Below are 55,843 nucleotides of genomic sequence, written 5' to 3'. Positions count from 1 at the left end.
GATGTTGAGCGAAGTTGTGTGCAGTCATGGGCGGTGCGGCGTTAAGATTGAGGATGTCGCGTTTACAAAAAACGAAAGAGACCCCGCTTCAGTCGTCGTGCTGATCGCGCAGAACTGAAGTGCGCCCATAGCTCCCCGAGAAAGTCATGTCCACGACCCACATCGCACCCGCCAACGAATCCAAGTTCAAGTCGGTATTTCGCGTCGTCAGCGGAAACTTCCTTGAAATGTACGACTTCATGGTCTACGGCTATTACGCGTCCGCGATCGCCAAGACCTATTTTCCGAGCGGCGACGAGTTCGCGTCGCTGATGCTCGCGCTGTCCGTCTTCGGCGCGGGCTTCCTGATGCGGCCGGTCGGCGCCATCGTGCTCGGCGCTTACATCGACCATCACGGGCGGCGCAAGGGCCTGATCCTCACGCTCGGGCTGATGGCGGTCGGCACCGCGTGCGTCGCGCTGGTGCCGGGCTACGCGACCATCGGTGCTCTCGCGCCGATCATCGTGCTGGGCGGACGGCTGCTGCAAGGCTTCTCGGCCGGCGTGGAACTGGGCGGCGTGTCGGTGTATCTGTCCGAGATCGCGACCAAGGGCAACAAGGGCTTTTATTGTTCCTGGCAGTCCGGCAGCCAGCAAGTCGCCGTCGTGTTCGCGGCGCTGATCGGCGTGATCATGAACCGCCTCCTGCCGCCCGAGCAGATGACCGCCTGGGGCTGGCGCGTGCCGTTCCTGATCGGCTGCCTGATCGTGCCGTTCCTCTTCATCATCCGCCGCTCGCTGCGTGAAACCGACGAATTTCTCGCGAGGAAGCATCGGCCGAGCATGGGCGAGATCGCGCGCTCGATCGCGCAGAACTGGGGCATCGTGATCGCCGGGATGGGCATGGTCATCATGACGACCGTGTCGTTCTACATGATCACCGCGTACACGCCGACCTTCGGCAAGGAAGTGCTGAAGCTCTCCGCCACCGATGCGCTCGTCGTCACGGTGTGTGTCGGCCTCTCGAATCTGATCTGGTTGCCGCTGATGGGCGCGGTGTCGGATCGTGTGGGGCGCCGTCCGGTGCTGCTCGTGTTCACGATCCTCACCATTCTGACGTCGTATCCGGTGGTGCAATGGCTGGTCGCGGACCCGTCGTTCGCGCGCCTCTTGATGTGCGAGCTGTGGCTTTCGTTCCTGTACGGCAGCTACAACGGCGCGATGGTGGTCGCGCTGACCGAAGTGATGCCCGTCGATGTACGCACGACCGGCTTCTCGATGGCCTATAGCCTCGCCACGACCATCGGCGGCTTCACCCCGGCGATCTCGACGTATCTGATCCACGCAACCGGCAACAAGGCCGCGCCCGGCCTGTGGATGGGCCTGGCCGCGATCTGCGGGTTGATCGCGACGCTCGTGCTGTATCGCTCGCCCGAGGCGCGCAATCAGTACAAGACGGCCTGACGTAAGCGAGAGGTCGAAAAAAATCCCCGTTTCGACGGGGATTTTTTTATGCGGGCAGCAAAGCCAGCGCTGCTGCCGTAGCCTCGATGACGTCGCGCCATCGGCCCGGCGCGCGCTGGCGCACGAGCCGCGCCTGCGGATACCACGCGTTCTCGGCGGTGTCGACGCCCCAGCGCCAGTCGGCGGCGAAAGGCAGCATCACCCAGAGCGGCTTGCCGAGCGCGCCTGCGAGGTGCGCGACGGATGTATCCACGGAGACGACGGCGTCCAGCCGATCGACGATCGCGCCGGTATCGGCGAAATTATCGAGGCGGCCGTCCAGCGTGTGAATCGACATCGCGTTCGGATGCGCGCGCAACATGTCACGCTCGCGGCCGGTGATGAACGGCTGGAGCACGATCCAGTCGACGTCTTCGAGCGCGAAAAGCGGCGCAAGCTCACTGACCGGCACCGATCGCGTCTCGCTCGGCTGCATCCGGCCGGACCACGCGATGCCGATCTTGCGCCGTTCCTGGCCGCCGATCGAGCCGCGCCACTTGCGCCGGTAATCGGCCGGCACGACGAGATAGGGCGCGCGTGCCGGAATCGCTTCGGGCGAGGTCATGCCGAGCGCGAGCGGCAGGCTGAGCAGCGGGCAGTAAGCATCCGCGTGCGCCGGGATGCCGTCCGACTTGCTCTTCAACTCGACGTGCGCGGCTTGCGCGGCCGGTGCGAGCAGCGGCACGAGCGCGGGCTGCACTTCGAGCACCAGCTTGCCGACGAGCTTCGCCGCGAACGGCACGAAGCGCGCGAACTGCAAGGTGTCGCCAAAACCCTGCTCGGCGCGCACGAGCAACGTGCGGCCCGGCATCGGCTCGCCATTCCAGCGCGGCAGGCGCGGCGCGGGTTCGCTGCCGGGCGTCTGCAGACGCCATTCGTAGGCAGGCAGACCGCGCGCGTAGTCGCCGGTCGTGAGCAGGGCGAGCGCGCGGTTCAGATGCGCGGCGGGCATCGAAGGATCGATGCGCAATGCTTCATCGAACGCGCGCAGCGCCGCGCGATGTGCGCCGAGCGCCAGATGCGCATTGCCGAGGCAGAGCCACGCGACGCCATATTTCGGATCGAGTCCGACCGCGCGTTCGAAATGCGGCACGGCTTCGTCGTGACGGCCGAGCTTGGCGAGCGCGTGAGCGAGCCCGAAATATCCCGGCGCGAAGTGCGGCTGCAACGCGACGGCCTTTCGCAGCACGGGCAGCGCGTCTTCCGGATGGCCGTTCGTATCGAGCAGATTGCCGAGATTGAAATGCGCGGCGACGTAATTCGGTTCGGCCTCGAGCGCGGCGCGAAAGTGCGAGATCGCGCCGAGCGTGTCGCCGAGCGCGTTGAGCGCCATGCCGAGATTGTTGTGCGCGCCGGCATGGCGCGGGCGCAACGCGAGCGCGCGCTTGAACGCGTGCGCGGCGTCCTTGAAGCGGCGCAGCGCGGAAAGCGCGTTACCGAAGTTGTTCCATGCGGCCGGATCGTTGGGCTGCAGGCGCAATGCTTTCTCGAAGGCATCGGCGGCGTCTTCGTGACGGCCGGCCGCCGTGTAGGCGTTGCCGAGGTTGTACTGCGCGAGCGGAAAACCCGGCGCGAGCGTCAGCGCGTTGCGAAAGCGCTCGATCGCGTCATCGAGACGGCCGAGCGCCTTCAGCGCGTTGCCGAGGTTGAGCTGAAGGCCGGCATCGCCCGGACGCAGGTCCACGGCGCGGCCCACGAGCTCGGCCGCCTCCGCGTGCTGCCCCTGTTGATGGCGCAGCACGCCGAGGTAGTGCAGCGCGTCGACGTGACGAGGTTCGGCGGTGAGCGCGGCCTGATAGTCGCGCTCCGCGTCGGTCAGGCGGCCATCGCGATGGGCCGCGAAACCGCGGGCGAATACGGTGTCCATGACGGGGAAGACTTCTGGCCGGGAAAAGCAAACCCCGCATTTTCCCACACCGGGGCCGCTCCTCCGGAGAAGCGCGGTTGACATGTTGCGGCGATGGCACTTAACATGTGAACACCTATTCATATGTTAGCAACGATTGTGGCTTCCGATCCGTCCACCACCGCCAGTCCGATCACGTCCGATGACCGCGTCGTGCCGCTCGCCGACCTGTTCCGCCTGCTCGGCGACCCGACGCGCCTGCGCATCGTGCTCGCGTGCGTCGAACAGCGGCGCGCGGTTGGTGCGATCGCGGAGCTGCTCGGGCTGTCGGCGTCGCTCGTGAGCCATCACCTGCGGCTCCTGCGCGCGGCGCGCATCGTGCGGGCCGAGCGCCAGGGCAAGCAGGTGTTCTACGTGGCGGCGGACCGTCACATCAGCGCGATGCTGGGCGAACTGCTGGAGCACATCGCGGAACCGCAAGCCGAAGCCCCCGACATCGAATGACCGCCACCGAATCGCGAGTACGCCCATGAGCACGCATCAGCACGCAGAACACGAACACCACGAAGGTCACGAAGGCCACGAAGGTCACGAAGGCCACGCGCACAGTCACGAGCACGGGCATTCGCACGGCCACGGCGGGCATGGTCATGACCATCACGGCGCGCCGCAGGAAGGGCAGGGCCGAACGTTCGCGCTTGCGGTCGGCCTGAACGTGGTGATCGTGATCGTGCAGGCCGTCTACGGCTTTCTCGCGCATTCGACCGCGCTGCTCGCCGATGCCGGCCACAACCTCTCCGACGTGCTCGGCCTCCTGCTCGCATGGGGCGCGGTGTGGCTCGGCAAGCGCCAGCCGAACTCGCGCTATACCTTCGGCATGGGCAGCTCGTCGATCCTGGCGTCGCTCGCCAACGCAGCGCTGCTGCTCTTCGCGTGCGGCGCGATCGTGCTCGAAGCGATTCAGCGCCTGCTCAATCCGGCGCCCGTCGCGGGGCTCGACGTGTTCATCGTCGCGACGCTCGGCATGATCGTGAACGGCTTTTCCGCGTGGCTCTTCATGCGCGGCAGCAAGGAAGACCTCAACGTGCGCGGTGCCTTCCTGCACATGGCCGCCGATGCAGCCATCTCCGCCGCCGTCGCGGTCAGCGGTCTCATCATCCTGTTCACGGGCGCGAGCTGGCTCGATCCTTTGATGAGCCTGATCGTCGTGTCGGTGATTGTCTACGGCACGTGGGGCCTCGGGCGCGACGCGATGCGCCTCGCGATGGCCGCCGTTCCGTCGTCGGTCGACATGCCGCGCGTCGAGCAATATCTGAAACAACTGCCCGGCGTAAGCGATGTGCACGACCTGCACGTGTGGGCGCTCTCGACGACCGAAAACGCGCTCACGGTCCATCTCGTGATACCCGAGGGCCATCCCGGCGATGCCTTCGTGCAGGGCGTCGTCACGACGCTGCGCCGCGAATATTCGATGCATCATGCGACCGTGCAGGTGGAGTTCGGCGAAGCCTGCCACGCGTGCGTGCTCAGCGAACGCGGGCACGCGCACTGAGTCCGGTGCGGCTGGCGCGCATGCTAAAAGCGGAGGGTACGGGCGTACACTAGACGCCGTGACGTTTGGGGGAGGACTGCATGTTCGCGCCAAAGCTGAATCCGAACGACAAGCTGGATGTGGCGCCCGTTCTGATCGTCGGCGCCGGTCCCACGGGCCTCGCCGCCGCGATGAGTCTCGCGCGCGCGCACATCCCGGTCAGGCTCGTCGACAAGGCGCGCGAGCCGTCGCCGTATTCGCGCGCGATCGGCATTCAGGCGCGCACGCTCGAACTCTTCGAGCAGCATCGCGTGGTCAAGCCGTTTCTCGAACTCGGCCATCGCGCGCGCGTCGCGAATCTCTATTCGAACGGGCAACGCCTCGCGCGCCTCGACTTCGATCCTTTGCAGACGCGTTATCCGTATCTGCTCTTTCTGGAGCAATCGCAGACCGAACGCCTGCTCGCGGAGCATCTGGCCACTCAACATGTCGATGTCGAGCGCGGCGTCGAAGTGGTCGATGTCTCGCAGGGCTCGGCTGGCTTGCAGGCGAGGCTGCGTCATCCGAACGGACGCGATGAACTCCTGCGGCCTTCGTATCTGATCGCGGCGGACGGCGCGCACAGTTTCGTGCGGCATCGGCTGGGCATCGGTTTCGACGGCAAGACGTTCGATCAAACGTATCTGCTCGCCGATCTCCAGGCCGACTCCGACTGGCCCGACGACGAATTTCACATCTTCGCGTCGGGCGAGGGGCTCGCTGCGCTCTTCCCGATGGGCGGCGACCGCGCGCGCCTGATCGCGGACATGCCGGCGCCGGCCGCGAATGCCGTCAACGCGGCTGGAACGAAAATCGGCCCGACGCTCGACGAATGCCGCGCGCTCGTCGAGCGGCGTGTGCATCACAAGATCGCGTTGTCGAACCTGACGTGGTCGTCGTACTTTCACCTGAACAGCCGCATGGTCGACAAGCTGCGCGTGGAGCGCGTGTTCCTCGCGGGCGATTCGGCGCACGTGCATAGTCCGGCTGGCGCGCAGGGCATGAACACCGGCATCCAGGAGGCGTTCAATCTCGGCTGGAAGATCGCGCGTATGCTCGCGGGCGGCGCGCCCGAGCGGCTGCTCGACAGCTATCACACGGAGCGGCATCCGATCGAGCGCGACGTGCTGCGCCAGACGAGCATGCTCACGCAGATGGCCGGCGCCGAGCACGGCCCGATGAAGCTGATGCGCGAGCACGTGATGCCCGCGCTCGCCGCGATCGGCCCATTGCGCGACGCGATGCGGCGCACGGTGAGTGAGTTGTCGATCAACTATCGCAAGAGTCCGCTCACGCTGGAGCGTCTGCTCGATGGCGGCCCGCGCGCGGGCGAGCGCGCGCCCGATGCACGCGTGCATGTCATCGACGGGCCGCTCGGACGGCTGCCCGGCGTCGGCTGTCTTTACGATCTTCACGATCCCGGCTGCTTCTCGCTCTTTCTGCTCCTGAATCCGTCGGGCGAGGACGACATCGCGCTTGCGCCCGCGACCATCACCGTCGCGCACGCGATGCGCGACCCGGACCTCGACGGCTTCGTGAAAGCCCTCGAAAACATCATGCCGAATGCGGTGCGCGTCTGGCGCATCACCGATACGCGCGGCGAGGGCGCGAATTCGCTCACGGACAACTACGGCCGCACGCGTCCGGCGTTCTATCTCGTGCGTCCCGATGGCTATATCGCCGCGCGCGGGCGCGCGCCATCGGATGTGCACGGGCTGCTGCGTCACTGCGAAACGTGGTTCGGCGCGCAGGACACGAGCACCGAGCGGCAGCCGGAACGCGAATATCGCGAGGATTAAAAAAAGCCCTGCGGTGCAGGGCTTTGATCCGTATCGTGAACGACGTCAGGCGGTCGCCGTCTTCGGCTGCAGATCCGCCTTGTGCAGATTGAGCGCCTCGCGCAGGATCGGCTCCATCGACTCACTCGCTTCCGGATCGTCGAGCGCGGCGAGAATCGCAAGCCGCATGCGCGGTTCCCAGAAGCGGCGAATATGATCCGCGATGCTGTCGACGGCTTCGGCGCGGTCCGGCATCGAATCGAAGAATTCGCCGATGCGGTTCGCCATCTCGATCAGGTTATCGACGTCCATTTCTTATTTTCCTGAAGTGGTCGTGGCGAGGTTGAGCAACTCGAGCTGCTGCGTGTTGAAGCGCGAGTACTCCTTCTGCCATTGCGACGGCTGTTCCACCGGCATTACCTGCACCGCCGTCACCTTGTACTCCGGACAGTTGGTCGCCCAGTCGGACGAGTCCGTCGTGATGACGTTCGCGCCCGATTCCGGGAAGTGGAACGTCGTATAGACGACGCCCGGCTGCATGCGCTCGGAAATCTTCGCGCGCAACACCGTCTGCCCGGCGCGCGACTCGATGCCGACCCAGTCGTCCTGCTTGATGCCGCGATCTTCCGCATCGACCGGATGAATCTCCAGGCGGTCCTCGTCGTGCCATTGCGAGTTTTCGGTGCGCCGCGTCTGCGCGCCGACGTTGTACTGCGACAGGATGCGCCCGGTCGTGAGCAGCAGCGGATACTTGCGCGTGACTTTCTCCGGCGTCGCGATGAACTTCGTGATGACGAAGCGTCCCTTGCCGCGCACGAATTCGTCGATGTGCATCGTCGGGGTGCCGTCCGGCGCCTTCTCGTTGCACGGCCACTGAATGCTGCCGAGCTCGTCGAGGCGCTCGTACGAGACGCCGTGGAAAGTCGGCGTGAGACGCGCGATCTCGTCCATGATTTCGGACGGGTTCGCGTAGTTCATCTCATAGCCGAGCGCGCGCGAGAGCTTGATCGTCACTTCCCAGTCGGAGAGGCCCGGGAGCGGCGGCATCACCTTGCGCACGCGCGAGATGCGGCGCTCTGCGTTGGTGAAGGTGCCGTCCTTTTCGAGGAACGTCGAGCCGGGCAGGAGAACGTGCGCGTACTTCGCCGTTTCGTTCAGGAAGATGTCCTGCACGACGATGCATTCCATCGACGACAACGCATCCGCCACGTGCTGCGTGTTCGGGTCCGACTGGACGATGTCCTCGCCCTGGCAATAGAGGCCCATGAACGTGCCGTGCGTCGCGGCATCGAACATGTTCGGGATGCGCAGACCCGGCTCCGGCTGAAGCTGCACGTTCCATGCTTCCTCGAAGAGCGCGCGCGTTGCCGCATCGCCGATATGCCGATAGCCCGGCAGTTCGTGCGGGAACGAGCCCATGTCGCACGAGCCCTGCACGTTGTTCTGGCCGCGCAGCGGATTCACGCCGACGCCTTCGCGACCGACATTGCCCGTCGCCATCGCGAGGTTCGCGATGCCCATCACGGTGGTCGAGCCTTGCGCGTGCTCGGTCACGCCGAGGCCGTAATAGATCGCGCCGTTGCCGCCCAGCGCGTAGATGCGCGCGGCTTCGCGGACCTGTTGCGCGGGCACGCCGGTGACGGCTTCCATCGCCTCGGGCGAGTTCTCTTCCTTCGCGACGAAATCGCGCCACTGCCCGAACGCGCGCTCCTCGCAGCGTTCGGCGATGAAATCTTCCTTCAGCAAGCCTTCCGTGACGATCACGTGCGCGAGCGAGTTGACCATCGCGACGTTCGTGCCCGGGCGCAATTGCAGGTGATATTGCGCTTTCACGTGCGGCGTATCGACGATATCGATGCGGCGCGGATCGATCACGATCAGCTTCGCGCCTTCACGCACGCGGCGCTTCAGGCGCGAGCCGAAGACCGGATGGCCGTCGGTCGGATTCGCGCCCATCACGATGATCACGTCCGATTGCTCGACCGAAGCGAACGTCTGCGTGCCCGCCGATTCGCCGAGCGTCGCCTTGAGGCCGTAACCCGTCGGCGAGTGGCAGACACGCGCGCAGGTATCGACATTGTTGTTGCCGAACGCCGCGCGCACGAGCTTCTGCACGAGGTACGTCTCTTCGTTCGTGCAGCGCGACGACGTGATGCCGCCGATCGAATCGCGGCCGTACTTGTCCTGGATGCGGCGGAATTCGCTTGCCGCATACGTGAGCGCTTCGTCCCACGACACTTCGCGCCACGGGTCGGTGATCTTCGCGCGGATCATCGGCTTCTTGATGCGATCCTTGTGCGTCGCGTAACCCCATGCGAAGCGGCCCTTCACGCAAGCATGACCTTCGTTCGCCTGGCCGTTCTTGTTCGGCGTCATGCGCACGACGGTGTTGCCCTTCATCTCCGCCTTCAGCGAACAGCCGACACCGCAATATGCACACGTCGTGATGGCCGAGTGTTCGGCCTGGCCGAGCATGATGACGGTCTTTTCCTGCAGCGTCGCGGTCGGGCACGCGGCGACGCAAGCGCCGCACGACACGCATTCCGATTCCATGAACGGCACGTTCTCGCTCGCCGCGACGCGCGATTCGAAGCCGCGTCCGGCGATTGTCAGCGCGAACGTGCCCTGCGTTTCCTCGCAGGCGCGCACGCATCGATTGCAGACGATGCACTTCGACGGATCGTAGGTGAAGTACGGATTCGACTCGTCCTTCTTGTCTTTCAGATGGTTCGCGCCTTCGTAGCCGTAGCGCACTTCACGCAAGCCGACGACGCCCGCCATGTCCTGCAATTCGCAATCGCCATTGGCGGGGCAGGTGAGGCAATCGAGCGGGTGATCGGAGATATAAAGCTCCATCACGTTGCGGCGCAGCGATTGCAGCTTGTCGGTTTGCGTGCGCACTTTCATGCCCGCTTCGACAGGCGTCGTGCATGACGCCGGATAACCGCGCTTGCCTTCGATCTCGACGAGGCACAGACGGCACGAACCCCACGGCTCCAGCGAATCCGTCGCGCAGAGTTTCGGCACGTTGACGCCGGCTTCGATCGCGGCGCGCATCACCGACGTGCCCGCGGGCACCGTGACGGATTCGCCGTCGATTTCGAGCGTCACGTCGATATCGGCGTGACGGAGCGGCGTGCCGTAGTCGGTTTCATCGAGCGGATCGCGGCGCTGCACCGACGCCGCGCTCTTGCACGCGCAGTTGCCGGAACCGCAGCCGTTGATGGTGTTGGACATTGTCGTCTCCTTGTTCTATGCCGCTTTCTGTGCAGGCGTGCGGGGCAGCCCGAAGTCCTCGGGGAAGTGATCGAGCGCGGACATCACCGGGAACGGCGTCATGCCGCCCATCGCGCAGAGCGAGCCCGACACCATCGTGTCGCACAACTCGCGCAGAAGCGTGATCTGCTTCACCGACGTATCGCCTTCACGAATCTTCGCGATGACTTCCTCTCCGCGCGTCGAGCCGATGCGGCATGGCGTGCACTTGCCGCACGATTCGAGCGCGCAGAAGTGCATCGCGTATTGCGCGAGTTCGGCGAGGTTCGAGGTGTCGTCGTGAACCACGAGTCCGCCGTGCCCGACCACCGCGCCGACCTTCGCGTATTCCTCGTAGTCGAGCGGAATGTCCCACTGGCTTTCCGGCAGATACGTGCCGAGCGGTCCGCCCACTTGCACCGCGCGCGCCGGACGGCCGCTCGCGGTGCCGTCGCCGTACGTGTAGAGCAGTTCGCGCAGCGTCACGCCGAACGCCAGTTCGACGAGCCCGCCTTGCTTCACATTGCCCGCGATCTGGAAAGGCAGCGTGCCGCGCGAGCGGCCCATGCCGAAGTCGCGATAGAAGGCCGCGCCCTTGGCGAAGATGATCGGCACGGTCGCGAGCGTGATGACGTTGTTGATGACCGTCGGCTTGCCGTACAGACCGGTGAGCGCCGGCACCGGCGGCTTCGCGCGCACGATTCCGCGCTTGCCTTCGAGCGATTCGAGCAGCGCGGTTTCCTCGCCGCACACATACGCGCCCGCGCCCTTCGCGACATACAGCTCGAACGCGTGCGACGTGCCGAGCACGCTCGCGCCGAGCCAGCCCGCGTCGCGCGCCTTGTCGATCGCGCGATTGAGCGTCGCGATCGAATGCGGATACTCGCTGCGCACGTAGATGTAGCCCTTGGTCGCGCCCACTGCCACGCCCGCGATGATCATGCCTTCGATCAGCACGTACGGATCGCTTTCCATGACGAGACGGTCGGAGAACGTGCCTGAGTCGCCTTCGTCCGCATTGCAGACGATGTACTTCTGATCCGCATACGCGCCGCGCACCGTCTTCCACTTGATGCCCGCGGGAAACGCCGCGCCGCCGCGTCCGCGCAGGCCGGAATCGAGCAGCGTCTGGCAGACGGCGTCGCCGTTCATGTCGAGCACCTGGCGCAATCCTTCGAGGCCGCCGAGCGCGGTGTAATCGTCGATGGAAAGCGGGTCCGTGATGCCGATGCGCGCGAACGTCAGGCGCTGCTGGTTCTTGAGATACGGAATCTCGTCGACGACGCCGACGTTCTTCTCGTGCGCCTTGCCCTCGTGAAAACCGGCATCGAAGAGCGCGGCGACATCGTCGGCTTCGACGTTCGAATAGCCGATGCGCCCATCCGCCGTCTCGACTTCGACGAGCGGTTCGAGATAGAAGAGTCCGCGCGAACCGTTGCGCACGAGTTGCACGTCGATGCCGCGCTTCTCCGCTTCGCTCGCGATGGCTTCAGCGACGCCTTGCGCGCCCAGCGCGAGCGCGGCGGAATCGATGGGAACGTAAATGCGCGTCATGCCGTCACCTCCGCGACCTTCGTTTGCGCCGCGGCGTACAGGCGGTCGAACTTCGCCGGTGTCACGCGCGCGTGCAATTCGCCGTTGATCATCATCGACGGAGACAGCGCGCATTGACCGAGGCAGAACACGGATTCGAGCTCGGTGTCTTCGGCATGACCGCTGTCGAAGCGGCAACCCGTGTGTCCTTCGATGTGGTCTTTCAACGCCTCCGTGCCCATGCTGCGGCACGCTTCCGCGCGGCACAGCTGCACGGTCACGCGGGCGGGCGGGGCGGAACGGAAGTGATGGTAGTAGGTGATCACACCGTGGACTTCTGCGCGCGACAGCGATAGCGCCTGTGCGAGCGGCGCGATGGCCGTCTCGGGCACGTAGCCGACTTCGTCCTGGATGGCGTGAAGAATGGTCATCAACGTCGCGTCTTGCACTGCGTGGCGACGGACGAGTTCAGCGGATGCAGCGGCGGAAAGCTGCGGATGTGTCATGGGGCTCCTCCAACACTCGGCATATGTTTTGTCGGTACATATTTACGTCGATATAATTACGGGTGCCGAGCCTGTATAAGAACAATAGGCGTCGTGATATATCTTGGCAATAGGAAGGGGGAGTGCATATGGTGGACGTCGAATGCCGGGCCGAACTGGTCCTGCGGGACGCCGATGGCCGGGAAACCAGTCTCAGCGCGGTTGTGCCGCTTCTACAGCTCGTCGCACAGACGGGCAGCATCGCGAATGCCGCGAACGCTAAGGGTTTGTCCTATCGGCATGCGTGGGGTTTATTGCGCGAAATCGAAGCGCGGCTTGGCGGCGCGCTCATCACGAAATCGCGCGGGCGCGGCTCGGTGCTTTCCGAACTGGGCGAGTCGGTTTTGCGCGCGCAACGGGTTTGTGGCGAACGGCTCGAAGCGCCGTTGCAGGCGGTGGCGAACGACGTCGCCGTGGAATTGAACCGGCGCCTCGCGGGCGGCATCACGCAGGTGCGGATTCACGCGTCGCATGGTTACGCGGTCGCGACGCTCGTGCGCGCGCTCGGCGATCAGCGCGTGCCGGTCGATATCAAGTATCGGGAGAGCGCCGAAGCGGTCAGTGCGCTCGCACGGGGCGAATGCGAATTGGCGGGGTTCCATCTGCCGATCGGCGAATTCCGCTCGACATGCGCGGAGATCTATCGGCCGTATCTGGACCGGAACAAGCATCAACTGATACGGCTCACGCGCCGCACGCAGGGTCTCTTTCTGCCCAAGGGCAATCCGAAGGGCATTTCCGGTTTGCGCGATCTCGCGCGCAGCGACGTGCGCTTCGTCAATCGCCAGCCGGGTTCGGGAACGCGCATGCTGCTCGATTTGTCGTTGCGTCGCGTGGGCGTCGATCCGGACCAGATCAATGGCTACGCGACGACCGAACTGACGCATTCGGCGATCGCCGCGTTCGTCGCCAGCGGCATGGCCGATCTCGGCTTCGGCGTGCAACCGGCGGCGCAGCATTTCGCGCTCGATTTCATACCGATCATCGACGAGGACTATTTCTTCGCCTGCGAACGCGCGCGGCTCGACGAGGCGCGGCTTGCTTCCGTGTTGCGTATCTTGCGCAGCCCGGGGTTCACGGACAGCGTCGCTCATCTGGAAGGTTATGATCCGGCGCATTGCGGCTCGCTCGTCGATGTCGACGAAGGTTTGCGCGGCTGAAGTAAGTGCGTGAGGCGCAGCGGAAACGCGCGGTAAGAGAGCGGGGCGGGCATAAAACTGCCGGCGATGGCGAATTGGGTTAACCTAACGGCTTGCTGTCGACTTTACTGCTCTGAGCGCGATTCTCCGCGCGATATACCGCCATGAAACTCTCGTTGCTTGCTTGTTCCTCCGCCGCGCTCATCGCTGGTGCGGCGTATCTGGTCCCAGTCGCCTTTGCGCAGAATTCCCCGGGCATGCCGGGCGGGGTCCTGCAAGACGAATTCCGCTTCAATGCGCATCCGCAGATGCAGTTCGCGGCGTCCGCGCCGTCGGATAAATATCAGAAGGGCAAATCGGCGATGCGTCGTCGCGGTGACGACGGCGATCCCAACGGCTGCAATCTGAAGTGTCCGAAGGACGGGACGAACTGAGTGTTCTCACGCTGCCGCGGGGTGTCTTTGGCCGCTGGCGAAGGCGCACGCGTCGAAACGGTTGTTAACTGACACAAGGCAACGGTATTAGGACCGGTCCGATTCGGTCGATGCCTGTCGCCGCTTATTCTCTCGGACGTAGCGAAGTCGTCTCTGTCGTCGCTACGTCTCTCAAGGATGTTTGCCCCGCCTCGCGCGGGGTTTTTTTTCGTCTTTTCGCCGGCAAAGAAAAACCCGCGATGCTTGCGCAATCGCGGGTTTTTAGCGGGTGTTCTGGTGGAGGCGGCGGGAATCGAACCCGCGTCCAGAAGCGCTCTACGAACAGTTCTACATACTTAGTTCTGTCTTTTGATTTAACCATAACGACGCGGACGAACACGCTGCGTTACGGCGATTCACTAATTTTTCGACCTTGGCGTCGTGACGCCGCAAAGGCTTATCTGACGTATATGACCTCTCGTGGCATTGCTACCCTAACCCGTCAGCGAATTAGTGAGAGGACGGCGGCCCTTAGGCTGCCAGTGCGAACGTATCGTCGTTTGCAGTTACGATTTTCCCATTGATTAACGAGGTGACGGGTCCTCGGTATGCCCTGACCGCTTCACAACCCCTGTCGAAACCAGGTCGCCCCCGAAACGGAATAAGGATTATCCCACGAAACACGATGTGAGGCGAACGGCGCGGTTTTCAAGCCGCCTGTTTCGCCTCGCTGCTCACGCGATATCGCGCAACAGGTGCTGAAGTTCTTCCGTCGAATCGACCACGTGATTGGCGTGCCAGCGTCGCGGCGGAATGTCGTCGCCGCAATAGCCGTAGGCGGCTGCCACGGTGATCATGCCTGCGGCAAACCCGGCCTGCACGTCGCGCAGATCGTCGCCGACATAGACGATCCGCTCCGGCGCGACGTCCAGCAATTCCGCCGCGTGCAGGAGCGGCGCGGGGTGCGGCTTCGAATGCGGCGTGGTGTCGCCGCAGACGAGGCAGCCGGCGCGCGTATCGAGTCCCAGCAAGCCGACGAGCGGCGCGGCGAAGCGTGTCGCCTTGTTCGTGACGATGCCCCATCGCACGCCGCGCGCATCCAGTTGATCGAGTATCTCGGCGATGCCCGGAAAAAGCGTCGTCTCGATGCACAGATCGGCCTCGTAGTTCGCGAGAAATTCGTCGCGCATCGCGGCGAAGTCGTGGTGCTCCGGTCCGATCTCGAACGCACCACCGAGCAGTCCGCGCGCGCCCGCGGACGCATAGGGCCGCAGCGTTTCGAGCGGCCGCATCTCGAGGCCGCGGTCGTGCCGCATTTTGTTCACCGCGGCGACGAGATCGGGTGCGGTGTCGGCGATGGTGCCGTCGAGGTCGAACAGCACGGCCTGGCACAACCCGAGACCATCGCCCTCGGCGAGGCGCTGGGGCAGGGGAGTCGTTTCTTCCGGCAGGGGCTTGGTATCGATGGTGCCCGTGGACAAGGGATCGTCGTTGATCATGGCGTCAGGCTTCGCGGCGGCAAGCCATCATGTAGTTGATGCTCGTGTCGTTTGACAGGCCGAAATGCTTGGAGATCGGCCGATACGTGATGCCTTTGATGTCGACCGTCAAAAGCGAAGCCGCGCGCGCGAACGTGGCCAGTTCCGACGGCTTGATGAAGCGCGCGTAATCATGCGTGCCTCGCGGCAGCATGCGCGCGATGTATTCCGCGCCGATCACGGCAAAGAGGTACGCCTTCGCGTTGCGATTCAGCGTGGAGAAAAACACCCAGCCGCCCGGCTTCACGAGCGCGGCGCACGCGGCGACGGTGCCCGCGGGATTCGGCACGTGTTCGAGCATCTCCATGCAGGTCACGACGTCATACGAACCGGGCTCGCGCGCGGCGAGGGCTTCCGCCGAGATCTCTTCGTACGCGACTTCGACACCGCTTTCGAGACTATGCAGATCAGCGACGCCAAGCGCGCTCGACGATAAATCGATGCCTTTCACGTTCGCACCGCGCGTGGCCATCGACTCGGACAGAATGCCGCCGCCGCAGCCGATATCGAGAACACGCTTGCTCATCAGATGCGCGTGCGCATCGATCCAGTCGAGCCGTACCGGATTCAGTTCATGCAGCGGCTTGAACTCGGCGTTCGGGTCCCACCAGCGATGCGCGAGCTCGCTGAATTTCTGCAGTTCGTGGGGATCGACATTGGTCATGTTCGGAAGTGCCTTTTTGAGTCGTGAATCGAATAGGACCGAGTATATAGGCGCCGCAATAGGCGGGCAAAAAGTGGAATAGATGAAGCCTACCCGAATCGGCGGCTCTTTAAGCGAATGCCCAAAAGGCTTCAGGCATAAAAAAACCCCCGCCGAAGCGGGGGTTTGATCTGCGGTAATCCAACTCGCGATTACTGCTGCGGCTGACGCGTCGTGCCGACAACTTCGATCTGCACGCGACGATCCGGCGCGAGGCAGGCGATGAGTTGCTTGCGATTCTTCTGCTGGCAGCTGTTGCCCGTGACCGGGTCGCGCTTGCCCTTGCCTTCCGTGTAGATACGGTTGGCTTCGATGCCCTTGCTGACCAGGTAAGCCTTCACAGCTTGCGCACGGCGCAGCGACAGACGATCGTTGTACTTGTCCGAACCGATGCGGTCGGTGTAGCCCGTTGCAACCACGACTTCGAGGTTCAGCGCGCCGATCTTCGATGCCAGATCGTCAAGCTTTTCCTTACCAGCCGGCTTCAGGACTGCCTTGTCGAAGTCGAACAGAGCGTCAGCCTGGTAGGTGACCTTCTGGCTCTGGATGACCGGGGGCGGCGGAGCGACCGGTGCCGGCGGCGTCGGTGCTTGCGCGACCAGCGCGCCATCGCACTTTGCGTTTGCCGTAGCCGGGGTCCAGAATGCGTCGCGCCAGCACAGTTCGTTCGTGCCGTTCATCCACACATACTCGCCCGTACCGTTCACCCAGTTGTCGTTCACAGCTTGTCGCGAGGCCGGCACCGACTGTGCCGAGGCCGATGCAGCCATAACTGCGGTAGCTGCAATGAACGCGAGCTTTGAAAGTTTATTCATATTTCTCCTCTCGAAATTGAGATTACCGCAGGTTTACTGCGAGCCTGTAGACGAAGACAAGTCATACATTGCTCGAAGTATAACATTCCCTACGGAACAAAACGCGCTGTATAGACTTCGAGCAATGTCTAAGTTTGTGCGTTGGCATTTTGCCATATCGTTCCCTTGCAACGATAAAAATATCCCCGCACGCTGTACGCCCGCAACCTTATGTGGTGCATGCGCAACAAGAAAGGGACAGGAGACGGTCAAGGCTGAAGAAGGCGCGAAACGTGCGCACATTACGTGCCCGAGAGCGATTTCCTGCGAGTTTTTATCGTCGGGGTTTTTACGTTTGGCAAAAGCGCGAGGCGGCATGATAGCCCGCCCAGATGACGAATTGACGGAATACGTTCCCCGGTTTTTGTAAGTAATTGGTACAGCATTGCGCATTGCGAAGTCACGCTGCACATTCCGGTTCCGCGCTCGACACACACTGTATGTATACAGCATGCGTCCGGGCGCAAATGTCGCGCATGGTAGAATCTCCTGATGCGCTGCGTTCGCACGCATAAAAAGGCATGCGCTGCATATGCGGCGCGCAGCGTACGTCGGCTACGCGCCACGCCGGCGCATGTCGTGCGGCCGGCGGGCGAGTCCGCGAAAATCACCGCGCGCGCTGCCGTGTCGCCGCTGCAAAGTTCAAGACACGGATAATGGATCAATTCGCCAAAGAGACTCTGCCAATCTCCCTTGAGGAGGAAATGCGCCGCTCGTATCTCGATTACGCGATGAGCGTGATCGTCGGGCGCGCGCTTCCCGATGTCCGCGATGGCTTGAAGCCGGTGCATCGTCGGGCGCTCTACTCGATGCACGAGCTGAACAACGACTGGAATCGCGCGTACAAGAAATCGGCGCGTATCGTCGGCGATGTCATCGGTAAATACCATCCTCACGGCGACGCGTCCGTCTACGAGACGATCGTTCGCATGGCGCAACCGTTCTCGCTGCGCTACATGCTGGTCGACGGCCAGGGCAACTTCGGTTCGGTCGACGGCGACAACGCCGCGGCCATGCGTTACACCGAAATCCGCATGGCGAAGATCGGCCACGAGTTGCTGGCCGACATCGACAAGGAAACCGTCGACTTCGGTCCGAACTACGACGGCAGCGAAAACGAGCCACTCGTTCTCCCCGCGCGCATTCCCAATCTGCTGATCAATGGTTCGGCCGGCATCGCGGTCGGCATGGCGACGAACATTCCGCCGCACAACCTGCGCGAAATCGTCGACGCCTGTCTGCATCTGCTGAACACGCCCGAGGCCACCGTCGACGAGCTGATCGAGATCGTGCCGGCGCCGGACTTCCCGACGGCCGGCATCATCTACGGCGTCGCGGGCGTGCGCGACGGTTATCGCACCGGGCGCGGCCGCGTCGTGATGCGCGCGGCCACGCACTTCGAAGAGATCGATCGCGGTCAGCGTCAGGCGATCATCGTCGACGAGATTCCGTATCAGGTGAACAAGCGCACGCTGCTCGAGCGCATCGCCGAACTCGTCAACGAGAAGAAGCTGGAAGGCATTTCCGACATCCGCGACGAGTCCGACAAGAGCGGCATGCGCGTCGTGATCGAACTGAAGCGCGGGGAAGTGCCGGAAGTCATCCTGAACAATCTGTACAAGCAGACACAGCTTCAGGACACCTTCGGCATGAACATGGTCGCGCTCGTCGACGGCCAGCCCAAGCTGCTGAATCTGAAGGAAATGATCGAGTGCTTCCTGTCGCATCGACGGGAAGTGCTGACGCGGCGCACTGTATACGAACTGCGCAAGGCGCGCGATCGCGGGCACGTGCTCGAAGGTCTCGCCGTCGCGCTCGCGAACATCGACGATTTCATCGCGATCATCAAGGCCGCGCCGACGCCGCCGATCGCGAAACAGGAGTTGATGGCGCGTCCGTGGGATTCGTCGCTCGTGCGCGAAATGCTCACGCGGACCGAGACCGAGGCTTCGGGCGGCCGCGTCGCCTATCGTCCGGAAGGGCTGAATCCCGCGTACGGTCTCCAGGAAGACGGCCTGTATAAATTGTCGGACGTCCAGGCGCAGGAAATTCTGCAGATGCGCCTGCAGCGCCTGACCGGGCTCGAGCAGGACAAGATCGTCGGCGAATATCGCGAAGTGATGGCGCAGATCGCCGATCTGCTCGACATCCTCGCGCGGCCTGAGCGTATCCGCCAGATCATCGTCGATGAACTGGGCCAGATCCGCGCCGAATTCGGCGACGACCGCCGCTCGCGCATCGAAATGAACGCGACGGAGCTCAACACCGAAGACCTGATCACGCCGACTGACATGGTCGTGACCATGTCGCACTCGGGCTACGTGAAGTCGCAGCCGCTTTCCGAATACCGCGCGCAGAAGCGCGGCGGGCGCGGCAAGCAGGCGACGCAGATGAAGGAAGACGACTGGATCGACACGCTCTTCATCGCGAACACGCACGATCACATGCTGTGCTTCTCGAACCGCGGCCGCGTGTACTGGATCAAGGTGTACGAAGTGCCGCAGGGCTCGCGCAACTCGCGCGGCCGTCCGATCGTCAACATGTTCCCGCTGCAGGACGGCGAGAAGATCAACGTCGTGCTGCCGATCAAGGAATTCTCGGCGGACAAGTACGTGTTCATGACGACCGCGCTCGGCACCGTCAAGAAGACGCCGCTCGAAGCATTCAGCCGTCCGATGAAGAAGGGCATCATCGCGGTCGGTCTGGATGACGGCGACTACCTCATCGGCGCGGCGATCACCGACGGCGAGCATGACGTGATGCTGTTCTCCGACGCGGGCAAGGCCGTGCGTTTCGACGAGAACGATGTGCGCGCGATGGGCCGCGAGGCACGCGGCGTGCGAGGCATGCAACTGGAAGACGGGCAGCAGGTCATCGCGATGCTGGTCGCGGGCGGCGAGAACCAGTCGGTGCTCACGGCTACCGAGAACGGTTACGGCAAGCGCACGCCGATCAACGAGTACACGCGTCACGGCCGCGGCACGAAGGGTATGATCGCGATCCAGACATCGGAGCGCAACGGCCGGGTCGTCGCCGCGACGCTCGTCGAGCCGGAGAGCGAGATCATGCTGATCACGACTTCGGGCGTGCTCATCCGCACGCGAGTTTCCGAAATCCGCGAAATGGGCCGTGCAACTCAAGGTGTTACACTCATCAGCCTTGACGAGGGAACGAAGTTGTCGGGACTGCAGCATATCGCCGAGGCGGAAGCCGAGGCCGAACTCGAAGCAGATGCCGGTTCGGAAGACTCTGCCGCCAAGCCCGGCGATGCGGAAAATGATGAAGGCGGAGAAAGCGCCTGATATTTTTTGTGTCGCGGGTCTCTCGTTATCGCTTTTGAAAGCTCGGATTAGTTAAGCTGCGCGACGTGAGTTCGTTGTCGACGTCAGGCAAGGCCGGCGTCGGAAAACGGGCAAAAGCTCGTCGCCAGTGCTGAACTGGATATTTTTTACAGGGAGTAATGATGCAAGGACGTTTCAAGCAGTGGATGTTGCTGGCCGCTTTCGTGCCGACTATCGCGATGGCTCAGTCGCTTCAGAACCAGGCGCCCGCACAGTCGGCCGCACCGGCGGCCGCAGCAGCACCGGTTGATCCGGCCAAGCAAGCCGCGATCAAGGACCTGCTCGACGCGATCGATGCGCAGAAGCTGGTCGGCGCGATCGGTAACAGCGCACAGATGCAATCGAAGCAACTCGTGCCGGCGATCCTCTCGGACGCGCTGTCCGAGAACAAGACGCTGAACGACAAGCAGAAGCAAGCCGCTGTTCCGTCGCTGCAAAAGAATGCAGTGCCGAAGCTGGTCGATTCCGCTGGCCAGGTCTTCGCAACCGACGCATTCCGCAAGGACGCGATGCAGGCTCAGTACGACGCGTACGCGAAGTACTACTCGACCGACGAGATCAAGGATCTGACCAACTTCTACAAGAGCCCGACCGGCCGCAAGTTCATCCAGGTTCAGGACCAGGTTGGCCGCGACGTCGTGAACGGCCTGATGCAGAAGTACATGCCGCAAGCCATCAAGGCAACGCGCACGCAAGCCGATCAGGAAGTGGCGAGCGTCAAGCCGAGCGCCAAGTAAGCGCGCCGTCGGTCTGACGGGAATCCGCTGGACGGCGCTTGCCGTCCCTTGCATTGGCGGGTTTTCAGGACAGTGCGATAATGGCTGTTTGCGCAAGACGCGCAAACAGCCATTTCTTTTTGGACGTGAGAACGCGGCCTTCGTTTGATTCGCCGTTCATTCCCGTCTGCAAATCGTATTTCCGGGATCTCCAGATGCGCGTGTTCAATTTCTCCGCCGGCCCCGCCGCCATGCCAGAAGAAGTTCTGAGGCAAGCCGCCGATGAAATGCTCGACTGGCAAGGCAGTGGCATGAGCGTGATGGAAATGAGCCACCGCGGCACGGAATTCATGTCGATCCACGAGGCTGCGCTCACCGACCTGCGCGACTTGCTGAAGGTGCCCGCGTCGCATCGGATCCTTTTTCTGCAGGGCGGCGGCATCGGCGAAAACGCGATCGTGCCGATGAACCTGCTCGGCAGGAAGCAGACCGCCGACTTCGTCGTGACCGGTTCGTGGTCGACGAAATCGTTCAAGGAATCGCAGAAATACGGCACGCCGCATCTCGCGGCCAACGGCAAGACCGAAGAGGGTTTCACGCGCGTTCCGGCCTTCAGCGAATGGAAGCTGTCGGACGATCCGGCCTATGTGCATCTGTGCTCGAACGAAACCATCGACGGCGTCGAAACCTTCGAGATTCCCGATCTGGGCGACATTCCGCTCGTCGCCGATGCGTCCTCGCACATCCTGTCGCGCCCGATGGACATCGCCAAGTTCGGCGTGCTCTTCGGCGGCGCGCAGAAGAACATCGGCATGGCGGGCGTGACCGTCGTGATCGTGCGTGAAGATCTGCTCGACCGCGCGCTGCCCATCTGCCCGTCCGCGTTCGAGTGGAAGATCGTCGCGGAAAACAACTCGATGTACAACACGCCGCCGACCTATGCCATCTACATCGCGGGCCTCGTTTTCAAGTGGCTGAAGAAGCAGGGCGGCCTGGAAGCGATCGAGGCGCGCAACGTCGAAAAGGCGAAGCTGCTGTACGACACCATCGATTCCAGCGATTTCTACGTCAACAAGGTCGAACGCCAGAACCGTTCGCGCATGAACGTGCCGTTCTTCCTTGCCGACGAATCGCGCAATACCGATTTCCTGGCCGGCGCGAAGGCGCGCGGGCTGTTGCAACTGAAGGGCCACAAGTCCGTCGGCGGCATGCGGGCATCGATCTACAACGCGGTGCCGATCGAGGGAGTCAACGCTCTCGTCGATTACATGAAGGAATTCGAGCGCACGAGCGCTTAACGGCGCGACGCTCACTCAACCGCACAAGCTCAAGCACCGCATGGACGACGATCTCAATTCAAGACTCAAACCGCTGCGTGAGCGCATCGACGTGCTCGACGCGCAGCTCATCGCGCTGTTGAATCAGCGCGCATCCGTCGCGCTGGAAGTCGGCGAAGTGAAGAAGCATTTCAATGCGCCCGTGTTTCGTCCGGAGCGCGAGATGCAGGTCATCGCGCGGCTTCAGGAAATGAGCGACGGGCCGCTCGCCGGTGAGCACATCGCGTCGATCTGGCGCGAGATCATGGCCGCGAGCCGCGCGCTCGAACAGACCATCAGCGCGGCGTTTCTGGGGCCCGTCGGCACGTACAGCGAACAGGCGATGTTCGAATACTTCGGGCATTCGATTCAGGGCGTGCCGTGCCCGTCGATCGACGAAGTGTTTCGCGCCGTCGAAGCGGGCGCGGCGCAGTACGGCGTCGTGCCGGTGGAGAATTCGGCGGAAGGCGCGGTGTCGCGCACGCTGGATTTGCTGCTGCAGACATCGCTTCTGATCGGCGGCGAGCTTGCGCTGCCGATCCATCACAATTTGCTCACGGCGTCCGGCACGCTCGATGGCGCGAAGCGCGTGTGCGCGCATCCGCAGGCGCTCGCGCAGTGTCAGCGCTGGTTGAGCGCGAACGTGCCGCATTTGGCGCGTCAGGCCGTGTCGAGCAACGCGGAAGCCGCGCGCATGGCGGTCGATGATCCGACGGTCGCGGCCATCGCAGGCGATCGCGCCGCGACGCATTACGGCCTCGGCGTCGTGTTCTCGATGATCCAGGACGACCCGCACAATCGCACGCGTTTCGTGATCGTCGGCAAGCAGCCGACGGATTCGAGCGGTCACGATCAGACGTCGCTCATCGTCACGGTGAAGAACGAGTCGGGCGCGGTGTTCAAGCTGCTGGAGCCGCTCGCCAAACACGGTGTCTCGATGACGCGCTTCGAATCGCGCCCGGCGCGCTCCGGCGCGTGGGAGTACTACTTCTATATCGACATCGAAGGCCATCGCGACGATGCCGCCGTGGCCGGCGCGCTGGAGGAGCTGGGGCGCAAGTCCGCGTTCCTGAAAATCCTCGGCTCGTATCCGCGGGCGCGCTGATTGGCTCATCGCCGCTGCGATGAATCGCGGCGGTTCGTTTCACTTGCGTCGGACGACGCACTCTTATCGATGTCCCGTGGCTGCGTTCTCTTTCAACAAACTGGTTATCTTCGGCGTCGGTCTGATCGGCGGTTCGCTTGCGCGCGCCTTGCGTGAACGCGCGGGGCTCGCGGGTCGGGTCGTCGGTGTGGGGCGCTCGGCTGCGTCGGTCGAGCGCGCGCTCGAACTCGGCGTGATCGACGAAGCCGCCGCGCTCGGCGACGACGCCGCGCTCGCGAACGCGCTTCGAGGCGCGGACGTGGTGTTGCTCGCCGCGCCCGTCGCGCAGACCGAGCCGCTGCTCGCGCGGATCGCGCCGTTTCTCGACGCGCACACCATCGTCACCGATGCGGGCAGCACGAAGACGGATGTCGTCGCTTCGGCGCGGCGCGCGCTGGGCGAGCGCATCGCGCAGTTCGTGCCGGGGCATCCGATCGCCGGGCGCGAGTCGAGCGGCGTCGAGGCCGCGTTGCCCGATCTGTACGTCGATCGCAATGTCGTGCTGTGCCCGTTGCCCGACAACGCGGCGGACGATGTCGAACGCATCGCGTCGATGTGGCGCGCGACCGGCGCGTGCGTGCGCGAAATGAGCGAGGCGCAGCACGATCGCGTGTTTGCATCGGTGAGTCATCTGCCGCACGTGCTGTCGTTCGCGCTCGTCGATCAAATCCTCGATACGCCCGACGCCGATCTGAAATTTTCGTTCGCCGCGGGCGGCTTCCGCGATTTCACGCGCATCGCGGCTTCGAGCCCGGAAATGTGGCGCGATATCTGTCTCGCGAATCGCGCCGCGCTGCTCGCCGAACTCGACGATTACACTTCCGTGCTCGCGCGGTTTCGCGCGGCGATCGACGCATCGGATGGCGCGGCGCTCGAAGCGGCCTTCGCGCGTTCGCGCGTGGCGCGCAAAGAATGGCAGGAACGCGGCGGCATCAAGCCATCCAACGATATCGCCGCGAAATAAGCTGTGACCCAAGGAAACACTATGGAACATCTCGATCTCGGACCTTTCTCTCGCGCGTCCGGCACCGTGCGCCTGCCCGGCTCGAAGAGCATTTCGAACCGCGTGCTGCTGCTCGCGGCGCTCGCGAGCGGCGAAACGTCCATCACGAATCTGCTCGATTCCGACGACACGCGCGTCATGCTCGCCGCGCTCAAAACGCTCGGCGTCGCGGTGCGTGAGGATGGCGAGCGCGTGATCGTCGGCGGGACGGGCGGCGCGTTTCCGTCGAAATCGGCGGAGCTGTTTCTCGGCAACGCGGGCACGGCGGTGCGGCCGCTGACCGCGGCGCTCGCGGTGAACGGCGGCGAATACCGCGTGCACGGCGTGCCGCGCATGCACGAGCGGCCGATCGGCGATCTCGTCGACGGGCTGCGTCAGATCGGCGCTGCGATCGATTACGAACTGAACGACGGCTTTCCGCCGCTGCGCATTCACGCCGCGAAGATCGCGATCGACAAGCCGATCCGCGTGCGCGGCGACGTGTCGAGTCAGTTCCTGACCGCGCTCCTGATGAGTCTGCCAGTCGTCGATGGCCGGACCGGTCCGGTTGCGATCGAGATCGAAGGCGAGCTCATCTCGAAGCCGTACATCGACATCACGATCCGCCTGATGGAGCGCTTTGGCGTGACCGTCGAGCGCGAAGGCTGGTCGCGTTTCACGATTCCGGCCGGCGCGGGCTACAAGTCGCCGGGCGCGATCATGGTCGAAGGCGACGCGTCGTCCGCGTCGTATTTCCTCGCGGCGGGCGCGATCGGCCACGGGCCGGTGCGCGTGGAAGGCGTCGGACGTTCGAGCATTCAGGGCGACGTCGGTTTCGCGGACGCGCTCAATCGCATGGGCGCGAACGTGATGATGGGCGAGGACTGGATCGAGGTGCGCGGCGTCGAGTCGGACGACGGCAAGCTCGCGCCCATCGACATGGACTTCAATCTGATCCCCGACGCCGCGATGACCATCGCCGTGGCCGCGCTGTTCGCGAGCGGCACGACGACCTTGCGCAATATCGCGAGCTGGCGCGTGAAGGAAACCGACCGCATCGCCGCGATGGCGAAGGAACTGCGCAAGGTCGGCGCGACGGTGGAAGAGGGCGCGGACTATCTCGTCGTCACGCCGCCGGCGAAGCTCACGCCGAACGCCGCGATCGATACCTACGACGACCACCGCATGGCGATGTGCTTCTCGCTCGTCAGTCTCGGCGGCGTGCCGGTGCGCATCAACGATCCGAAATGCGTGAACAAGACCTTCCCGGACTATTTCGAGCGTTTTTCGACGCTCGTGAAAGCGTAATCGGAGCGCTGTACCGTGAAACGCGATGACTTCGAATTCAATGACCGCAATAACGGGCCAGACCGGCCAGACTCGATGAAACCGACCCGTCCTTTCGACCCTACTCCAGTGATCACCATCGACGGGCCGACGGCTTCGGGCAAGGGCACGGTCGCTGCGATCGTCGCGGCGACGCTCGGCTTTCACCTGCTCGACAGCGGCGCGCTCTACCGGCTCGCGGCGCTCGCGAGCATCCGCTACGAGGTGGCGAAGGACGATGCGCCCGGCCTTGCAAAGCTGATCGAAGCGCTCCATATCACCTTCCGCGAAGGTTGCGCGCAGCTCGACGGCGTCGACGTTTCGGGCGAAATCCGCCAGGAAGAGGTCGGCAACCGCGCTTCCGCGATCGCCGTTCATCCCGAAGTGCGTCAGGCGCTGGTCGCGCGTCAGCGGGCGTTTCGCAAGCGCCCCGGCCTCGTCGCCGACGGCCGCGACATGGGCACCGTCATCTTCCCGGACGCCACGCTGAAGGTATTTTTGACGGCGAGCGTCGAGGCACGGGCGGCGCGACGGCATAAGCAATTGATGCAAAAAGGTTTTTCTGCTAATATGGATGACTTGCTGCGTGATTTGCGCGCACGCGACGACCGGGACATGAACCGGAGCGCCGCGCCGCTCAAGCCCGCTGCGGATGCGAAGACGCTGGACACCTCCGGTTTGTCGATCGATCAAGCGGTCGAACAGATCATCGGCTGGTACAGCGCAATTCGTGTGTAACGAGTTGGTGTAGTAAAGAGGCAAGGTGCTCCGTCGAAAGCGGAGCGTGTGTTAAACCCTTTAACCCCGTATGGCGTTGCGCTTCACCGGTTCAATCCTGAACCACCGCGCAAAAGCTGTGCAAATTCAGATTTTTATGTCCGACCTGCAAACCTCCACCCCGAATACCGAATCTTTCGCGGCTCTGTTCGAAGAGTCGCTGACCAAGCAGGACATGCGCGCCGGCGAAGTGATCTCCGCCGAAGTCGTGCGTGTCGACCACAACTTCGTGGTCGTCAACGCTGGTCTCAAGTCCGAAGCCTATATTCCGCTCGAAGAGTTCCTGAACGACGCGGGTGAAGTGGAAGTGCAGGCGGGCGACTTCGTTTCCGTCGCGATCGACGCGCTGGAAAACGGCTATGGCGACACCATCCTGTCGCGCGACAAGGCGAAGCGTCTGGCTTCGTGGCTGTCGCTGGAAAAGGCGCTCGACAACAACGAACTCGTGACCGGCACGATCACGGGCAAGGTCAAGGGCGGCATGACCGTCATGGTCAACGGCATCCGCGCGTTCCTGCCGGGTTCGCTCGTCGACACGCGTCCCGTCAAGGACACGACGCCGTACGAAGGCAAGACGCTCGAATTCCGCGTCATCAAGCTCGACCGCAAGCGTAACAACGTGGTGCTGTCGCGCCGCGCGGTGATCGAAGCCACGCAAGGCGAAGAGCGCGCGAAGCTGCTCGAGACGCTGAAGGAAGGCGCGATCGTCGAAGGCGTGGTCAAGAACATCACCGACTACGGCGCGTTCGTGGACCTCGGCGGCATCGACGGCCTGCTGCACATCACCGACATCGCGTGGCGTCGTGTGCGTCACCCGTCGGAAGTGCTGTCGGTTGGCCAGGAAGTCACCGCCAAGATCCTCAAGTTCGACCAAGAGAAGAACCGCGTTTCGCTCGGCATCAAGCAACTGGGCGACGATCCGTGGGAAGGCATCTCGCGCCGCTACCCGTCGGGCACGCGCCTGTTCGGCAAGGTCACGAACATCACCGACTACGGCGCATTCGTCGAAGTGGAATCGGGCATCGAAGGCTTGGTTCACGTGTCGGAAATGGACTGGACCAACAAGAACGTTGCGCCGTCGAAGGTTGTTCAGCTGGGCGACGAAGTCGAAGTCATGGTTCTCGAAATCGACGAAGACCGCCGCCGTATCTCGCTCGGCATGAAGCAGTGCAAGCCGAACCCGTGGGATGACTTCAGCCGTAACTTCAAGAAGGGCGACAAGATCAGCGGCGCCATCAAGTCGATCACCGACTTCGGCGTGTTCATCGGTCTGCCTGGCGGCATCGACGGTCTGGTTCACCTGTCGGACCTGTCGTGGTCGGAAACCGGCGAAGAAGCCGTCCGCAAGTACAAGAAGGGCGACGAAGTCGAAGCCGTGGTTCTGGGCATCGACGTCGAGAAGGAACGCATTTCGCTCGGCATCAAGCAGCTCGAAGGCGATCCGTTCAGCAACTTTGTCGCGATCAACGACAAGGGCGCAATCGTCGACGGCGTCGTGAAGTCGGTCGATCCGAAGGGTGCTGTCGTTACGCTGTCCGGCGAAGTCGAAGGCTACCTGCGTGCTTCGGAAATCGCGCAAGACCGCGTGGAAGATGCGCGCAACGTGCTGAAGGAAGGCGACAAGGTCAACGCGATGATCATCAACATCGATCGCAAGTCGCGTGGCATCAACCTGTCGATCAAGGCGAAGGATTCGGCCGAACAGCAGGAAGCCATGCGCAGCCTGCAGGGCGACTCGAACGCCGCCGCGACCGGCACGACCAACCTCGGCGCGCTGCTCAAGGCCAAGCTCGACGGCCAGAACAGCTAAGCCCTTAACGGCACAGCTGCAGAATGACCAAATCGGAATTGGTCGCCCAGTTGGCGTCGCGATTTCCGCAACTTGTCCTCAAGGATGCGGATTTCGCGGTAAAGACGATGCTCGATGCGATGTCGGAGGCTTTGGCCAACGGTCACCGCATCGAGATCCGCGGCTTCGGCAGCTTCGGGCTCAATCGTCGTCCGTCACGCGTCGGGCGCAATCCCAAGTCGGGTGAGAAGGTGCTGGTACCGGAGAAATTCGTGCCGCACTTCAAGCCGGGCAAGGAATTGCGCGAACGCGTCGACGGCCGCGCGGGCGAGCCTCTGAAGGCGTCGAATGACGACGATGCGGACGATCTCTGATCGGCGCATCCTGACTGATGATCCTTCTGGATTTTCGGTTCGCGGCGTCCGGCCACGAGGCAATCGACCAGGAAAGCACCCTTCGGGGTGCTTTTTTTATGCGCGACGTTTATTCATCGACGATGTGACGCGACAGGTTCATTGTTTGCTAAAAATTCGTGTGGCGAACCGGCGGCCGCCGGCATCCGGACGCATCAATTACAATACCGGTCACTTTGACCTGGGTGTTCAACCGCGCAGGCCCGACCGAATTAGGCGGGTCGACTGGTGCAACCGCTCTTGCGAGACCCTACATGAAATTCATCGTCTGGCTGATCCGCGTTCTGGTATTCGTGTTGTTGCTGGTGCTGGCGCTCGCCAATACTCAGTCCGCGACGCTGAACTTCCTCGCAGGCTACGCCTGGACAGCACCGCTGATTCGGATCGGTCTCGCGTTTTTTGTCGTCGGATTGCTGGCGGGACTCGTGTCCGCGGTGCCGGCGATGGTGCGTCTGCGCATGGAAAACGGCCGCCTCAGGCGCGAACTGCGCGTCGCTCGCGAGACGCCGGTGGTCAAGGAAGAACCGCCGATGCCGCCGCTCATCTGACGCGGCGCGAAAGCAGACACCTAACATTCAACGACTAATCGCATGGATCTAGACTTCTGGTGGCTGCTCGTCATTCCCGTCGCGTTCGCGCTGGGGTGGATGGCGTCCCGCTATGACCTGAAAACGCTGCTGTCCGAGAATGCGAACCTGCCGCGCTCGTATTTTCGCGGCCTCAATTTTCTTCTCAACGAACAACACGACAAGGCGATCGACGCATTCATCGAGGTCGCCAAGCTCGATCCCGAAACCATCGAACTGCACTTCGCGCTCGGCAATCTGTTCCGCCGCCGCGGCGAAACCGATCGCGCAATCCGCGTGCACCAGAATCTCCTGAGCCGCGCGGATTTGCCGGCCGCCGAGCGCGATCACGCGCTCTATGAACTCGGTCAGGACTTTCTGAAGGCGGGCTTGCTGGATCGCGCGGAGGAAACGTTCAAGTCGCTGAACTCGGGCGAGTATTCCCTCGGCGCGCAGCGCGCGCTCCTGACCATCTACGAGATCGAAAAAGACTGGCCGAAGTCGATCACGACAGCCGAGCAGATCGAGAAGATGGGCGCACCGTCGCTGCATATGGAGATCGCGCATTTTCACTGCGAGCTCGCGCAGGAAGCCTTGCAGCGCAAGAATCCCGATGGCGCGCGCGCCGAACTGAAGCTCGCGCTGGCGTCGAACCCGGACAACGTGCGCGCGACGATCCTCGCGGGCGATGTCGAAGCCGCCGCGGGCAACGTCGAAGCTGCGATCGCGAACTGGAAGCGTGTCGAGGAACAGAACGAAGCGTATCTGCCGCTCGTCGCCGAGAAGCTGATGAAGGCGTACAGCGCGCTCGGGCACAGGGACGAGGGCGTCGACCTGCTGATCGATTACACGACGCGTTATCCGTCGAACGATTTGCTCGATGTCGCGTACAAGCACGTGCAGGAATTGCGAGGCCTGGAAGCGGCGCACGCGCTCGCGCGCAAGCAGATGCAGAGCGCGCCGAATCTCGCGGGCATGACGCGCCTGCTCGAAGCCCAGGAAGCGACAGCCGACGAGCCGCGCCGCGGCGAGCTCGAACTGATGCGTAACCTGGTGAAACAGCGCACTAAGAATCTGCCGCGTTATACGTGTCAAACTTGCGGCTTCCGCGCGCGACTATTCTATTGGCAATGTCCCGGCTGCAGCGGCTGGGAGACGTACGCACCGCGCCGCGTCGAGCCGATCACGAGCTCGGCCTGAACCCGCGCGGCAAGCACGACATCATGCGGCGCGTGCGCGCGCCGCTTCCGCCACCGGCATTTCAGAAACCACCGGAAAGCGTATGAAAGTAACCATCGTCGGCACGGGTTACGTCGGTCTTGTGACCGGCGCGTGCCTTGCCGAAATCGGCAATGACGTGTTTTGCGTGGACGTCGATCCGCGCAAGATCGAAATTCTCAACAATGGCGGCGTGCCGATCCACGAGCCGGGCCTTCAGGAAATGCTGAGGCGCACGCGCGCGGCCGGCCGCATCCAGTTTTCCACCGACGTTAAAGCGAGCGTGGAGCACGGCGATATCCAGTTCATCGCCGTGGGCACGCCACCCGACGAAGACGGCTCCGCCGATCTGCAATACGTGCTCGCGGCGGCGCGCAACATCGGCAAATATTCGAACGGCTTCAAGGTGATCGTCGATAAATCGACGGTGCCGGTCGGCACGGCGCTGCAGGTGCAGAAGGTCATCGACGAAGAACTGAAGACGCGCGGGCTCGAAGGCTCGGACAAGCATCGCTTCTCGGTCGTGTCGAATCCGGAGTTCCTGAAGGAAGGCGCGGCGGTCGACGACTTCATGCGGCCCGATCGCATCGTGATCGGCATCGACGACGACGACGCGGGCAATCGCGCGCGCGAGAAGATGAAGCGCCTCTACGCGCCGTTCAACCGCAATCACGAGCGCACGCTGTACATGGACGTGCGCTCGGCGGAATTCACGAAATATGCCGCCAACGCGATGCTCGCGACGCGCATCTCGTTCATGAACGATCTGTCGAATCTCGCAGACACCGTCGGCGCCGACATCGAATCGGTGCGGCGCGGCATCGGGTCGGATCCGCGCATCGGCTATCACTTCCTGTATGCGGGTTGCGGTTACGGCGGCTCGTGCTTTCCGAAGGACGTGCAGGCGCTCGCGCAGACGGCGCGCGAAAACGGCCACACGCTGCGCATTCTCGAAGCGGTCGAAGCCGTCAATAACGACCAGAAGGAAGTGCTCGTCAACAAGATCGTGAAGCGCATGGGCGAAGACCTGCGCGGGCGCACCTTCGCCGTGTGGGGCCTTGCGTTCAAGCCCAATACCGACGACATGCGCGAGGCATCGAGCCGGCGCATCATCGAGGCGCTGCTGCGGCGCGGCGCCACCGTGCGCGGCTACGATCCCGTTGCGCGCGACGAAGCGGAGCGCGTGTTCGCGCTCGATCTCGCGGATCGCCCCGAAGACCTGAAGCGCCTGGACTTCGTGAAGACCCAACAGGATGCGCTGACGGGAGCGGACGCGCTCGTCATCGTGACCGAATGGAAGGAATTCAAGAGCCCGGATTTCTGGCACCTGAAGAGCGCCTTGAAGACGCCGGTGATCTTCGACGGCCGCAATCTGTATGAACCGGAAGCGATGGCCGAAATGGGCATCGATTACTTTGCAATAGGACGTCCCCATGTCGAACTCGACCGCAACGGCAGCAGCAAGTAAAGCCGATATTCCCGTCGTGCCGCGTGCGCGGATTTCGGCGGCGCGCGTGCTGGTGGTCGGCGACGTGATGCTCGACCGTTACTGGTTCGGCGACGTCAACCGCATCTCGCCCGAAGCGCCCGTTCCGGTCGTGCACGTGCAGAAGAAGGAAGACCGTCTCGGCGGCGCGGCGAACGTCGCACGAAACGCGGCGGCGCTCGGCGCGCAGACGGGGCTGCTCTGTGCGGTGGGTCACGACGAGCCGGGCGAGCGCGTCGTCGAACTGCTCGGTGAGAGCAAGGTCGCGGGGCACCTCGAACGCGACCCCGAACTGCTCACGACGATCAAGCTGCGCGTGCTGTCGCGCCAGCAGCAACTGCTGCGCGTCGATTTCGAGAACACGCCGAATCACGAAGTGCTGCGCGCCTGCCTCGCGCGTTTCGCGGAACTGCTTCCCCTGCACGACGTGATCCTCATGTCCGACTACGCGAAGGGCGGCCTGACGCACGTCACGCAGATGATCGCCGATGCAAAACGCGCCGGCAAGCCGGTGCTCGTCGATCCGAAGGGCGACGACTGGGACCGTTATCGCGGCGCCACGCTCATCACGCCGAATCGCGCGGAACTGCGCGAGGTGATCGGCCAATGGAAGTCCGAAGAAGACCTGCTGGAGCGCGTGACGAAGCTGCGCGCCGAACTCGAACTTTCCGCGCTGCTGCTCACGCGTTCCGAGGAAGGCATGACGCTCTTCACCGAGAACCAGGTGCTGCACACGTCGGCCGAAGCACGCGAAGTGTATGATGTCTCGGGTGCGGGCGACACCGTCATCGCGACCGTCGCGACCATGCTGGGCGCGGGTGTGCCGCTCGTCGACTCGATCGTCTATGCGAACCGCGCGGCGGGAATTGTCGTGGGCAAGCTCGGCACGGCGACCGTCGACTACAACGAACTCTTCGCCTGACCTTATCTGATACTTCGCCATGACCATCATCGTTACCGGTGCTGCCGGGTTCATCGGCAGCAATATCGTCAAGGCGCTCAACGAACGTGGCGAGAACCGCGTGATCGCGGTCGACAATCTCACGCGCGCCGACAAGTTCAAGAATCTGGTCGATTGCGAGATCGACGATTACCTCGATAAAACCGAGTTCGTCGAGCGCTTCAGGCGCGGCGATTTCGGGAAGGTGCGCGCGGTGTTCCATGAAGGCGCCTGTTCGGACACGATGGAAACCGACGGCCGCTACATGATGGACAACAACTTCCGCTACAGCCGCGACGTCATGGACGCGTGCCTCGCGCAGGGCGCGCAGTTCCTGTACGCGTCGTCGGCGGCGACTTACGGCGGGTCGAGCCGCTTCGTCGAGGAGCGCGAAGTCGAGAAGCCGCTCAACGTCTACGGTTACTCGAAATTCCTTTTCGATCAGATCGTGCGTCAGGTATTGCCGAAGGCGCAGAGTCAGATCGTCGGCTTTCGCTACTTCAACGTGTACGGCCAGCGCGAGACGCACAAGGGCCGTATGGCCTCGGTTGCGTTCCACAACTTCAACCAGTTCCGCTCGGAAGGCAAGGTCAAGCTTTTCGGCGAATACAACGGCTACGCGGCCGGCGAGCAGACGCGCGATTTCATCTCGGTCGAAGACGTCGTGAAGGTGAACCTGTTCTTCTTCGATCATCCGGAGAAGTCGGGCATCTTCAATCTCGGCACGGGACGCGCCCAGCCGTTCAACGATATCGCGTCGACGGTCGTGAACTCGTTGCGCGCGCTCAACGGCGAAGCTTCGCTGTCGCTCGCGGAACTGGTGCAGCGCGGGCTCATCGAGTACATTCCGTTCCCCGACGTACTGCGCGGCAAATATCAATGCTTCACGCAGGCGGACCAGTCGCGCCTGCGCGCGGCGGGTTACGACGCGCCGTTTCTGACCGTTCAGGAAGGCGTCGATCGTTACGTGCGTTGGCTATTCGGCCAGCTATAAACGCGTTTCGCGTCTCTCTACACTGGGTCTCACGGTCGGCGCTGGTGCCGGCCGGTTCTTCTCGGAGACTCAGTCATGTTCAAGCAAGCACTCTCGTCGATCGCCGCGCTCGCGCTCATCTTTTCCATCGGTAGCGCGTGGGCGGCCGTCGACGTCAATACCGCCAACTCCGACGCGCTGCGCGGCATCAAGGGCATCGGTCCGGCGAAGGCGAAAGCCATTCTCGACGAACGTCAGGCGCACGGCCCGTTCAAGGACGCCAACGATCTCGGCACGCGCGTGAAGGGTATGGGCGGCAAGACGGTTCAACGTCTCGAAGCGGAGGGATTGACGGTGGGCGCCCCGTCGAAGACGGCAGCGGCCGCAACGCCGGGTAACGCCGCACCGCCCGGCGCCGCAAACTCGGCGGTCGCGACGCAGGTTTCGGCGTCCGCGTCGTCCAAACCGGTCGTCGTGAAGAAATAGCGGAATGCGCGAAGGCGCGCCATCGGTCTCCTTCAGCCTTCCGATGTTTTGGGCTCCCCGCGGACGGCCTCCCCGCGGGGTTTTTTTGCATGTGCGGACGACGCGTACGCGAGGCCGGGGGTCTGTCATCCGGCTTACGGCTTCGCGCGGCAATCCATCCGCGCATCAGGGGCGCGCCGGCATCGGCGGGATCACTGGGCTACAATCGACGCATCCCCTATACCAAATTCCCCGCTGCAGACGCGTCGTGCGTGGGGATCGACCGCTTTCGCATATGGCTTACATGACTATCGAAGACACGATCGGCAACACGCCGCTCGTGCAACTCGTCCGCGTCGTGGACGATGAAATCCGCAGCCGCAACAACATCGTGCTCGGCAAGCTCGAAGGCAACAATCCGGCGGGCTCAGTGAAGGATCGCCCGGCGCTGTCGATGATCAGGAAAGCTGAAGAGCGCGGCCGCATCAAGCCGGGCGACACGCTGATCGAAGCGACGAGCGGCAACACCGGCATCGCGCTCGCGATGGCCGCCGCGATGCGCGGCTACAAGATGGTGCTGTTGATGCCCGAAGATCTTTCGGTCGAGCGCCGTCAGAGCATGGCCGCGTACGGCGCGGAAATCGTGCTCACGCCGGTGACGGGCGGCATGGAATACGCGCGCGATCTCGCCGATCAGATGCAGCGCGATGGCAAGGGCATCATCCTCGATCAGTTCGCCAATCCCGACAATCCGCTCGCGCACTACGAAGGCACTGGCCCCGAACTGTGGCGTCAGACCGAAGGCCGCCTCACGCATTTTGTCTCGTCGATGGGCACGACCGGCACGATCATGGGCGTGTCGAAGTATCTGAAGGAACAGAATCAGAAGATCGAGATCATCGGTGCGCAGCCGGAAGAGGGCTCGCGTATTCCGGGCATCCGCAAGTGGCCGGAAGCGTATCTGCCGAAGATCTTCGATCGCAGCCGTGTCGATCGCGTGGAGAACGTGAGCCAGTCGGCGTCCGAAACGATGGCGCGACGCCTCGCATCGGTGGAAGGCATCTTCGCGGGCATTTCGTCCGGCGGCGCGTGCGAGGTCGCGCTGCGCGTCGCGCGTCAGGTAGAGAACGCGACGATCGTGTTCATCATCTGCGATCGTGGCGATCGTTATCTGTCGACGGGCGTGTTTCCGGCTTGATGCCGCGAGTTTCGCCCGCGCAATGAAAAACCCCGGCAAGCCGGGGTTTCGTTTTTCAGCGCCGGGACGACATCACTGCGAAGCCGTGCCCGTATCGCCGGCCATCATGCGCGCCTTCACCGCTTCGCCCAGTTGATACACCGCGAGCGCATAGAAGAAGCTGCGGTTGTAGCGCGTGAGCACGTAGAAGTTCTTCAGCCCCAACGTATATTCGGTCGTGCGGCCGGGCGTGGGCAGATCGACCACGGTGAGCGGCGTCGGCGCTTCGGCCGCGATGTTCAGCCCCGGCTCGTTGAGCAGCATGCCGGCCTTCGTCAGTTGCGCGAGCGACCACTTCGGTTCCGGCGCGCCATCGGCGGCGGCCTGCGCGATGCCCTGACTGCCGACATCCCCGGCGATACGCCACACGACCGGCCGACCCGGCTCCCAGCCGTTCTGCTTCAGATAGTTCGCCACGCTGCCGATGGCATCCGCCGGGCTCGTGCGCAGATCGATGCGGCTGTTGCCGTCGTAGTCGACCGCGTATTGCACGATGCTGCTCGGCAGGAACTGCGGAATGCCGATCGCGCCGGTGTACGAACCGAGCACGGTTGTCGGATCGATCTGCGAATCGCGTGTCCACACGAGCAGGTCTTCCAGATTCTTGCGGAAGGTCGCCATGCGCTCGGTGCGGTTCGGCGTGTTCGGATAATCGAAGGTGAGCGTGGTCAGCGCGTCGAGCGCGCGGAAGTTGCCCATGTACTTGCCGTAGATCGTCTCCACGCCGATGATCCCGACGATCACTTCGGGCGGCACGCCGAATTGCTCCGCGGCGCGCTGCAACGTGGCCTGATTCGCGCGCCAGAACTTCACGCCGGCGTTGATGCGCACCGGTTCGATGAAACGCGCCTGATACGCGCGCCAGTTCTTGGCTTGCGGCGTGGGGGACGGCAGGACCAGCTTCGCCGCCGTCGCCGAATAACTCACGCGGGCGAACAGGTCGTGCAGCGCCGACGAATCGAAGTCGTAGCGCGCGACCATGTCGTTGATGAACGCTTCGACATTCGGATTGTTCGCGTAACGCTGCGGCACGATCTCTTCTTCGAACATCTGCCCTTGCGGCGTCGCGGCCTGCGGTTGCTGCGACTGCGCAAAGGCACTGTTGCCGGAAAGAAAGCCGAGCGCGCAGACGAGGGAAGCAACGAGTGCGCGCTTTGCCGGCTTGAACGGAGCCGTGAAGTCGAACGGAGCAAACTGGAAAGTCATAGTGTGCGTGGTTGAGGGCGGTAGGGGCGATGCCTGATGCACGAGCGGCCAGAACGCCTAACGGAACGCAACGGCCTGCAAGATGCCGCGCGCAACCGCTCGGCCGGCAAGGCGTCGGGGCAGTATAACCGACGCTTCGCGCCCATACTGTCCATGTGCCCGGGCGAGGGCGGACGTGCCGAACGGTGTGGTAACTTAACGTCAATTGCGCGACTCGTGGTCGCGTATGACGAAAAAATACGAGACGAGAGCCGACGAAAGCGGCATTGCGAGACATCATGGCCACCGGCTTTTACTCCCACCCCGACTGCCTTCGACACGACAACGGCCAGTGGCATCCCGAGTGTCCGGCGCGCTTGCAGGCGATCGAAGATCAGCTGATCGCGAGCCGGATCGATTCGCTCATCGAGCGCGAGGAAGCGCCGCTCGCCGAGGAAACCGAACTCGCGCGCGTGCACACGCAGGCGCACATCGACTACATCAAGAGCCGCACGCCGGAGTCGGGCAGAAGCGAGCTCGATCCCGATACGTCGATGTGCCCCGAGTCCTATCGCGCTGCATTGCGCGCGGCGGGCGCGGCGATCGCGGCGACCGATGCCGTCATCGAAGGTCGTTACGACAACGCATTCTGCAGCGTGCGCCCGCCGGGCCATCACGCGGAGCCCGCGCGCGCGATGGGCTTCTGCCTCTTCAACAACGTCGCGATCGCCGCGCGTCATGCGCTCGAAGTGCACGGCTTGCAGCGCGTCGCGATCGTCGATTTCGACGTGCATCACGGCAACGGCACCGAGGCCGCGTTCAGCGGCGATTCGCGCGTGCTGATGTGCAGCTTCTTCCAGCATCCGTTTTATCCGTTCAGCGGCGCCGACAATCACGCGTCGAACATGGTCAACGTGCCGCTGCCCGCGCGCACGAAGGGCATGCAGGTGCGCGAAGTCGTCGACATGTTATGGCTGCCGCGGCTCGAGGAATTCAAGCCGCAGATGATCTTCGTCTCCGCCGGCTTCGACGCGCATCGCGAAGACGACATGGCCAACATGGGTCTCGTCGAGGACGATTACGCTTGGATCACCGAGCAGGTCCGCGCGGTGGCGAAGCGTCACGCGCAAGGGCGCATCGTGAGTTGTCTGGAAGGCGGCTACAACCTGTCGGCGCTGGGTCGCAGCGTCGTCGCGCATCTGCGGGTGCTCGCGGAAATCTAGCGGGGCGAATGCGTGCGCGCGTAGTCGGCGCGCACCAGAATCCAGTCGATGAGCTCGCGGATCACGCGATCGCGGTCGAGATCGTTGAGCGTTTCGTGCGCGCTGCCTACGTGAATCGCGAGCGTGCTGTCGGCCGATCCCGCGTTCGCTTCGAATTCGCGGCTGCCGGCGGGATCGCAGATCGCGTCCTCGCTGCCGTGGAAGACGAGAAGCGGCAATGTGATCTCGCGGCGTTTCGCCGCCACGCGCTCCATCCCCGCGAGAATCTGGGCGGCCGTGCGCGCCGGCACCGCGCCGTGAAGCACGAGCGGATCGCGCTTATATGCTTCGACGACGCCCGGCGCGCGCGAAAGCAGCGCCGGGTCGATGCTGAAAGCGGCCACGCGCGGCGCTACCGTTCCGACGATACGGGAAAACTTCGCCTTCCAGCGTGGCGTGCCCGCGCCGATCTTCAGCGCAGGACTCGACAGAATCAACCCGGCCAGCTTTTTCTCCTGCGCGCGTTCGGCGGCATAGAGCGCCGCGATCGTGCCGCCCATGCTATGGCCCATCAGAAAGAGCGGCGTGGCGACGGGCGGCGTCGCGGCGCACGCTTCGAGCAGCACGTCGGCGTCACGCAGATAGTCCGTGAACACGCGTACCCACGCCCGATCGCCCGACGACTTCCCGTGGCCTCGCAGATCGATCGCGATCACTTCGATGCCCGCCGCGTTCAACGCGACCGCAAGCGCGTCGTAACGCCCCGCGTGCTCGCCGAGGCCGTGAACGAGCGCGATGCGCGCCTTCGGTTCGACTTCCGGCGCGGGCTGCCAGCGATGCAGGAACAGTTCCACGCCGCTTCGCGTCGTGACTGCGCTCGTCGAATAAATATGCCGGGACATGAGCCTGTAAATATCTCCACGTTATTAGTCGATCTGAAATCATTATTAAACAGAATGTAACGCGTCCGGTAAAATCGCGGGCGACGGTACTACTACGACTACAAACAGGCGGCGGCCGGCGGCGCGGGTGCGTTTCACCCGACGAGCCTTCCGCCGTTTGCATTTTTCATGATCGAAATACGCAATCTCTCGCAGCGCTTCGCGGGGCCCCGCGGCTGGGTCGAGGCGCTGCACAACGTCAATCTGACGATTCCCGCCGGCGAAGTGTTCGGCATCATCGGGCGCAGCGGCGCTGGCAAGAGCACGCTCGTGCGCACCATCAATCTTCTGACGCGGCCGAGCGAAGGCAACGTGATCGTCGACGGACGCGATCTCACGACGCTCGGCAAGGACGATCTGCGCGCGGCGCGCCGCGACATCGGCATGATCTTTCAGCATTTCAACCTGCTGAGCTCGCGCACGGTGTACGACAACGTCGCGCTGCCGCTCGAACTCGCCGGCAAGAAGCGCGCGGAAATCGAGGCGGCCGTCCTGCCGCTGCTCGATCTCGTCGGTCTCACGACGCACAAGGACAAGTATCCCGCGCAGATCAGCGGCGGGCAGAAGCAGCGCGTGGGCATCGCGCGGGCGCTCGCGAGCAGGCCGAAAGTGCTGCTTTCCGATGAAGCCACGTCCGCGCTCGATCCGGAAACCACGCGCGCGATTCTCGATCTGCTGCGCAAGATCAATCGCGAGCTCGGTCTCACGATCGTGCTGATCACGCATCAGATGGAAGTGATCAAGCAGGTGTGCGATCGCGTCGCGGTGCTCGACGCGGGCCGCGTGGTGGAGGAGGGCAAGGTCGTCGATGTCTTCATGCAGCCGCATCACGAAGTCACGCGCGCGCTGATCGGCGATGTGATCGCGCACGAGTTGCCGCCCGCGTTGAAGGCGCGCGTCATCGAGCGCCTGAAGACCGGCAGCGGCCATTTGCTGCGGCTCGCGTTCACCGGCTCGGGCGTCGATCAGCCGATTCTCTCGGAGACGATCCGCCGCTACGAGCTCGATTTCAACATCCTGCACGGCCAGATCGACGAGATTCAGGGTCAGGCGTTCGGCTCGCTCGCGGTGCTCGCGGGCGGCCAGCCGGTGAAGATCGCGGAAGCGATCGAGTATCTGCGTTCTCAGGGTGTCGTCGTGGAGGAGTTGTCCCATGTTGAGTGAAATGTTCGACATGTTCGTGCAGTCGTTCTGGGAAACGCTGATCATGGTCGGCATCTCGGGACTGGTCGGCGCGGCCGTGGGTTTGCCGCTCGGCGTGCTGCTCTATCTGACCGATCGCGATGGCGTGCTGCAGAACATCGGCGTGAATCGCGTGCTCGGCGGCATCGTCAATGCGGTGCGTTCGACGCCGTTCATCATCCTGCTCGTCGCGGTGATTCCGTTCACGCGGCTCGTCGTCGGCTCGTCGATCGGCACCGCGGCCGCGGTCGTGCCGCTGACCATCGCCGCCGCGCCGTTCATCGCGCGGCTTGTCGAAACCGCGCTGCGCGAAGTGGATCGCGGTCTCATCGAAGCCGCGCAGGCGATGGGCGCGACCACGAGCCAGATCGTCTTCAAGGTGCTGCTGCCGGAATCGCTGCCGGGCGTCGTGGCTGGGCTCACCATCACGTTCGTGTCGCTCGTCGGCTATTCGGCGATGGCGGGCGCGATCGGCGGCGGCGGTCTCGGCGATCTCGGCATCCGCTATGGCTATCAGCGCTTCTTGCCTGAAGTGATGATCACCGTCGTGGTCATCCTCATCGTGTTCGTGCAGCTCGTGCAATCCTTCGGCGACTGGCTCGTTCGTCGTCTCAGCCACAAATAACCACTCAAGAAAACCATGCAACGTCGATTCATTTTGAAGTTCGCCGCCGCGCTGCTGAGCGCAACGCTGTTCAACGGCGTCGCGCACGCCGAAGACGCGATCAAGCTGGGCGTGACCGGCGGCCCGCACGCGCAGATCATGGATGTCGTGAAGCAGGTCGCCGCGAAGAACGGCCTCAAGATCACGGTCGTCGAGTTCTCGGATTACGTGCAGCCGAACGCCGCGCTCGCCGCCGGCGATCTCGACGCGAACAGCTATCAGCATCTGCCGTATCTCGACGCGCAGGTGAAGGACCGCGGCTACAAGCTCATCCGGATCGCCGATACCGTGACGTTTCCCATGGGCATCTATTCGAAGAAGCTGAAGTCGCTGTCGGCGCTCGGCAATGGCGCGCGCATCGCGGTGCCGAACGATCCGACCAACGGCGGCCGTGCGTTGCTGCTGCTGCAGAAGCAAGGCCTGATCAAACTGCGCGCGGATGCGGGCCTGAAGGCGACGCCGCTCGATATCGTCGAGAATCCGAAGAGACTGAAGATCGTCGAACTCGACGCCGCGCAGATTCCGCGCTCGCTCGACGACGTCGACGCCGCCGCCATCAACACGAATTTCGCGATGGAAGCCGGCCTCAAGCCGAAGTCGGATGCGATCGCCATTGAGGATCCGCACGGCCCGTACGTCAACATCATTGCGATCCGCGCGGCCGACAAGGACAAGCCGTGGGTCGCCAAACTCATCGCGGCGTATCACTCGCCGGAGGTGAAGCAGTTCGTCGAAGGCAAGTATGCGGGGGCGGTGATTACGGCCTGGTAATCGATTTCACGGGTGATGTTCGGGTTTTCGTGGATAGAAATAGAACGACCGTTCGATAAAAATAAGCGCATACCTATTGCACGATGCCTCAACCCACCCGTTGCGGGAGGGGGTTATCCATCGCGTCGCTCGTATAATGACGCTGGGTTGACGTAATCGTAACTTTGGAGCGTGTGCATGAAAATTCTGGTGCCAGTCAAGCGCGTGGTCGACTACAACGTGAAGGTCCGGGTGAAGTCGGATAACACGGGCGTCGATATCGCCAACGTGAAGATGTCGATGAACCCGTTCGACGAAATCGCCGTCGAAGAGGCGGTGCGTCTGCGGGAAGCGGGTGTTGCGACGGAAGTGATCGCCGTGTCGTGCGGTGTGACGCAGTGTCAGGAAACGCTGCGTACCGCGCTGGCAATTGGCGCGGATCGCGCGATCCTCGTCGAATCCGCCGATGAACTGCAACCGCTGGCGGTGGCGAAGATCCTGAAGGCGCTGGTCGATCAGGAAAAGCCTGAACTCGTCATCCTCGGCAAGCAGGCCATCGACGACGATTCGAATCAAACCGGCCAGATGCTCGCTGCACTGGCAGGTCTGCCGCAAGCGACGTTCGCATCGAAGGTCGTGGTCGCGGACGGCAAGGCGACTGTTTCGCGTGAAGTCGATGGCGGCGCGGAGACGCTGTCGCTGAAGCTTCCCGCAGTGATCACCACGGATCTGCGCCTGAACGAGCCGCGCTACGTGACGCTGCCGAACATCATGAAGGCGAAGAAGAAGACGCTGACGACGGTGAAGCCCGCCGATCTGGGCGTCGATGTCGCGCCGCGTCTGAAGACGCTGAAGGTCGTCGAGCCGCCGAAGCGCAGCGCGGGCATCATGGTGCCCGACGTGAAGACGCTGGTCGAGAAGCTCAAGACCGAAGCCAAAGTGCTGTAAAGGAGACGCGAAAAAATGACGATTCTGGTAATTGCGGAACACGACAATGCGTCGATCAAGGCAGCGACGCTGAACACGGTTGCAGCGGCGGCGAAGGTCGGCGGCGATGTGCATGTGCTGATCGCAGGTTCGAACGCGCAGGGCGCGGCGGATGCGGCGGCGAAGATCGCAGGCGTGTCGAAAGTGCTGCTCGCCGATGCGCCTCAACTCGCCGACGGCCTCGCAGAAAACATCGACGGCACGGTGCTGAACATCGCGAAGGACTATTCGCATATCTTCGCGCCGGCGACGGCCTACGGTAAGAACATCGCGCCGCGTATCGCCGCGCATCTCGATGTCGCGCAGATCAGCGATATCACCGCCGTCGATAGCGCCGATACCTTCGAGCGTCCGATCTACGCGGGCAATGCGATCGCCACGGTGCAATCGAGCGATCCGATCAAGGTCGTCACCGTTCGCGCAACGGGTTTCGATCCGGTTGCGGCCGAAGGCGGTAACGCTGCGATCGAGAAGATCGAAGCCGCAGCCGACGCAGGCATCTCGCAGTTCGTCAGCCGTGAAGTGACGAAGCTCGATCGTCCGGAACTGACGAGCGCGCACATCATCGTGTCGGGCGGACGCGGCCTCGGCAGCGGCGAGAACTATACGAAGACGCTCGAACCGCTCGCCGACAAACTCAACGCCGCGCTGGGCGCATCGCGCGCGGCAGTCGATGCGGGCTATGTGCCGAACGATTATCAGGTCGGTCAAACCGGCAAGATCGTCGCGCCGCAACTGTACGTGGCGGTCGGCATCTCGGGCGCGATTCAGCACTTGGCCGGCATGAAGGATTCGAAGGTCATCGTCGCGATCAACAAGGATCCCGAAGCGCCGATCTTCAGCGTGGCCGATTACGGTCTCGTCGGCGATCTGTTCGCGGTCGTGCCGGAACTGGTGAAAGAACTCGGCTAAGCCGCGCCGTGTGAGTCGAACACTCGCCACAAAGAAAAACAAAGGGTGCGACGAACGTTGCGCCCTTTTTTTGTACCGAAATATCGTTAGAGAGAGGAGACAAGACGATGAGCTACAGCGCCCCGGTCAAGGACATGCTGTTCGTAATGAAGGAGCTGGCGGATATCGACAGCATCGCCGCGCTGCCTGGTCACGAAGATGCAGGCTTCGACACGGCGCAGGCCGTCGTCGAGGAAGCCGCGCGTTTTTGCGGCGAAGTCCTGGCGCCGCTGAATGTCGCCGGTGACCGCACGCCGAGCGCATGGGCGAACGGCGAAGTCACGACGACGCCCGGCTTCAAGGCCGCGTTCCGTCAGTTCGCGGAAGGCGGCTGGCAAGGCGTCATCCATCCGGTGGATTTCGGCGGGCAGGGCTTGCCGAAACTCATCGCGACGCCGTGCATCGAGGCGCTGAACTCGGCGAATCTCTCCTTCGCATTGTGTCCGCTGCTCACGGACGGCGCGATCGAGGCGCTCCTAACCGCAGGCAGCGATGAACAGAAGGCGCGCTATCTGCCGAAGTTCATCGAAGGTGAATGGACCGGCACGATGAATCTCACGGAGCCGCAGGCAGGCTCCGATCTGGCGCTCGTGCGCACGCGCGCCGAGCCGCAGGGCGACGGCACGTACAAGGTTTTCGGCACGAAGATTTTCATCACCTACGGCGAGCACGATATGGCGAAGAACATCGTGCATCTCGTGCTCGCGCGCACGCCCGACGCGCCCGAAGGCGTGAAAGGCATCTCGCTCTTTCTCGTGCCGAAGTTTCTCGTCAACGAAGACGGCTCGCTCGGCGCACGCAACGACGTGCACTGCGTATCGATCGAACACAAGCTCGGCATCAAGGCCAGCCCGACCGCGGTGCTGCAATACGGCGATCACGGCGGCGCGATCGGCTATCTGATCGGCGAGGAGAATCGCGGTCTCGAATACATGTTCATCATGATGAACGCGGCGCGTTTTGCCGTCGGCATGCAGGGCGTCGCGGTCGCCGAGCGCGCGTATCAGCAGGCGGTCGCGTATGCGAAAGAGCGCGTGCAGAGCCGTCCCGTCGATGGCAGCGCGAAGGAGCCCGTGACGATCATCCATCATCCCGACGTGCGCCGCATGCTCTCGACGATGCGCGCCTACACCGAAGGCGCCCGCGCGCTCGCGTATGTCGCGGCGGCGCATAGCGATTTCGCGCACGGTCATCCGGACGACGACGCCCGGAAGAGCCATCAGGCGATCTACGAGTATCTCGTGCCGATCGTGAAGGGCTTCAGCACGGAAATGTCCGTCGATGTCGCGAGCCTCGGCGTGCAGGTGCATGGCGGCATGGGCTTCATCGAGGAGACGGGCGCGGCGCAGCATTATCGCGATGCGCGCATCCTGCCGATCTACGAAGGCACGACGGCGATTCAGGCGAACGATCTCATCGGCCGCAAGACCGTGCGCGATGGCGGCGCCACGGCGCAGGCGCTGCTCGCGCAGATCGATCAGACCATCGCGGCGCTCGCTGAAGCGGACGGTCAGGCGTTCAAGTCGATGCATCGGCACTTGAGCGCGGGAAGTCTTTCGCTTGCGCGCGCGGTCGAGTTCATCGTCGCGAAATTCAAGAGCGATCCGAATGCGGTGTTCGCGGGCAGCGTGCCGTATCTGCGGCTCGCGGGCATCGTATTGGCGGGATGGCAGATGGCGCGCGCGATGCTCGTCGCCCAGGCGAAGCGCGCGGACGACGAGCGTTTCTATTCCGCGAAGATCGCGACGGCGGCGTTCTTCGCCGAGCACATTCTGTCGCTCGCGCCGGGGATCGAGGCGTCGATTGTCAGCGCGAACGGCAAGGAAGGCGTGCTCGCGCTGAGCGAAGACCAGTTCTAAAGGACTAAAAAGAAAAGGCGCCGCAAGGCGCCTTTGTCTTTCATGCGTTAGCGGCGATCACGCGTTCGCGTATCCCGGACGCGTCTTCACGCCGACATCGCCGAAATAGCGGTGAACCGACAGATCGTCGGCACGGATCGCGGGCTGCTTGCCCGACATCAGGTCCGCCAGCAACTGACCCGAGCCGCACGACATCGTCCAGCCGAGCGTGCCGTGGCCGGTGTTCAGGAACAGATTCGGCACCGGCGTGCGGCCGACGATGGGCGTGCCGTCCGGCGTCATCGGGCGCAGGCCGGTCCAGAACGTGGCGCTCGCGGTGTCGCCGCCGCCCGGGAACAGGTCGTTCACGCACATTTCGAGCGTTTCGCGACGCGCCTGCTTCAGCTTCTTGTCATAGCCGACGATTTCCGCCATGCCGCCCACGCGGATACGGTCGTCGAAACGCGTAATCGCGATCTTGTACGTTTCATCGAGCACGGTCGACACCGGCGCGCGCTTCGCATCGACGATCGGCGCGGTGATCGAGTAGCCCTTCAGCGGATAAACCGGAATCTTCACGAGATCGCCGAGCAGCTTCGGCGAATACGAGCCGAGTGCGACGACATATGAATCCGCCGTCACCAGTTCCTTGCCGCACTGCACGCCGGCGATGCGGCCGTTGCTGACGGCGAGCGCGTCGATCGACGTGTTGTAGCGGAACTTGACGCCGAGCGCTTCGGCCATGGCGGCGAGTTGCGTCGTGAACATCTGGCAGTCGCCGGTTTCGTCGTTCGGCAGGCGCAGGCCGCCCGTCAATTTGTGCGACACGGCGGCGAGAGCCGGCTCGGCCTTCTTCAGTTCATCGGCCGTGAGCAGTTCGAACGGCACGTTCGCATCCTTCAGCACTGCGATGTCCTTGCCCGCGCCGTCGAATTGCTGTTGCGTGCGGAACAGTTGCAACGTGCCGCCCGTACGGCCTTCGTACGAGATGCCGGTGTCGGCGCGCAACGCCTGCAGGCAGTCGCGGCTGTATTCGGCGAGGCGGACCATGCGGCCCTTGTTGACCGTATAGCGATCCTGCGTGCAGTTGCGCAGCATTTGCCACATCCACTGCAACTGGTTCATCGTGCCGTCGAGGCGGATGGCGAGCGGCGCGTGCTGTTCGAACATCCACTTCACGGCCTTGAGCGGCACGCCGGGTGCGGCCCACGGCGATGCGTAGCCCGGGGAGATCTGTCCGGCGTTCGCGAAACTCGTTTCGAGGGCGGGGCCAGCTTCGCGGTCGATGACCGTGACTTCGTGACCGGCGCGAGCGAGGTAATACGCGCTCGTGACACCGACGACGCCGCTTCCGAGAATAACGATTCGCATGTGATCTCCATCCAGATTCGATGAAACTTCCGAGTGCGCGGGCCTTTGGGCGATCGACGCGACAAACTGAAGCTCGTATAGTGTTATCGACTATGGTATGGACTTCGACCCAGTTTTAGTTATTGTATTTGATCGATTTTCAGGAAAAACGAATGCGAACTCAGCGAAATCCAGTACGCGCGCTCGACAAGCTGGATCACAAGATCCTGAACATCCTTCAGGAGGACGGCCGAATCGCGATGAAAGACCTGGCCGAGCGCGTCGGGCTGTCGGTGACGCCTTGTATTGAACGCGTGAAACGCATGGAGCGCGATGGCGTCATCATGGGCTACTACGCGCGCGTGAATCCGAACGAGCTGGGCGCTGCGCTGCTCGTATTCGTCGAGATCACGCTCGATCACAAGAGCGGCAACATGTTCGAGCAATTCCGGCGCGAAGTTCAGAAGATTCCCGAGGTGCTCGAATGTCACCTCGTTTCGGGCGATTTCGACTATCTGATCAAGGCGCGGATCGGCGAGATGGCGGACTATCGGAAGCTGCTCGGCGACATCCTTTTGCAATTGCCGGGCGCGGTGCAGTCGAAGAGCTACGTCGTGATGGAGGAGATCAAGGAGACGCTAAAGATTCTCGTCGAGACGTGATTTTCCGCTTGCGATGGCGAAGCAATACTGTATATTTATACAGTATTAATCGATGGATTTCGTCGCAATGTCATCGCCCGATCGTGAGTATCCCGTTGCGCCACCCGCTCCGCTGAAGGGGCGCGGGGCGGTCACGAATGTCCAGGGGCGTTACGAAAAGGATGAGCGCGAACGCGTCGACGACGGCTGGGCGCACATCGCCGATCCCGAGGACGAAGGCGCGCCACCGCTACGCACCCAGATTTTCGAGGAGCGGGCGAAGAGCATTCTGACGCGCAACAGCTCGCCGGACATTCCGTTTTCCGTTTCGCTGAATCCCTATCGCGGCTGTGAGCACGGCTGCATCTATTGTTTTGCTCGCCCTACGCACAGCTATCTCGGACTATCGCCGGGGCTGGATTTCGAAAGCCGGATCTACGCGAAGATCAACGCGCCCGAATTGCTCGAACGCGAACTGGCGAAACCGAACTACGAAGCCGAGCCGATCGCGCTCGGTGTCAACACGGACGCGTATCAACCGGTCGAGCGCGATCTGCAAATCACGCGGCGTGTCATTCAGGTGCTGCACGATTGCGGTCACCCGTTCGCGGCGATCACGAAGAATTCGCTGATCGAACGCGACATCGACCTGCTTGCGCCGATGGCCGCGCGCGGACAGGTGATGGCGGCGATCACGGTCACAACCCTCGACGCCGATATCGCACGAACGCTCGAGCCGCGTGCGGCGACGCCGTCGCGGCGGCTTCGCACGATCCGGACGCTTGCCGAGGCCGGCATTCCGGTAGGCGTGAGCATCGCACCGGTTATTCCGTTCGTGACGGAGCCGGACATGGAGCGTGTCCTCGAAGCGTGCGCCGAAGCGGGGGCGACGAGCGCGAGCTATATCGTGCTGCGTCTGCCGTGGGAGGTTGCGCCGCTCTTCAAGGGCTGGCTTGCCGCGCATTTTCCCGATCGCGCGGATCGCGTGATGAGCCGCGTGCGCGACATGCGCGGCGGCAAGGACTACGACTCGGATTTTTCGACGCGCATGAAAGGCGAGGGTCTGTGGGCCGATATGCTCAAGCAGCGCTTTCAAAAGGCGACGAAGCGCCTCGGGCTGAATGCGCGGCAACGCGGCATTCTCGACATGTCCGAGTTCCAGCGGCCCGCGAAACGCCCGGGGCCGCCGTCCAGCCCGCAACTCGACCTGTTCTGACGTTTTATTGCGACAGCGTTTTCGCCGCCTCGACCTGACTTTCGAAGTACGTCTGGAACGTGAGCGCGAGACCGGTCATCAGCAGGAACGCGCCAAACAGGAGCGAAAAAATCACGACGAAAATGACCGTCCAGCCGGAGCGGCTGCTGCGGCCAGTGTGCGCATTGAACTGCGCGTCCCATTTGGCGTCGGGGCGCAGGCCGTAGACGATGGCAGAGAGAAAGGCGGCGAGGAGCGAAATCGCGCCTGGAAACGCCAGCACCCAGCCGAGAAGCGAAGTGCGCTCCGTTTCCGCAAGCAACAGATAGCCGAACTCACACATAACGATGCCGACGATATGCGCCCAGCCGTACTTGTCGCGCATTCCATACAGATAGAAGCGGTGCAAGCCGATGTAGCCGAACAGGAACGCGAGCGCGGCAGTCAGCGTTTTCGAGCGGAAATAGGGTGGAACCTGCTTGCCGGCCGGCTTTGAGCCGGCTTGCGTGGCGACGGACGAGGAAGTCATCAGCGAAAGCGGTGGTGGAAAGAGGCGGACGTCGCTTGAATGCGGACGCGGTCAGCCATTTTACGCCGACGTGTGTTCGCGCCACCAATGGCGTGTCGCCGCGTCGCCGTGATTCCCGGTATCCGGAAATGTGCTGGAATCGTTCCGAATCCGGCTCGGATTCAAAAAATGCGTTAAGTGTTTGTTCGAGCTTCAGATTCCGGCTATAATCGCCTGTTCTCGTTGTTCCGAACCCCGGTTTTCAAGGATTTCAGCATGGTCATCATCCGCTTGGCTCGTGGCGGCTCGAAGAAGCGCCCGTTCTACAACATCGTTGCAACCGACTCGCGTAGCCGCCGTGATGGCCGCTTCATCGAGCGCGTGGGTTTCTACAACCCGGTCGCGACCAAAGGCGAATCGCTGCGCATCGCTCAGGATCGCCTGACGTACTGGCAAGGCGTTGGCGCGCAACTGTCGCCGACCGTCGAGCGTCTCGTCAAGCAAGCTCAGCAAGCCCAGCCGGCTGCTTAAGCTCGCTTCGTCGACGCTGTAACAGCCGCTCGAAACCTGCCCAAAGATTCGCCGATGTCTACGCGCAATTCTGAATCCGGCCGCGTGCCGGAAGATATCGGCCGATCAAAGCCGGGGCACGATGAGAGTTCCGCCACGTTTGGCGCGTTCGTCCGCAAGCCGGGCGCGCGCCACGTGGCGGTCGACATTTCGAGCTCGAAGACGCCGCAAGGCGGAATCGAATCGGTCGAGGCTTTGCCTGACGATGCCGTCGAACTCGGTTTCATCGCCGATGCATATGGTCTCAAAGGCTGGGTCAAGATCGTGCCGCACGCGAACGGCAAGCAGGGCGGCGACGCGCTGCTGAACGTCAAACGCTGGTGGCTCGTCAAAGGCCGCGATTACAAGTCCGCGCGCTGTCTGCAGTCGAAAGTGCATGCCGATACGATCGTCGCGCGCTTCGCCGGCTGTGATGACCGCGATACGGCACTCGCGCTGAAAGGCCACACGGTGAATATCGCGCGCAGCGATTTCCCGAAGCTGGACAGCGAAGACGAGTTTTACTGGGTCGATCTGATCGGCCTGGATGTCGAAAGTGAAGCGGGCGTGGCCTTGGGCCGCGTTGCGGATCTGATCGACAACGGCGCGCATTCCATCCTGCGGATCGAGTATCCGAGTACCGACAAGGATGGCAAGCCCGTCACCGGCGAGCGGCTGATTCCGTTCGTCGGCGTGTATGTGAAGACGGTGGACCGGGCGGCGAAGCGTATCGTCGTCGACTGGGACGCCGACTATTGAACATCGTCACGTTACGGAGAGAGCGATGCAGTTCGATGTCGTGACGCTCTTTCCCGAGATGTTTCGCGCGCTGACCGACTGGGGCATCACCAGCCGGGCGGTAAAGCAGGAGCGGTTCGGTTTGCGAACGTGGAATCCGCGCGATTTCACTACGGACAACTACCGCACCATCGACGATCGCCCTTACGGCGGCGGCCCCGGCATGGTGATGCTGGCGCGCCCGCTGGAAGACGCGATCCACGCGGCTAAGGCTGCGCAGCGCGAGCAGGGAATTACATCGACGCGCGTCGTGATGATGTCGCCGCAAGGTGCGAAACTGGACCACGACCGCGTGATGCGGTTTGCGCAGGAACCGGGTCTCGTGCTGCTGTGCGGCCGTTACGAAGCGATCGACCAGCGCCTGATCGACCGTGAAGTGGACGAAGAGGTAAGCCTCGGCGACTTCGTGCTGTCGGGCGGAGAACTTCCCGCGATGGCGCTGATGGACGCCGTGGTGCGCCAGTTGCCCGGCGTGCTGAACGACGCGCAATCGGCGGTGCAGGACAGTTTCGTCGATGTCTTGCTCGACTGCCCGCACTACACGCGTCCGGAAGAGTACGAAGGCGTGCGTGTTCCCGATGTGCTGCTCGGCGGCCATCACAAGGAAATCGACGCCTGGCGCAGGCGCGAAGCATTACGCAACACATTCAACAAGCGGCCCGATCTGATCAGACGGGCGCGTGACAGCAAGATGTTGAGCCGCACCGACGAGGCGTGGCTCGCAGAACTCGCGAAGGAAGCGTCGAAGTCTGCATAGATTTCGGGCGGACGAGCGAGAAAATGGGGGCGCTGGCTGAAAATCGGCGCCTGAAGCAAACCCATCCTCTACCGAGGCCTGACGCAAATACAAGGCACGCAACTTCGGCAAGATGGCACAAGGAGTCAGTAATGAATCTGATTGAGCAACTCGAGAAGGAAGAGATCGCACGCGTTCTGGGCGAGAAGAGCATCCCCGACTTCGCGCCGGGCGATACCGTCATCGTCAACGTGAACGTGGTCGAAGGCACGCGTAAGCGTGTCCAGGCTTACGAAGGCGTCGTCATCGCGAAGCGTAACCGTGGCCTGAACTCGAACTTCATCGTCCGCAAGATTTCGTCGGGCGAAGGCGTCGAGCGTACGTTCCAGACCTACTCGCCGCTGCTCGCGAGCATCGTCGTGAAGCGTCGTGGCGATGTTCGCCGCGCGAAGCTCTACTACCTGCGCGAGCGTTCGGGCAAGTCGGCTCGAATCAAGGAAAAGCTGGTCTTCAAAGACAAGGCTGCTGCTTCCGCAGAGTAAGTGGCTGTCCAGGCGTAGTACGGAAAAAGCACCCCATGTGGGTGCTTTTTTCTTTGGTGTGTTCAAATTGAGACTTCGACAGCCCAGTTCTCGACCCCGTGTCCACCGGAAAGACTTCGACTCCCCGCATCCTCGAACCAGAAAAGATGCCCGTCCTCTCGACGGGTGAGACACTCCCGCCGATTCCGCCAGAGCGCCTCACGCCGGAAGGCCTGCGCGCGCGTTTCGCGCTTAATCTCGACTGGACGCAGGAAGAACGCGAGCAGCGCATCAAGGCGATCGGCGGCGATCCGCGCGTGGCTTCCGTGCTGGTGCCGCTCATCGTGCGCGAGGGCGGCTTGACCGTGCTGCTGACGCAGCGGGCCGATCATCTGTCGGATCACGCCGGGCAGATCAGTTTTCCGGGCGGCCGACGCGAGCCCGAAGACGCCGATGCCGCCGCCACCGCGCTGCGCGAGGCCTACGAAGAAGTCGCCCTGGGCGCGGAACATTGCGAGATCATCGGGGCGATGCCCGAATATCTGACGGGCACGGGTTTCAAGGTGACGCCTGTCGTTGCGCTGGTGCATCCGCCTTTTACCCTGAAGGCCGATACATGCGAAGTCGCCGATATCTTCGAAGTGCCGCTCGGTTGGCTCATGAATCCGGCGAACCACGAAGTGCGCGTTTTTCGCTGGGAAGGCGGCGAGCGTCGTTTTTTTGCGATGCCTTACACGCCGGGCGAAAGAAAGGCTCCTTATTTCATCTGGGGCGCAACGGCCGGCATGTTGCGCAATTTTTATCGCTTTCTCGCGGCTCGCGCGTGACGGCGCGGAAAGTCCGCGTGCTCGGCGCGGCTTGCGCAATTACTCAGCGCGCTAAACGCGTATGGCGCTGTGCTATCGTTACGCGAAACTCGAACTAATCCGACCGTTTCGGCGCTTCGCATGACTTTTTTCTCCGTATTGCTGGCTCTCGTCATTGAGCAAATGCGCGCCTTGTCGCCGCACAATCCGATTTCGGCGTTGCTCCAATATCATGCGGAATCCACCGCGCACGGTTTCGATGCTGGCAAGGAGAAACACGGCATCGTCGCGTGGCTCGTGGTCGTGCTGCCGTGGACGCTCGCGGTCGGGCTCGTCTATTACGTGCTGTACCGGATCAACTTCGCGCTGGCGTTTCTGTGGAACGTGGTGATCGTGTACTTCACGCTCGGCTTCCGGCAGTTCAGCCACTATTTCACCGACATCCACCTCGCGCTCAACAACGACGACGTGCCGCGCGCGCGCGAAGTGCTGAACGAATGGACTGGCATCGACACGGTCGATATGCCCGTCAGCGAAATCGTGCGGCATACGCTGGTTCACGCGGTGGTGGCGTCGCACCGGCATGTGTTCGGCGTGTTCTTCTGGTTCCTGATTCCGATCGGCCCGGCGGGCGCGGTGCTGTATCGCATCGCTGAATATCTGGCACGCGCGTGGGCGAAGCCGAATCCGGAGCGCACCGCCGAGTTTTCGTCGTTCGCACAGCGCGCGTTCTTTGTCATCGACTGGGTGCCGGTGCGTCTGACCGCGCTCGGCTTTGCGATCGTCGGCAATTTCGAGGATGCGATCTATGCCTGGCGCAATCACGCGCGTCAGTGGCCGGACGCGAACGAAGGCGTGTTGCTCGCCGCAGGCAGCGGTGCGCTGGGCGCGCGTCTCGCGGGTCCGCTGGCGGAGCCGCTTTCGGTCGAAGCGCTTGCCGTGGGCGATGCGAGCCCGTTGCCCGTCGGCGACGACTGCACGCCGCGCACGCTGCAATCGGCCGTCGGTCTCGTGTGGCGCGCGGTGATTCTGTGGATGCTGTTGCTGCTGATGCTGACGATCGCCGTGTGGCTGGCGTAATCAGTCGTCGAGCGGATCGCGCGCCGTCTGACAATTCCAGCACACGGTGAATTGCGGTTCCAGCCACTCGCCGCAATGCTTGCATCTCCAGGGCCGGGCGTTCGCGTCCGGCCCTTTTCTAGCGCGCTCCAGAAGGCGCAAGGCCAACGCTTCGTCGCGATCGTCGACGATCCATATCTCCGGCGCGCACTGATCCGCCGGAATCTCTCCCATCGCGCCGTTCAGATAGCGGTTGTGCAACTCGCACGGCACGCCCGCGGTCGCAAGCACGTTCACCCAGTGCTGCGCCGTGATCAGGTTGGGAGCGCGCGTGAGACGCTTCATCGAACGATCTGGCTGGCTTCGTGGACGAGTTGTGCGTAGAGCGCGTGACGCTCGGGGCGAATCTTGCCGGCATCGACGGCTTCGAGCACCGCGCAGCCAGGCTCGTGCAGATGATGGCAGTTGTAGAAGCGGCAATGCCCGAGATAGGGCCGGAAATCCGCGAAGGCGCGCTCGAGCTGGCCTTCGGACAGATGATGCAGTCCGAACTCCTGAAAACCCGGCGAATCGATCAGCGCGCCGCCGCCGGGCAAGTCGTAGAGACGCGTGAACGTGGTCGTGTGGCGGCCGCTATTGAGCGCCGATGAAATCTCGCGCGTGGCGGCGTCGGCATCGGGGACGAGCAGGTTCACGAGCGTCGATTTGCCCATGCCCGACTGGCCGAGCAGGATCGTCGAGCGGTCTTTCAGACGGGCATCGAGTTGCGGATGGACGTCGCCAGGCATCATCTTCGCCGACAGTTCGACGACCGTATAACCGAGTTCGCGATACGGCGCGAGTCGCTCGCGCGCGAGCGGCACCGCATGTCCGACGTCGATCTTGTTGAGCACGATGAGCGATTCCAGCCCATGCGCCTCAGCCGCGATCAACGCGCGTCCGAGCAGGTCCTCGCTGAAATGCGGTTCCGTGGCGAGCACGATCAGCAGTTGATCGAGATTCGCGGCAAAGAGCTTCGACTTGAACTGATCCGAACGGTAAAGCAGATTGCGCCGCTCGCCGATCTCGACGATCACACCCTGATCCGCCGACGACTGCTCATAGATCACGCGATCGCCGACGGCCACTTCGCTTTTCTTGCCGCGCGGGAAGCACTGAAGCATCGCGCCGCCGTCTTGCGGATTCACCAGATAGTGACGCCCGTGCGCCGCGATCACCGTGCCTTCGAGGCGCGCGCCCACGCTCGGATGCTTGGACCCGCGCGTCATGCGGCGTGTTGCATCAGGCGGTCGATGCGCTGCGAAGCGGGCGGATGCGAATAATAGAACGCGGTGTAGATGGGATCGGGCGTGAGCGTCGATGCGTTGTCCTCGTAGAGCTTCACCAGCGCGTTCACGAGATCCTTCGGATCGGTCTGGCTGGCGGCGAAGGCATCGGCTTCGAACTCGTTCTTGCGCGAAGTCAGGCTGCCGAGCGGCGTGATGAAGAACATGAACACCGGCAGCACGAGCATGAAGAGGACGAGCGCGAGCCCGTTGTTGCTGCCGACGAGCGACGGCCGCACGCCCAGACCCTCGTAGAACCACGTCGTCTGAATGAGCCAGCCGAGCAGCGCGAGCATCGCGAGGCTGATGCCGAACATGACGATCATCAACTTGAGCACGTGACGGCGCTTGAAATGGCCGAGTTCGTGCGCGAGCACCGCTTCGATCTCGCTGCCGGAAAGACGCGCGAGCAGGGTATCGAAGAAAACGATGCGCTTGGTCGCGCCGAAGCCCGTGAAATACGCGTTGCCGTGCGCTGAGCGGCGGCTGCCGTCCATCACGAACAGGCCCTTCGCGGCGAAGCCCGTGCGCGACATCAGATTCGTGATGCGCGCGACGAGCGCCTCGTCCTTCAGCGGTTCGAACTTGTTGAAGAGCGGGGCGATGAAGGTCGGATAGATGATCATCGCGAGCAACTGGAATGCGACCCATACCATCCATGTCCACAGCCACCAGAACGTGCCGGCGCGGTCCATCAGCCAGAGCGTGAGCAGCAGAAGCGGCGCGCCGATCACGACCGCGAGCACCGTGCCCTTCACGAGATCGACGAAAAAGAGCTTCTTCGACATGCGATTGAAGCCGAACTTTTCCTCGATCACGAAATGGCGGATGTAATCGAACGGAAGATCGATGATGCTCGTGATCGCGACCACCGACGCCACCAGCGCGATCTGACCGAGATAGCCGCGGCCGAGCCAGTCCGAAATGGCGAGATCGAGCGCCTGGACGCCGCCGAGCAGCGTCAGCGCGACGAGCACGACCGCGCTCGTGACGACCTCGATCATCGTGAGGCGCGTGCGCTCGACGGTGTAATCCGCGGCGCGCTGATGCGCGGTCAGCGGGATCGTGCCGGAGAATTGCGACGGCACGCCGTTGCGGTGCGCGGCGACGTAGCGAATCTGCCGCGACGCGAGCCAGAGCTTGGTCGAGACCATCGCGACCAGGGCGACGACGAAGATCGTCGAGAAAGCGAGAGTGAGGTTGGTCATCCGGGACTTCCGATTGAACTATGCGAGAATTATAGGTTCTAGGCCGTGCCGACGCGCAGTGGCTTTCCCATCTCTCAGGCCGCTTCTTATGACCGACATCTCC

Annotated in this window: 53 protein-coding genes and 1 other RNA gene (1 of these 54 cut by a window edge); 38 read left to right on the top strand and 16 right to left on the bottom strand. The window is 63.1% G+C overall.

The window, feature by feature from the left end; genetic code table 11:
* The first annotated feature begins 146 nt into the window (after positions 1-146).
* Entirely contained in the window at positions 147-1,442 is a 1,296-nt protein-coding gene (locus QCE73_RS10970; RefSeq protein ID WP_035503173.1) for an MFS transporter, read from the top strand.
* A gap of 46 nt (positions 1,443-1,488) precedes the next feature.
* On the opposite strand, the gene QCE73_RS10965 is transcribed toward QCE73_RS10970, so the two are convergent.
* A complete protein-coding gene (locus tag QCE73_RS10965; protein ID WP_309881187.1) occupies positions 1,489-3,348 on the bottom strand; it encodes a tetratricopeptide repeat protein in 1,860 nt (619 codons plus the stop codon).
* A gap of 123 nt (positions 3,349-3,471) precedes the next feature.
* Here QCE73_RS10965 and QCE73_RS10960 point away from each other — a divergent pair, with 123 nt between their 5' ends.
* The 3 genes from QCE73_RS10960 (at position 3,472) to QCE73_RS10950 (ending at position 6,696) form a co-directional block, all read left to right on the top strand.
* Complete coding sequence (locus QCE73_RS10960; RefSeq protein ID WP_309881186.1) at positions 3,472-3,831, top strand: metalloregulator ArsR/SmtB family transcription factor; 360 nt, start codon at positions 3,472-3,474, stop codon at positions 3,829-3,831.
* Positions 3,832-3,856: 25 nt separating this feature from the next.
* Complete coding sequence (locus tag QCE73_RS10955; RefSeq protein ID WP_309881184.1) at positions 3,857-4,879, top strand: cation diffusion facilitator family transporter; 1,023 nt, start codon at positions 3,857-3,859, stop codon at positions 4,877-4,879.
* A gap of 80 nt (positions 4,880-4,959) precedes the next feature.
* Positions 4,960-6,696, top strand: a complete 1,737-nt coding sequence (locus QCE73_RS10950; RefSeq protein ID WP_309881183.1) for an FAD-dependent monooxygenase — start codon at positions 4,960-4,962, stop codon at positions 6,694-6,696.
* A gap of 45 nt (positions 6,697-6,741) precedes the next feature.
* On the opposite strand, the gene QCE73_RS10945 is transcribed toward QCE73_RS10950, so the two are convergent.
* Genes QCE73_RS10945 through QCE73_RS10930 form a run of 4 tightly spaced genes read right to left on the bottom strand, consistent with a single transcriptional unit; the run spans position 6,742 to position 11,969 of the window.
* Positions 6,742-6,987: a formate dehydrogenase subunit delta gene (locus QCE73_RS10945; RefSeq protein WP_309881181.1), complete on the bottom strand. Its 246-nt coding sequence runs from the start codon at positions 6,985-6,987 to the stop codon at positions 6,742-6,744.
* A 3-nt stretch (positions 6,988-6,990) separates the two neighbouring features.
* On the bottom strand, positions 6,991-9,912 hold the full coding sequence (gene fdhF / locus QCE73_RS10940; RefSeq protein WP_035503182.1) for a formate dehydrogenase subunit alpha: 2,922 nt from the start codon (positions 9,910-9,912) through the stop codon (positions 6,991-6,993).
* A 15-nt stretch (positions 9,913-9,927) separates the two neighbouring features.
* Positions 9,928-11,484: an NADH-ubiquinone oxidoreductase-F iron-sulfur binding region domain-containing protein gene (locus tag QCE73_RS10935; protein WP_309881178.1), complete on the bottom strand. Its 1,557-nt coding sequence runs from the start codon at positions 11,482-11,484 to the stop codon at positions 9,928-9,930.
* On the bottom strand, positions 11,481-11,969 hold the full coding sequence (locus QCE73_RS10930; protein ID WP_035503185.1) for an NAD(P)H-dependent oxidoreductase subunit E: 489 nt from the start codon (positions 11,967-11,969) through the stop codon (positions 11,481-11,483). The genes QCE73_RS10935 and QCE73_RS10930 overlap by 4 nt, the downstream gene beginning before the upstream one ends.
* A gap of 128 nt (positions 11,970-12,097) precedes the next feature.
* Here QCE73_RS10930 and QCE73_RS10925 point away from each other — a divergent pair, with 128 nt between their 5' ends.
* The gene (locus QCE73_RS10925; protein WP_035503187.1) at positions 12,098-13,168 is read left to right on the top strand and encodes a substrate-binding domain-containing protein; all 1,071 of its coding nucleotides are present in this window, start codon (positions 12,098-12,100) and stop codon (positions 13,166-13,168) included.
* A gap of 143 nt (positions 13,169-13,311) precedes the next feature.
* Positions 13,312-13,581 carry a hypothetical protein gene (locus QCE73_RS10920; protein WP_035503189.1) on the top strand — a complete coding sequence of 90 codons (270 nt, stop codon included), beginning with the start codon at positions 13,312-13,314 and terminating at the stop codon, positions 13,579-13,581.
* Between the two features lie 274 nt (positions 13,582-13,855).
* Here QCE73_RS10920 and ssrA read toward each other — a convergent pair.
* The 4 genes from ssrA to ompA all read right to left on the bottom strand — a co-directional run bounded on the left by ssrA (position 13,856) and on the right by ompA (position 16,616).
* Positions 13,856-14,213, bottom strand: a transfer-messenger RNA (tmRNA) gene (gene ssrA, locus QCE73_RS10915).
* An 81-nt stretch (positions 14,214-14,294) separates the two neighbouring features.
* Positions 14,295-15,059, bottom strand: coding sequence for a phosphoglycolate phosphatase (gph, locus tag QCE73_RS10910; protein WP_051626909.1), 765 nt, complete (start codon positions 15,057-15,059; stop codon positions 14,295-14,297).
* 4 nt (positions 15,060-15,063) lie between these two features.
* Complete coding sequence (gene ubiG, locus QCE73_RS10905; protein ID WP_035503191.1) at positions 15,064-15,762, bottom strand: bifunctional 2-polyprenyl-6-hydroxyphenol methylase/3-demethylubiquinol 3-O-methyltransferase UbiG; 699 nt, start codon at positions 15,760-15,762, stop codon at positions 15,064-15,066.
* 191 nt (positions 15,763-15,953) lie between these two features.
* The gene (ompA, locus tag QCE73_RS10900; protein WP_035503193.1) at positions 15,954-16,616 is read right to left on the bottom strand and encodes an outer membrane protein OmpA; all 663 of its coding nucleotides are present in this window, start codon (positions 16,614-16,616) and stop codon (positions 15,954-15,956) included.
* A gap of 695 nt (positions 16,617-17,311) precedes the next feature.
* On the opposite strand from ompA, the gene gyrA reads away from it, so the two are divergent.
* From gyrA to cysM, 16 genes are all read left to right on the top strand, one after another.
* On the top strand, positions 17,312-19,957 hold the full coding sequence (gene gyrA, locus QCE73_RS10895) for a DNA gyrase subunit A (protein WP_075583868.1): 2,646 nt from the start codon (positions 17,312-17,314) through the stop codon (positions 19,955-19,957).
* Between the two features lie 161 nt (positions 19,958-20,118).
* On the top strand, positions 20,119-20,733 hold the full coding sequence (locus tag QCE73_RS10890; RefSeq protein WP_187606125.1) for a DUF2059 domain-containing protein: 615 nt from the start codon (positions 20,119-20,121) through the stop codon (positions 20,731-20,733).
* A gap of 194 nt (positions 20,734-20,927) precedes the next feature.
* The gene (gene serC, locus QCE73_RS10885) at positions 20,928-22,010 is read left to right on the top strand and encodes a 3-phosphoserine/phosphohydroxythreonine transaminase (protein WP_309881175.1); all 1,083 of its coding nucleotides are present in this window, start codon (positions 20,928-20,930) and stop codon (positions 22,008-22,010) included.
* A gap of 40 nt (positions 22,011-22,050) precedes the next feature.
* A complete protein-coding gene (pheA, locus tag QCE73_RS10880; RefSeq protein WP_309881173.1) occupies positions 22,051-23,133 on the top strand; it encodes a prephenate dehydratase in 1,083 nt (360 codons plus the stop codon).
* A 19-nt stretch (positions 23,134-23,152) separates the two neighbouring features.
* Positions 23,153-24,136, top strand: a complete 984-nt coding sequence (locus QCE73_RS10875) for a prephenate dehydrogenase (protein ID WP_404989747.1) — start codon at positions 23,153-23,155, stop codon at positions 24,134-24,136.
* A gap of 21 nt (positions 24,137-24,157) precedes the next feature.
* Positions 24,158-25,462 carry a 3-phosphoshikimate 1-carboxyvinyltransferase gene (aroA, locus tag QCE73_RS10870; protein ID WP_309881170.1) on the top strand — a complete coding sequence of 435 codons (1,305 nt, stop codon included), beginning with the start codon at positions 24,158-24,160 and terminating at the stop codon, positions 25,460-25,462.
* A 75-nt stretch (positions 25,463-25,537) separates the two neighbouring features.
* The gene (cmk, locus tag QCE73_RS10865; protein ID WP_309881168.1) at positions 25,538-26,218 is read left to right on the top strand and encodes a (d)CMP kinase; all 681 of its coding nucleotides are present in this window, start codon (positions 25,538-25,540) and stop codon (positions 26,216-26,218) included.
* A 118-nt stretch (positions 26,219-26,336) separates the two neighbouring features.
* Positions 26,337-28,067 carry a 30S ribosomal protein S1 gene (rpsA, locus tag QCE73_RS10860; RefSeq protein ID WP_181291061.1) on the top strand — a complete coding sequence of 577 codons (1,731 nt, stop codon included), beginning with the start codon at positions 26,337-26,339 and terminating at the stop codon, positions 28,065-28,067.
* Positions 28,068-28,090: 23 nt separating this feature from the next.
* Positions 28,091-28,420: an integration host factor subunit beta gene (locus tag QCE73_RS10855; protein WP_008342376.1), complete on the top strand. Its 330-nt coding sequence runs from the start codon at positions 28,091-28,093 to the stop codon at positions 28,418-28,420.
* A gap of 293 nt (positions 28,421-28,713) precedes the next feature.
* Positions 28,714-29,007, top strand: coding sequence for a LapA family protein (locus tag QCE73_RS10850; protein ID WP_309881165.1), 294 nt, complete (start codon positions 28,714-28,716; stop codon positions 29,005-29,007).
* 42 nt (positions 29,008-29,049) lie between these two features.
* Complete coding sequence (gene lapB, locus QCE73_RS10845; protein WP_035503210.1) at positions 29,050-30,225, top strand: lipopolysaccharide assembly protein LapB; 1,176 nt, start codon at positions 29,050-29,052, stop codon at positions 30,223-30,225.
* 82 nt (positions 30,226-30,307) lie between these two features.
* On the top strand, positions 30,308-31,711 hold the full coding sequence (locus QCE73_RS10840; RefSeq protein WP_035503211.1) for a UDP-glucose/GDP-mannose dehydrogenase family protein: 1,404 nt from the start codon (positions 30,308-30,310) through the stop codon (positions 31,709-31,711).
* Positions 31,677-32,651, top strand: a complete 975-nt coding sequence (rfaE1, locus tag QCE73_RS10835; protein ID WP_309881163.1) for a D-glycero-beta-D-manno-heptose-7-phosphate kinase — start codon at positions 31,677-31,679, stop codon at positions 32,649-32,651. The genes QCE73_RS10840 and rfaE1 overlap by 35 nt, the downstream gene beginning before the upstream one ends.
* A 19-nt stretch (positions 32,652-32,670) precedes the next feature.
* Positions 32,671-33,663, top strand: coding sequence for an ADP-glyceromanno-heptose 6-epimerase (rfaD, locus tag QCE73_RS10830; protein ID WP_309881161.1), 993 nt, complete (start codon positions 32,671-32,673; stop codon positions 33,661-33,663).
* 75 nt (positions 33,664-33,738) lie between these two features.
* Positions 33,739-34,128 carry a helix-hairpin-helix domain-containing protein gene (locus QCE73_RS10825; protein ID WP_309881159.1) on the top strand — a complete coding sequence of 130 codons (390 nt, stop codon included), beginning with the start codon at positions 33,739-33,741 and terminating at the stop codon, positions 34,126-34,128.
* A 274-nt stretch (positions 34,129-34,402) separates the two neighbouring features.
* A complete protein-coding gene (cysM, locus tag QCE73_RS10820; protein WP_035503216.1) occupies positions 34,403-35,305 on the top strand; it encodes a cysteine synthase CysM in 903 nt (300 codons plus the stop codon).
* A 72-nt stretch (positions 35,306-35,377) separates the two neighbouring features.
* Here the strand turns inward: cysM and mltB are convergent, their stop codons facing one another.
* Entirely contained in the window at positions 35,378-36,550 is a 1,173-nt protein-coding gene (mltB, locus tag QCE73_RS10815; RefSeq protein ID WP_309881157.1) for a lytic murein transglycosylase B, read from the bottom strand.
* A 278-nt stretch (positions 36,551-36,828) separates the two neighbouring features.
* Between mltB and QCE73_RS10810 the strand changes: the two genes are divergently transcribed.
* A complete protein-coding gene (locus QCE73_RS10810) occupies positions 36,829-37,752 on the top strand; it encodes a histone deacetylase family protein (RefSeq protein ID WP_309881156.1) in 924 nt (307 codons plus the stop codon).
* Here the strand turns inward: QCE73_RS10810 and QCE73_RS10805 are convergent.
* Positions 37,749-38,633, bottom strand: coding sequence for an alpha/beta hydrolase (locus QCE73_RS10805; protein WP_309881155.1), 885 nt, complete (start codon positions 38,631-38,633; stop codon positions 37,749-37,751). The two genes, QCE73_RS10810 and QCE73_RS10805, sit on opposite strands and share 4 nt — an antisense overlap.
* Before the next feature lie 168 nt (positions 38,634-38,801).
* On the opposite strand from QCE73_RS10805, the gene QCE73_RS10800 reads away from it, so the two are divergent.
* The 6 genes from QCE73_RS10800 (at position 38,802) to QCE73_RS10775 (ending at position 45,065) form a co-directional block, all read left to right on the top strand.
* On the top strand, positions 38,802-39,836 hold the full coding sequence (locus QCE73_RS10800; RefSeq protein ID WP_309881153.1) for a methionine ABC transporter ATP-binding protein: 1,035 nt from the start codon (positions 38,802-38,804) through the stop codon (positions 39,834-39,836).
* Positions 39,826-40,479 carry a methionine ABC transporter permease gene (locus tag QCE73_RS10795; RefSeq protein ID WP_008342358.1) on the top strand — a complete coding sequence of 218 codons (654 nt, stop codon included), beginning with the start codon at positions 39,826-39,828 and terminating at the stop codon, positions 40,477-40,479. Before QCE73_RS10800 ends, QCE73_RS10795 begins: the two co-directional genes overlap by 11 nt.
* A 15-nt stretch (positions 40,480-40,494) precedes the next feature.
* Positions 40,495-41,289, top strand: coding sequence for a MetQ/NlpA family ABC transporter substrate-binding protein (locus QCE73_RS10790; RefSeq protein WP_309881152.1), 795 nt, complete (start codon positions 40,495-40,497; stop codon positions 41,287-41,289).
* Positions 41,290-41,466: 177 nt separating this feature from the next.
* On the top strand, positions 41,467-42,216 hold the full coding sequence (locus QCE73_RS10785; RefSeq protein WP_035503223.1) for an electron transfer flavoprotein subunit beta/FixA family protein: 750 nt from the start codon (positions 41,467-41,469) through the stop codon (positions 42,214-42,216).
* A 15-nt stretch (positions 42,217-42,231) separates the two neighbouring features.
* Positions 42,232-43,167 (top strand): electron transfer flavoprotein subunit alpha/FixB family protein, encoded by a 936-nt coding sequence (locus QCE73_RS10780; RefSeq protein ID WP_035503224.1) that lies wholly within the window; start codon positions 42,232-42,234, stop codon positions 43,165-43,167.
* A 107-nt stretch (positions 43,168-43,274) separates the two neighbouring features.
* A complete protein-coding gene (locus tag QCE73_RS10775; protein WP_309881150.1) occupies positions 43,275-45,065 on the top strand; it encodes an acyl-CoA dehydrogenase in 1,791 nt (596 codons plus the stop codon).
* A 57-nt stretch (positions 45,066-45,122) separates the two neighbouring features.
* Here QCE73_RS10775 and QCE73_RS10770 read toward each other — a convergent pair whose 3' ends face one another.
* Positions 45,123-46,415 carry a D-amino acid dehydrogenase gene (locus tag QCE73_RS10770; protein ID WP_309881148.1) on the bottom strand — a complete coding sequence of 431 codons (1,293 nt, stop codon included), beginning with the start codon at positions 46,413-46,415 and terminating at the stop codon, positions 45,123-45,125.
* 152 nt (positions 46,416-46,567) lie between these two features.
* Here QCE73_RS10770 and QCE73_RS10765 point away from each other — a divergent pair, with 152 nt between their 5' ends.
* Positions 46,568-47,056, top strand: a complete 489-nt coding sequence (locus QCE73_RS10765; RefSeq protein WP_035503319.1) for an Lrp/AsnC ligand binding domain-containing protein — start codon at positions 46,568-46,570, stop codon at positions 47,054-47,056.
* Positions 47,057-47,123: 67 nt separating this feature from the next.
* Positions 47,124-48,251, top strand: a complete 1,128-nt coding sequence (locus QCE73_RS10760) for a PA0069 family radical SAM protein (protein WP_309881145.1) — start codon at positions 47,124-47,126, stop codon at positions 48,249-48,251.
* Between the two features lie 4 nt (positions 48,252-48,255).
* Here the strand turns inward: QCE73_RS10760 and QCE73_RS10755 are convergent, their stop codons facing one another.
* Positions 48,256-48,759 (bottom strand): hypothetical protein, encoded by a 504-nt coding sequence (locus QCE73_RS10755; RefSeq protein ID WP_309881144.1) that lies wholly within the window; start codon positions 48,757-48,759, stop codon positions 48,256-48,258.
* A 255-nt stretch (positions 48,760-49,014) separates the two neighbouring features.
* Between QCE73_RS10755 and rpsP the strand changes: the two genes are divergently transcribed.
* The 6 genes from rpsP (at position 49,015) to QCE73_RS10725 (ending at position 53,228) form a co-directional block, all read left to right on the top strand.
* On the top strand, positions 49,015-49,269 hold the full coding sequence (gene rpsP, locus QCE73_RS10750) for a 30S ribosomal protein S16 (protein ID WP_008342343.1): 255 nt from the start codon (positions 49,015-49,017) through the stop codon (positions 49,267-49,269).
* 54 nt (positions 49,270-49,323) lie between these two features.
* Complete coding sequence (gene rimM / locus QCE73_RS10745; protein WP_309881143.1) at positions 49,324-50,046, top strand: ribosome maturation factor RimM; 723 nt, start codon at positions 49,324-49,326, stop codon at positions 50,044-50,046.
* Between the two features lie 25 nt (positions 50,047-50,071).
* Positions 50,072-50,842, top strand: coding sequence for a tRNA (guanosine(37)-N1)-methyltransferase TrmD (gene trmD, locus QCE73_RS10740; RefSeq protein ID WP_238212531.1), 771 nt, complete (start codon positions 50,072-50,074; stop codon positions 50,840-50,842).
* Positions 50,843-50,973: 131 nt separating this feature from the next.
* On the top strand, positions 50,974-51,363 hold the full coding sequence (gene rplS, locus QCE73_RS10735) for a 50S ribosomal protein L19 (protein WP_035503232.1): 390 nt from the start codon (positions 50,974-50,976) through the stop codon (positions 51,361-51,363).
* A 146-nt stretch (positions 51,364-51,509) separates the two neighbouring features.
* A complete protein-coding gene (locus tag QCE73_RS10730; protein ID WP_309881140.1) occupies positions 51,510-52,169 on the top strand; it encodes a CoA pyrophosphatase in 660 nt (219 codons plus the stop codon).
* 120 nt (positions 52,170-52,289) lie between these two features.
* On the top strand, positions 52,290-53,228 hold the full coding sequence (locus tag QCE73_RS10725; RefSeq protein ID WP_035503234.1) for a CobD/CbiB family protein: 939 nt from the start codon (positions 52,290-52,292) through the stop codon (positions 53,226-53,228).
* Here the strand turns inward: QCE73_RS10725 and QCE73_RS10720 are convergent, their stop codons facing one another.
* The 3 genes from QCE73_RS10720 to QCE73_RS10710 are packed head-to-tail and all read right to left on the bottom strand — an operon-like array spanning position 53,229 to position 55,740.
* Positions 53,229-53,552: a DUF2007 domain-containing protein gene (locus tag QCE73_RS10720; protein WP_035503235.1), complete on the bottom strand. Its 324-nt coding sequence runs from the start codon at positions 53,550-53,552 to the stop codon at positions 53,229-53,231.
* Positions 53,549-54,475 carry a ribosome small subunit-dependent GTPase A gene (rsgA, locus tag QCE73_RS10715; protein ID WP_309881138.1) on the bottom strand — a complete coding sequence of 309 codons (927 nt, stop codon included), beginning with the start codon at positions 54,473-54,475 and terminating at the stop codon, positions 53,549-53,551. Before rsgA ends, QCE73_RS10720 begins: the two co-directional genes overlap by 4 nt.
* Positions 54,472-55,740, bottom strand: a complete 1,269-nt coding sequence (locus QCE73_RS10710) for a M48 family metallopeptidase (RefSeq protein WP_187605834.1) — start codon at positions 55,738-55,740, stop codon at positions 54,472-54,474. Before QCE73_RS10710 ends, rsgA begins: the two co-directional genes overlap by 4 nt.
* Positions 55,741-55,828: 88 nt before the next feature.
* On the opposite strand from QCE73_RS10710, the gene orn reads away from it, so the two are divergent.
* Positions 55,829-55,843, top strand: the beginning of a protein-coding gene (orn, locus tag QCE73_RS10705) for an oligoribonuclease (protein WP_187605833.1). 594 nt of this gene lie beyond the right edge of the window; the window shows 15 of its 609 coding nt (coding positions 1-15); the start codon lies at positions 55,829-55,831; its stop codon lies off the right edge, out of view.

It is taken from the genome of Caballeronia sp. LZ029 (assembly GCF_031451275.1).
GTDB classification, from domain to species: domain Bacteria; phylum Pseudomonadota; class Gammaproteobacteria; order Burkholderiales; family Burkholderiaceae; genus Caballeronia; species Caballeronia jiangsuensis.
The sequence above is the reverse complement of the archived record's forward strand: the minus strand, read 5'-3'. Positions and strand labels throughout refer to the sequence as shown.

Excerpts from the sequence above, each read along its gene's own strand:
- QCE73_RS10970 (WP_035503173.1), top strand. The coding sequence starts at position 147 with ATGTCCACGACCCACATCGCACCCGCCAACGAATCCAAGTTCAAGTCG.
- QCE73_RS10965 (WP_309881187.1), bottom strand. The coding sequence starts at position 3,348 with ATGGACACCGTATTCGCCCGCGGTTTCGCGGCCCATCGCGATGGCCGC.
- QCE73_RS10960 (WP_309881186.1), top strand. The coding sequence starts at position 3,472 with ATGTTAGCAACGATTGTGGCTTCCGATCCGTCCACCACCGCCAGTCCG.
- QCE73_RS10955 (WP_309881184.1), top strand. The coding sequence starts at position 3,857 with ATGAGCACGCATCAGCACGCAGAACACGAACACCACGAAGGTCACGAA.
- QCE73_RS10950 (WP_309881183.1), top strand. The coding sequence starts at position 4,960 with ATGTTCGCGCCAAAGCTGAATCCGAACGACAAGCTGGATGTGGCGCCC.
- QCE73_RS10945 (WP_309881181.1), bottom strand. The coding sequence starts at position 6,987 with ATGGACGTCGATAACCTGATCGAGATGGCGAACCGCATCGGCGAATTC.
- fdhF (WP_035503182.1), bottom strand. The coding sequence starts at position 9,912 with ATGTCCAACACCATCAACGGCTGCGGTTCCGGCAACTGCGCGTGCAAG.
- QCE73_RS10935 (WP_309881178.1), bottom strand. The coding sequence starts at position 11,484 with ATGACGCGCATTTACGTTCCCATCGATTCCGCCGCGCTCGCGCTGGGC.
- QCE73_RS10930 (WP_035503185.1), bottom strand. The coding sequence starts at position 11,969 with ATGACACATCCGCAGCTTTCCGCCGCTGCATCCGCTGAACTCGTCCGT.
- QCE73_RS10925 (WP_035503187.1), top strand. The coding sequence starts at position 12,098 with ATGGTGGACGTCGAATGCCGGGCCGAACTGGTCCTGCGGGACGCCGAT.
- QCE73_RS10920 (WP_035503189.1), top strand. The coding sequence starts at position 13,312 with ATGAAACTCTCGTTGCTTGCTTGTTCCTCCGCCGCGCTCATCGCTGGT.
- gph (WP_051626909.1), bottom strand. The coding sequence starts at position 15,059 with ATGATCAACGACGATCCCTTGTCCACGGGCACCATCGATACCAAGCCC.
- ubiG (WP_035503191.1), bottom strand. The coding sequence starts at position 15,762 with ATGACCAATGTCGATCCCCACGAACTGCAGAAATTCAGCGAGCTCGCG.
- ompA (WP_035503193.1), bottom strand. The coding sequence starts at position 16,616 with ATGAATAAACTTTCAAAGCTCGCGTTCATTGCAGCTACCGCAGTTATG.
- gyrA (WP_075583868.1), top strand. The coding sequence starts at position 17,312 with ATGGATCAATTCGCCAAAGAGACTCTGCCAATCTCCCTTGAGGAGGAA.
- QCE73_RS10890 (WP_187606125.1), top strand. The coding sequence starts at position 20,119 with ATGCAAGGACGTTTCAAGCAGTGGATGTTGCTGGCCGCTTTCGTGCCG.
- serC (WP_309881175.1), top strand. The coding sequence starts at position 20,928 with ATGCGCGTGTTCAATTTCTCCGCCGGCCCCGCCGCCATGCCAGAAGAA.
- pheA (WP_309881173.1), top strand. The coding sequence starts at position 22,051 with ATGGACGACGATCTCAATTCAAGACTCAAACCGCTGCGTGAGCGCATC.
- QCE73_RS10875 (WP_404989747.1), top strand. The coding sequence starts at position 23,153 with ATGAATCGCGGCGGTTCGTTTCACTTGCGTCGGACGACGCACTCTTAT.
- aroA (WP_309881170.1), top strand. The coding sequence starts at position 24,158 with ATGGAACATCTCGATCTCGGACCTTTCTCTCGCGCGTCCGGCACCGTG.
- cmk (WP_309881168.1), top strand. The coding sequence starts at position 25,538 with ATGAAACCGACCCGTCCTTTCGACCCTACTCCAGTGATCACCATCGAC.
- QCE73_RS10855 (WP_008342376.1), top strand. The coding sequence starts at position 28,091 with ATGACCAAATCGGAATTGGTCGCCCAGTTGGCGTCGCGATTTCCGCAA.
- QCE73_RS10850 (WP_309881165.1), top strand. The coding sequence starts at position 28,714 with ATGAAATTCATCGTCTGGCTGATCCGCGTTCTGGTATTCGTGTTGTTG.
- lapB (WP_035503210.1), top strand. The coding sequence starts at position 29,050 with ATGGATCTAGACTTCTGGTGGCTGCTCGTCATTCCCGTCGCGTTCGCG.
- QCE73_RS10840 (WP_035503211.1), top strand. The coding sequence starts at position 30,308 with ATGAAAGTAACCATCGTCGGCACGGGTTACGTCGGTCTTGTGACCGGC.
- rfaE1 (WP_309881163.1), top strand. The coding sequence starts at position 31,677 with ATGTCGAACTCGACCGCAACGGCAGCAGCAAGTAAAGCCGATATTCCC.
- rfaD (WP_309881161.1), top strand. The coding sequence starts at position 32,671 with ATGACCATCATCGTTACCGGTGCTGCCGGGTTCATCGGCAGCAATATC.
- QCE73_RS10825 (WP_309881159.1), top strand. The coding sequence starts at position 33,739 with ATGTTCAAGCAAGCACTCTCGTCGATCGCCGCGCTCGCGCTCATCTTT.
- cysM (WP_035503216.1), top strand. The coding sequence starts at position 34,403 with ATGGCTTACATGACTATCGAAGACACGATCGGCAACACGCCGCTCGTG.
- mltB (WP_309881157.1), bottom strand. The coding sequence starts at position 36,550 with ATGACTTTCCAGTTTGCTCCGTTCGACTTCACGGCTCCGTTCAAGCCG.
- QCE73_RS10810 (WP_309881156.1), top strand. The coding sequence starts at position 36,829 with ATGGCCACCGGCTTTTACTCCCACCCCGACTGCCTTCGACACGACAAC.
- QCE73_RS10805 (WP_309881155.1), bottom strand. The coding sequence starts at position 38,633 with ATGTCCCGGCATATTTATTCGACGAGCGCAGTCACGACGCGAAGCGGC.
- QCE73_RS10800 (WP_309881153.1), top strand. The coding sequence starts at position 38,802 with ATGATCGAAATACGCAATCTCTCGCAGCGCTTCGCGGGGCCCCGCGGC.
- QCE73_RS10795 (WP_008342358.1), top strand. The coding sequence starts at position 39,826 with ATGTTGAGTGAAATGTTCGACATGTTCGTGCAGTCGTTCTGGGAAACG.
- QCE73_RS10790 (WP_309881152.1), top strand. The coding sequence starts at position 40,495 with ATGCAACGTCGATTCATTTTGAAGTTCGCCGCCGCGCTGCTGAGCGCA.
- QCE73_RS10785 (WP_035503223.1), top strand. The coding sequence starts at position 41,467 with ATGAAAATTCTGGTGCCAGTCAAGCGCGTGGTCGACTACAACGTGAAG.
- QCE73_RS10780 (WP_035503224.1), top strand. The coding sequence starts at position 42,232 with ATGACGATTCTGGTAATTGCGGAACACGACAATGCGTCGATCAAGGCA.
- QCE73_RS10775 (WP_309881150.1), top strand. The coding sequence starts at position 43,275 with ATGAGCTACAGCGCCCCGGTCAAGGACATGCTGTTCGTAATGAAGGAG.
- QCE73_RS10770 (WP_309881148.1), bottom strand. The coding sequence starts at position 46,415 with ATGCGAATCGTTATTCTCGGAAGCGGCGTCGTCGGTGTCACGAGCGCG.
- QCE73_RS10765 (WP_035503319.1), top strand. The coding sequence starts at position 46,568 with ATGCGAACTCAGCGAAATCCAGTACGCGCGCTCGACAAGCTGGATCAC.
- QCE73_RS10760 (WP_309881145.1), top strand. The coding sequence starts at position 47,124 with ATGTCATCGCCCGATCGTGAGTATCCCGTTGCGCCACCCGCTCCGCTG.
- QCE73_RS10755 (WP_309881144.1), bottom strand. The coding sequence starts at position 48,759 with ATGACTTCCTCGTCCGTCGCCACGCAAGCCGGCTCAAAGCCGGCCGGC.
- rpsP (WP_008342343.1), top strand. The coding sequence starts at position 49,015 with ATGGTCATCATCCGCTTGGCTCGTGGCGGCTCGAAGAAGCGCCCGTTC.
- rimM (WP_309881143.1), top strand. The coding sequence starts at position 49,324 with ATGTCTACGCGCAATTCTGAATCCGGCCGCGTGCCGGAAGATATCGGC.
- trmD (WP_238212531.1), top strand. The coding sequence starts at position 50,072 with ATGCAGTTCGATGTCGTGACGCTCTTTCCCGAGATGTTTCGCGCGCTG.
- rplS (WP_035503232.1), top strand. The coding sequence starts at position 50,974 with ATGAATCTGATTGAGCAACTCGAGAAGGAAGAGATCGCACGCGTTCTG.
- QCE73_RS10730 (WP_309881140.1), top strand. The coding sequence starts at position 51,510 with ATGCCCGTCCTCTCGACGGGTGAGACACTCCCGCCGATTCCGCCAGAG.
- QCE73_RS10725 (WP_035503234.1), top strand. The coding sequence starts at position 52,290 with ATGACTTTTTTCTCCGTATTGCTGGCTCTCGTCATTGAGCAAATGCGC.
- QCE73_RS10720 (WP_035503235.1), bottom strand. The coding sequence starts at position 53,552 with ATGAAGCGTCTCACGCGCGCTCCCAACCTGATCACGGCGCAGCACTGG.
- rsgA (WP_309881138.1), bottom strand. The coding sequence starts at position 54,475 with ATGACGCGCGGGTCCAAGCATCCGAGCGTGGGCGCGCGCCTCGAAGGC.
- QCE73_RS10710 (WP_187605834.1), bottom strand. The coding sequence starts at position 55,740 with ATGACCAACCTCACTCTCGCTTTCTCGACGATCTTCGTCGTCGCCCTG.